This window comes from Streptomyces sp. NPDC001985, from assembly GCF_040296845.1.
Lineage (GTDB): Bacteria > Actinomycetota > Actinomycetes > Streptomycetales > Streptomycetaceae > Streptomyces.
This window is the reverse complement of record NZ_JBEOYB010000067.1, coordinates 1-46,738: the sequence shown is the minus strand read 5'-3', so window position 1 is coordinate 46,738 and position 46,738 is coordinate 1. Positions and strand designations below refer to the sequence as shown.

At 73.6% G+C, this 46,738-nt stretch carries 39 protein-coding genes and 7 tRNA genes; 31 read left to right on the top strand and 15 right to left on the bottom strand.

The features are described 5' to 3' along the window. Positions 1-683 precede the first annotated feature (683 nt). The 8 genes from ABT122_RS26145 to ABT122_RS26110 all read left to right on the top strand — a co-directional run bounded on the left by ABT122_RS26145 (position 684) and on the right by ABT122_RS26110 (position 12,158). Positions 684-1,769, top strand: coding sequence for a methionine ABC transporter ATP-binding protein (locus ABT122_RS26145; RefSeq protein WP_351557025.1), 1,086 nt, complete (start codon positions 684-686; stop codon positions 1,767-1,769). After that, on the top strand, positions 1,766-2,569 hold the full coding sequence (locus ABT122_RS26140) for a methionine ABC transporter permease (protein WP_351557022.1): 804 nt from the start codon (positions 1,766-1,768) through the stop codon (positions 2,567-2,569). Before ABT122_RS26145 ends, ABT122_RS26140 begins: the two co-directional genes overlap by 4 nt. A 54-nt stretch (positions 2,570-2,623) precedes the next feature. Next, positions 2,624-3,448, top strand: coding sequence for a MetQ/NlpA family ABC transporter substrate-binding protein (locus tag ABT122_RS26135; protein ID WP_351557019.1), 825 nt, complete (start codon positions 2,624-2,626; stop codon positions 3,446-3,448). Between the two features lie 170 nt (positions 3,449-3,618). After that, positions 3,619-4,254, top strand: coding sequence for a GNAT family N-acetyltransferase (locus ABT122_RS26130; RefSeq protein WP_351557016.1), 636 nt, complete (start codon positions 3,619-3,621; stop codon positions 4,252-4,254). Between the two features lie 312 nt (positions 4,255-4,566). Next, positions 4,567-5,793 carry a precorrin-6y C5,15-methyltransferase (decarboxylating) subunit CbiE gene (gene cbiE, locus ABT122_RS26125; protein ID WP_351557013.1) on the top strand — a complete coding sequence of 409 codons (1,227 nt, stop codon included), beginning with the start codon at positions 4,567-4,569 and terminating at the stop codon, positions 5,791-5,793. Positions 5,794-6,138: 345 nt separating this feature from the next. Next, complete coding sequence (cobT, locus tag ABT122_RS26120; RefSeq protein WP_351557010.1) at positions 6,139-9,618, top strand: nicotinate-nucleotide--dimethylbenzimidazole phosphoribosyltransferase; 3,480 nt, start codon at positions 6,139-6,141, stop codon at positions 9,616-9,618. A 422-nt stretch (positions 9,619-10,040) separates the two neighbouring features. Next, a complete protein-coding gene (gene cobA / locus ABT122_RS26115; RefSeq protein WP_351557007.1) occupies positions 10,041-11,273 on the top strand; it encodes a uroporphyrinogen-III C-methyltransferase in 1,233 nt (410 codons plus the stop codon). A 66-nt stretch (positions 11,274-11,339) separates the two neighbouring features. Continuing rightward, a complete protein-coding gene (locus tag ABT122_RS26110; RefSeq protein WP_351557004.1) occupies positions 11,340-12,158 on the top strand; it encodes a TrmH family RNA methyltransferase in 819 nt (272 codons plus the stop codon). Between the two features lie 158 nt (positions 12,159-12,316). On the opposite strand, the gene ABT122_RS26105 is transcribed toward ABT122_RS26110, so the two are convergent. Continuing rightward, positions 12,317-13,534 carry a serine/threonine-protein kinase gene (locus ABT122_RS26105; protein WP_351557001.1) on the bottom strand — a complete coding sequence of 406 codons (1,218 nt, stop codon included), beginning with the start codon at positions 13,532-13,534 and terminating at the stop codon, positions 12,317-12,319. A gap of 672 nt (positions 13,535-14,206) precedes the next feature. Here ABT122_RS26105 and ABT122_RS26100 point away from each other — a divergent pair. The 3 genes from ABT122_RS26100 (at position 14,207) to ABT122_RS26090 (ending at position 16,672) form a co-directional block, all read left to right on the top strand. After that, positions 14,207-14,413 carry a hypothetical protein gene (locus ABT122_RS26100; RefSeq protein WP_351556998.1) on the top strand — a complete coding sequence of 69 codons (207 nt, stop codon included), beginning with the start codon at positions 14,207-14,209 and terminating at the stop codon, positions 14,411-14,413. Between the two features lie 874 nt (positions 14,414-15,287). After that, positions 15,288-16,262, top strand: a complete 975-nt coding sequence (locus ABT122_RS26095) for a phosphotransferase family protein (protein ID WP_351556995.1) — start codon at positions 15,288-15,290, stop codon at positions 16,260-16,262. A gap of 65 nt (positions 16,263-16,327) precedes the next feature. Beyond that, positions 16,328-16,672 carry a TFIIB-type zinc ribbon-containing protein gene (locus ABT122_RS26090; RefSeq protein ID WP_351556992.1) on the top strand — a complete coding sequence of 115 codons (345 nt, stop codon included), beginning with the start codon at positions 16,328-16,330 and terminating at the stop codon, positions 16,670-16,672. Between the two features lie 66 nt (positions 16,673-16,738). Here the strand turns inward: ABT122_RS26090 and ABT122_RS26085 are convergent. The 5 genes from ABT122_RS26085 to ABT122_RS26065 all read right to left on the bottom strand — a co-directional run bounded on the left by ABT122_RS26085 (position 16,739) and on the right by ABT122_RS26065 (position 17,257). Continuing rightward, positions 16,739-16,813, bottom strand: a tRNA-Val gene (locus tag ABT122_RS26085). Between the two features lie 70 nt (positions 16,814-16,883). Continuing rightward, positions 16,884-16,955: transfer RNA gene (locus ABT122_RS26080), tRNA-Val, on the bottom strand. A gap of 45 nt (positions 16,956-17,000) precedes the next feature. After that, a tRNA-Val gene (locus ABT122_RS26075) sits at positions 17,001-17,072 on the bottom strand. A 1-nt stretch (position 17,073) separates the two neighbouring features. After that, positions 17,074-17,147 (bottom strand) — tRNA-Cys (locus tag ABT122_RS26070). Positions 17,148-17,184: 37 nt separating this feature from the next. After that, positions 17,185-17,257: transfer RNA gene (locus tag ABT122_RS26065), tRNA-Gly, on the bottom strand. A 168-nt stretch (positions 17,258-17,425) separates the two neighbouring features. On the opposite strand from ABT122_RS26065, the gene ABT122_RS26060 reads away from it, so the two are divergent. From ABT122_RS26060 to ABT122_RS26045, 4 genes are all read left to right on the top strand, one after another. After that, positions 17,426-18,502 (top strand): chorismate-binding protein, encoded by a 1,077-nt coding sequence (locus tag ABT122_RS26060; protein ID WP_351556989.1) that lies wholly within the window; start codon positions 17,426-17,428, stop codon positions 18,500-18,502. A 22-nt stretch (positions 18,503-18,524) separates the two neighbouring features. Next, positions 18,525-19,361 (top strand): aminotransferase class IV, encoded by an 837-nt coding sequence (locus ABT122_RS26055; RefSeq protein ID WP_351556986.1) that lies wholly within the window; start codon positions 18,525-18,527, stop codon positions 19,359-19,361. A 100-nt stretch (positions 19,362-19,461) separates the two neighbouring features. Beyond that, entirely contained in the window at positions 19,462-20,301 is an 840-nt protein-coding gene (locus tag ABT122_RS26050) for a GNAT family N-acetyltransferase (RefSeq protein WP_351556983.1), read from the top strand. 118 nt (positions 20,302-20,419) lie between these two features. Next, the gene (locus ABT122_RS26045; protein WP_351556980.1) at positions 20,420-22,003 is read left to right on the top strand and encodes a GMC family oxidoreductase; all 1,584 of its coding nucleotides are present in this window, start codon (positions 20,420-20,422) and stop codon (positions 22,001-22,003) included. Between the two features lie 7 nt (positions 22,004-22,010). Here ABT122_RS26045 and ABT122_RS26040 read toward each other — a convergent pair whose 3' ends face one another. Continuing rightward, a complete protein-coding gene (locus tag ABT122_RS26040) occupies positions 22,011-22,778 on the bottom strand; it encodes an IclR family transcriptional regulator domain-containing protein (protein WP_351556977.1) in 768 nt (255 codons plus the stop codon). Positions 22,779-23,226: 448 nt separating this feature from the next. Continuing rightward, positions 23,227-23,736: a DsbA family protein gene (locus tag ABT122_RS26035; protein ID WP_351556974.1), complete on the bottom strand. Its 510-nt coding sequence runs from the start codon at positions 23,734-23,736 to the stop codon at positions 23,227-23,229. Between the two features lie 189 nt (positions 23,737-23,925). On the opposite strand from ABT122_RS26035, the gene ABT122_RS26030 reads away from it, so the two are divergent. After that, on the top strand, positions 23,926-24,360 hold the full coding sequence (locus tag ABT122_RS26030; RefSeq protein ID WP_351556971.1) for a hypothetical protein: 435 nt from the start codon (positions 23,926-23,928) through the stop codon (positions 24,358-24,360). A 114-nt stretch (positions 24,361-24,474) separates the two neighbouring features. Beyond that, entirely contained in the window at positions 24,475-24,636 is a 162-nt protein-coding gene (locus ABT122_RS26025; protein WP_351556968.1) for a hypothetical protein, read from the top strand. 14 nt (positions 24,637-24,650) lie between these two features. Here the strand turns inward: ABT122_RS26025 and ABT122_RS26020 are convergent, their stop codons facing one another. Together ABT122_RS26020 and ABT122_RS26015 are read right to left on the bottom strand one after the other, a co-directional pair. Next, positions 24,651-25,208, bottom strand: coding sequence for a CGNR zinc finger domain-containing protein (locus ABT122_RS26020; RefSeq protein WP_351556966.1), 558 nt, complete (start codon positions 25,206-25,208; stop codon positions 24,651-24,653). 227 nt (positions 25,209-25,435) lie between these two features. Continuing rightward, positions 25,436-25,849: an SsgA family sporulation/cell division regulator gene (locus ABT122_RS26015; protein WP_003959770.1), complete on the bottom strand. Its 414-nt coding sequence runs from the start codon at positions 25,847-25,849 to the stop codon at positions 25,436-25,438. Between the two features lie 190 nt (positions 25,850-26,039). Here ABT122_RS26015 and ABT122_RS26010 point away from each other — a divergent pair, with 190 nt between their 5' ends. Both ABT122_RS26010 and ABT122_RS26005 read left to right on the top strand, forming a co-directional pair. After that, the gene (locus ABT122_RS26010; protein ID WP_351556964.1) at positions 26,040-26,528 is read left to right on the top strand and encodes a TIGR02611 family protein; all 489 of its coding nucleotides are present in this window, start codon (positions 26,040-26,042) and stop codon (positions 26,526-26,528) included. 54 nt (positions 26,529-26,582) lie between these two features. Then, positions 26,583-26,654: transfer RNA gene (locus tag ABT122_RS26005), tRNA-Val, on the top strand. A 169-nt stretch (positions 26,655-26,823) separates the two neighbouring features. Here the strand turns inward: ABT122_RS26005 and ABT122_RS26000 are convergent. Further along, complete coding sequence (locus ABT122_RS26000) at positions 26,824-29,223, bottom strand: SCO7613 C-terminal domain-containing membrane protein (protein WP_351556961.1); 2,400 nt, start codon at positions 29,221-29,223, stop codon at positions 26,824-26,826. 101 nt (positions 29,224-29,324) lie between these two features. On the opposite strand from ABT122_RS26000, the gene ABT122_RS25995 reads away from it, so the two are divergent. After that, positions 29,325-29,819 (top strand): SRPBCC family protein, encoded by a 495-nt coding sequence (locus ABT122_RS25995; protein WP_351556959.1) that lies wholly within the window; start codon positions 29,325-29,327, stop codon positions 29,817-29,819. After that, positions 29,810-29,881 (top strand) — tRNA-Val (locus ABT122_RS25990). Before ABT122_RS25995 ends, ABT122_RS25990 begins: the two co-directional genes overlap by 10 nt. A 604-nt stretch (positions 29,882-30,485) precedes the next feature. Here ABT122_RS25990 and ABT122_RS25985 read toward each other — a convergent pair. Then, positions 30,486-31,217, bottom strand: coding sequence for an exonuclease domain-containing protein (locus tag ABT122_RS25985; RefSeq protein ID WP_351556956.1), 732 nt, complete (start codon positions 31,215-31,217; stop codon positions 30,486-30,488). Between the two features lie 190 nt (positions 31,218-31,407). Between ABT122_RS25985 and ABT122_RS25980 the strand changes: the two genes are divergently transcribed. Together ABT122_RS25980 and thrS are read left to right on the top strand one after the other, a co-directional pair. Next, entirely contained in the window at positions 31,408-32,547 is a 1,140-nt protein-coding gene (locus tag ABT122_RS25980) for a hypothetical protein (protein WP_351556953.1), read from the top strand. Between the two features lie 126 nt (positions 32,548-32,673). Further along, entirely contained in the window at positions 32,674-34,650 is a 1,977-nt protein-coding gene (thrS, locus tag ABT122_RS25975; RefSeq protein WP_351556950.1) for a threonine--tRNA ligase, read from the top strand. A 143-nt stretch (positions 34,651-34,793) separates the two neighbouring features. Here the strand turns inward: thrS and ABT122_RS25970 are convergent, their stop codons facing one another. Beyond that, a complete protein-coding gene (locus tag ABT122_RS25970) occupies positions 34,794-35,465 on the bottom strand; it encodes a potassium channel family protein (protein WP_351556947.1) in 672 nt (223 codons plus the stop codon). A 66-nt stretch (positions 35,466-35,531) separates the two neighbouring features. Between ABT122_RS25970 and ABT122_RS25965 the strand changes: the two genes are divergently transcribed. Further along, the gene (locus ABT122_RS25965) at positions 35,532-36,092 is read left to right on the top strand and encodes an HIT family protein (protein ID WP_351556944.1); all 561 of its coding nucleotides are present in this window, start codon (positions 35,532-35,534) and stop codon (positions 36,090-36,092) included. A 72-nt stretch (positions 36,093-36,164) separates the two neighbouring features. Here the strand turns inward: ABT122_RS25965 and ABT122_RS25960 are convergent, their stop codons facing one another. Further along, entirely contained in the window at positions 36,165-37,820 is a 1,656-nt protein-coding gene (locus ABT122_RS25960) for an AbeC-like domain-containing protein (RefSeq protein WP_351556941.1), read from the bottom strand. 216 nt (positions 37,821-38,036) lie between these two features. After that, positions 38,037-40,244, bottom strand: a complete 2,208-nt coding sequence (locus ABT122_RS25955; RefSeq protein ID WP_351556938.1) for an elongation factor G-like protein EF-G2 — start codon at positions 40,242-40,244, stop codon at positions 38,037-38,039. 433 nt (positions 40,245-40,677) lie between these two features. Here ABT122_RS25955 and pgsA point away from each other — a divergent pair, with 433 nt between their 5' ends. From pgsA to ABT122_RS25920, 7 genes are all read left to right on the top strand, one after another. Further along, positions 40,678-41,337 (top strand): phosphatidylinositol phosphate synthase, encoded by a 660-nt coding sequence (gene pgsA, locus ABT122_RS25950; RefSeq protein ID WP_351556935.1) that lies wholly within the window; start codon positions 40,678-40,680, stop codon positions 41,335-41,337. Then, complete coding sequence (locus tag ABT122_RS25945) at positions 41,334-42,248, top strand: phosphatidylinositol mannoside acyltransferase (protein WP_351556932.1); 915 nt, start codon at positions 41,334-41,336, stop codon at positions 42,246-42,248. The genes pgsA and ABT122_RS25945 overlap by 4 nt, the downstream gene beginning before the upstream one ends. Beyond that, the gene (locus ABT122_RS25940) at positions 42,245-43,405 is read left to right on the top strand and encodes a glycosyltransferase family 4 protein (RefSeq protein WP_351556929.1); all 1,161 of its coding nucleotides are present in this window, start codon (positions 42,245-42,247) and stop codon (positions 43,403-43,405) included. Before ABT122_RS25945 ends, ABT122_RS25940 begins: the two co-directional genes overlap by 4 nt. A gap of 157 nt (positions 43,406-43,562) precedes the next feature. Then, a complete protein-coding gene (locus ABT122_RS25935) occupies positions 43,563-44,108 on the top strand; it encodes a LemA family protein (RefSeq protein ID WP_351556926.1) in 546 nt (181 codons plus the stop codon). A 163-nt stretch (positions 44,109-44,271) separates the two neighbouring features. After that, positions 44,272-45,195, top strand: a complete 924-nt coding sequence (pdxS, locus tag ABT122_RS25930) for a pyridoxal 5'-phosphate synthase lyase subunit PdxS (protein ID WP_351556923.1) — start codon at positions 44,272-44,274, stop codon at positions 45,193-45,195. Further along, complete coding sequence (gene pdxT, locus ABT122_RS25925) at positions 45,195-45,794, top strand: pyridoxal 5'-phosphate synthase glutaminase subunit PdxT (RefSeq protein ID WP_351556920.1); 600 nt, start codon at positions 45,195-45,197, stop codon at positions 45,792-45,794. Before pdxS ends, pdxT begins: the two co-directional genes overlap by 1 nt. Before the next feature lie 63 nt (positions 45,795-45,857). Next, positions 45,858-46,610, top strand: a complete 753-nt coding sequence (locus ABT122_RS25920; protein WP_351556917.1) for a YebC/PmpR family DNA-binding transcriptional regulator — start codon at positions 45,858-45,860, stop codon at positions 46,608-46,610. Positions 46,611-46,738 lie beyond the last annotated feature (128 nt).

Genomic DNA, 46,738 nt, shown 5'->3' with positions numbered 1-46,738 from the left:
GGCGCGGGCGTCGCCCAGATAGCCCGCTCCTCAATCGCCGGAGGGGCTGAGGGGTGCGGCTCAATCGCCGGAGGGGCTGAGGGGTGCGGCTCGGTCGCCGGAGGGGCTGGGTGGTGCTGCTCAGCCGCCGGCAGGGCTGAGGGTGGCGCGACCGCGCCATGGGTGCGGCCCGTGGCCTTGACCACAGCACCACCACCCCACCACCCCCCCCGGCCCACCCCGAAAACCGCGCATCAGCCCAGGTCAGCACCCCCTCCCCCCAGCCCACCGCCCCGCACCCCCCGCGTCCGCATGACAGATCGAAGCTGTCCGCTATGCGGACAACCCCCTTCCCCCGCCGACCCCATCTGCTTTACTTGCCGACATGACCACGACGAGCAGCCGCACCCTTGCGACCGAGGCGATCACCACGCCCGGTGCTCGTTGTATGTGTCGAATGTGCGCCTTCTGAGGGCCCCTGCCTGTACCTCGCGCCCCGAAGTGAGACCGCGCCGCCGAGCGTGCCGCTGACCGCGGCCCGCCGTCGCCCCGCGCACGCGCCGAACCGACCGAACCCCGACCGGATGCCCTCCCAGGCGCCCCGGCCCCCGGACGTGCCGCGCTCCCACCAGAAAACCCGGAAGACGAACGCCCCGTGCCCGGCGAGGACGCTCGCCCCGCACTCGACAGTGACGGACATCCCAGTGATCACCACAACGGGCCTCACCAAGGTCTACCGCTCGCGAGGACGCGAGGTCACCGCCCTGGACGGCGTGGACCTCCATGTCAGAGAGGGCGAGGTGTACGGCGTCATCGGCCAGAGCGGCGCCGGAAAGTCCTCGCTCATCCGCTGCGTCAACCTCCTGGAGCGCCCCACCTCCGGCACCGTGACCGTGGACGGCCAGGACCTCACCGCACTCGCCGGGCGCGGACCGCGCGCGGGCAAGCAGCTGCGTGAGGCCCGCAGCCGCATCGGCATGGTCTTCCAGCACTTCAATCTGCTCTCCTCCCGCACCGTGCGGGAGAACGTCGAGCTGCCGCTGGAGATCCTCGGCCACTCCGGGAGCGACCGTTCCCGCAAGGCCCTGGAACTCCTCGACCTGGTCGGGCTCTCCGACAAGGCCAAGGCGTACCCCAGCCAGCTCTCCGGCGGCCAGAAGCAGCGCGTCGGCATCGCCCGCGCACTCGCCGGGGACCCCAAGGTCCTCCTCTCCGACGAGGCGACCAGCGCACTCGACCCGGAGACCACCCGCTCCATCCTCCAGCTGCTGCGCGACCTCAACCGGCGCCTCGGGCTGACCGTTCTGCTCATCACCCATGAGATGGACGTCGTCAAGACGGTCTGCGACTCCGCCGCCCTGATGGAGGGCGGACGGATCATCGAGTCCGGCACCGTCAGCGAGCTGCTGGCCACCCCCGGCTCGGAGCTGGCCGCCGCGCTCTTCCCGGTGAGCGGCGACGCCTCCGGCGACGACCGCACGGTCGTGGACGTCACCTTCCACGGCGACGCCGCCACCCAGCCGGTGATCTCCCAGCTCTCCCGTACCTACAACATCGACATCTCGATCCTGGGTGCCGCGATGGACACCGTCGGCGGCCTCCAGGTCGGCCGGATGCGGATCGAGCTGCCCGGCCGCTTCGAGGAGAACGTCGTCCCGATCGGGTTCCTGCGCGAGCGGGGCCTCCAGGTCGAGGTCGCCGACACGGTGACCCCGCCCCCGGCCGCCGCCGCTCCCGCGGCCCCCGCCCCCGCCGCCACCTCCACCGTTGCCAAGGAAGGTGCCAAGTGACCTGGTCGGAGATGCAGCCGCTGCTGGAGCAGGCCTGTTGGGACACGCTCTACATGGTCGGCTGGTCCGGTGTCATCGCCGTGGTCGGAGGGCTCCCCCTGGGCATCCTCCTCGTCCTCACCGACCGGGGCGGGCTGCTGGGCAACCCCCTGGTCAACAAGGTGACCGGTCAGCTCGTCAACATCACCCGGTCGATGCCGTTCATCATCCTCATGGTCGCCCTGCTCCCCTTCACCAAGGCGATCACCGGCACCACCATCGGCCGCGAGGGCGCGATCGTGCCGCTCGCGATCGGCGCCATACCGTTCTTCGCCCGGCTGGTCGAGACCGCCGTGCGCGAGGTGGACGGCGGGCTCGTCGAGGCCGTGCAGTCGATGGGCGGCAGCACCTGGACCGTCGTCCGGAAGGTACTCGTCCCCGAGTCGCTGCCCTCGCTGATCGCGGGCGCCACCACCACCGTCGTGGCCCTGATCGGCTACTCGGCGATGGCGGGCACCGTCGGCGCCGGCGGACTCGGTGACATCGCCACCCGCTACGGCTACATGCGCTTCGAGACCGAGCTGATGTGGATCACGGTGGCGATCCTCGCCGTCGTCATCTCCGTCATCCAGTTCGCGGGCGACTGGGCCGCCCTGAGCCTGCACCGCCGCGGGCGCGGCGGCTCGGCCCCCCGGCTGCGGCTCCTCCGGGCCCGCACAAAGGACCTTCCGCAGCCGAGGACCGCCCTGGACAGCGCCGAGGCCACCGCCGTCGGCCTGCCGTACCCCCGCTCCGACTCGGAGCGCGCCAAGTCCCTCTGAACCAGCCCCACCCGGGGCGCACCACCGCACCACTCATGGAGAAAGGCACTTTTCGTGCGTAACACCGCCAAGATCACCACCGCTGTCCTCGCCGCCGGAGCCCTCACCCTCGGCCTCTCGGCCTGCGGCTCCGACTCCGGCTCCGACTCGAAGGACTCCGCGCTCATCGTCGCCGCCACGTCCGTCCCGCACGCCGAGATCCTCGGCTACGTCAAGGACAACCTGGCCGCGAAGGAGGACCTCAAGCTGGAGGTCAAGGAGTTCACCGAATACGTGACGCCCAACACGGCGACCCAGAGCGGCGAGGTGGGTGCGAACTTCTTCCAGCACAAGCCGTACCTCGACGACTTCAACAAGAAGAACGGCACGACCATCGTGCCCGTGACCACCGTGCACCTGGAGCCGCTGGGCCTCTACTCCAACAAGGCCGACAAGCTCGCCGACCTCAAGGACGGCGCCACGGTCGCCGTGCCCAACGACACCACCAACGAGGCCCGCGCCCTCAAGCTGCTGGAGGAGAACGGCCTCATCGAGCTGAAGGCCGGCGCGGGCAACGAGGCCACGCCCAAGGACATCGTCAAGAACCCGAAGAAGCTCACCTTCAAGGAGCTGGAGGCGGCCCAGGTGCCGCGCGCCCTCGACGAGGTCGACGCCGCGGTCATCAACGGCAACTACGCCGTCGAGGCGAAGCTCAGCCCCAAGAAGGACTCCCTCGTCCTCGAATCCGCGACGGACAACCCGTACGGCAACTTCCTCGCCGTGAAGAAGGGGAACGAGAAGGACGAGCGGGTCGTGAAGCTCGGCAAGCTGCTCAACTCGCCCGAGGTGAAGAAGTTCATCGAGGACGAGTACGACGGCTCGGTCATCGCCGCCTTCTGAGCCCCGCTCCCGGCACACTCCACCGCCGGGGCCCCGCCCGCCCCACCGGGTGCGCGGGGCCCCCGGCTCCGGGACACCCCGGGCCCCAAGCGCGGGACCCTGTGGTGCGGTTCGCCCGGCCCATGCTGCATGCTGGGTTTTTCGGCAGGCCCCTGGTTACGGAGCGGCGCATGACTTCCACCTTCCCGGACGTGTCCATCAGCACGGAGCGGTTGGTGCTGCGCCCCTTCGAGGAGTCCGACATCCCGGCGTACACCGAGATGATGAACGACGACCAGGTCACCTCCTGGACCACCGCGCCCCATCCGTACATCAACGCCCACGCCCGCGACTGGGTCCGCAGGCTCGCCCCCGCCGAACGGCTCAGCGGCCGGGGCATCGCCCTGGCCGTCACCGAGTTCCTCACCCAGCGGCTGGTCGGCACCGTGAGCCTCACCCACACCAACTGGCGCACCCGTGCCACCGAGGCCGCCTATGTCACCGCGCCGTGGGCACGCGGCGAGGGGTACGCCACCGAATCGCTGCTCGCCACCGCCAAGTGGCTCTTCCGCGATCAGCGCTTCGAGCGGCTGGAGCTGCGCACCGCCGCCGGCAACACCGCGGGCCAGCAGGTGGCGCAGAAGACCGGCGCGATCAGCGAGGGAGTGCTGCGCAACGCCTGGATAGCGCGGACCCAGACGGCCGACGGCGGATGGGCCCGGATTCGCACCGATCTGATCGTCTGGAGTCTGCTGCCCGAGGATCTGGAGGGCGGCACGGAGGAGATGGCGGAGTTCGGCTACTCCTCCTTCACCGAACTGCGCTGAACCCTCCTGGGCTGAACCCCCACCGGGCCGCACCGGTCCGTGCCGACCGGCCCGGCCGCGCCGTCCCGCCCCGTCCCGTCCCCCACACTGCACCGCACCGCCTCCGCGCCCCCGCGACCGCACCACCCCGCCCGGCCCCTCCCGCCCGGGAACCCGCCGCCCGCGAGGGCCCGGACCGACCGGAAGCCGGCGGTCCACTGGCGCCGGCCGGTCCGAACTGATTCAGTGGGGCCCCACGCCGGGTACCCTCACCCTGGCCGCGTCCGCCGGCCCTCCACCCCACCTGCGACAACACCAGGGAGACTGACGACGATGGCCGACCGCGTCACGGTGATCGGCTGGGACGGCTCGCCCCTCACCGCCGCGGCCACCTCCGCACTCTCCGCCGCGACGCTCGTCGCCGGAGCGGCCCACCATCTCGCTCTCCCCGAAGTGCCCGGGAGCGCCGAGCGCATCCGCCTCGGCAGCGTCGATCTCGCCGCCCGCCGGATCGCCGGCCACCGGGGCACCGCCGTCGTCCTCGCCGACGGGGACCCCGGCTTCTTCGGAGTCGTCCGCACGCTGCGCGCCCCGGAGCACGGCCTGGAGGTCGAGGTCGTCCCCGCCGTCTCCTCGGTGGCCACCGCCTTCGCCCGCGCCGGCATGCCCTGGGACGACGCCCAGGTCGTCGTGGCCCACCCCCGCACCCTGCGCCGCGCCGTCAATGTCTGCCGCGCCCACCCCAAGGTCGCCGTCCTCACCTCCCCGGGCGCGGGCCCCGCCGAGCTGGCCCTGCTGCTCGAAGGCGTCCACCGCACCTTCGTCATCTGCGAGGAACTGGGCACAAGCCGCGAGCAGATCTCCGTCCTCACCTCGGACAAGGCCGCCGACCACGTCTGGCGCGACCCCAATGTGGTGATCGTCATCGGCGGCCAGGCCGGCCCGGCGGCGACCGCGGGCGGAGGCTGGATCGCCGGCCGCGCCACCGGCACCCCGCCCGGGGTACGCGGCTGGGCACTGCCCTCCCGGGCCCCCGGCTCCCCGGCGCCCGGCGAGGGCGAGTCGGAGCCCCTGCGCGCCGTCCAACTGGCCCGCCTCGGGCCCCGTACCGGCGATCTGGTCTGGGACATCGGCTCCGGCAGCGGCGCCTTCGCCGCCGACGCGGCCCGCTTCGGCGCCGCCGTGCTCGCCGTCGACGCCGACCTGGAGGCCTGCGCCCGCACCGACGCCACCGCCCGCCGCGCGGGTGTGCAGATCCAGGTGGTCCACGGAAGCGCCCCCCATGTACTGGAGCGGCTGCCCGAACCCGATGTGGTACGGATCGGGGGCGGGGGAGCCACCGTGGTCACCGCCTGCACGGACCGCCGCCCCGAACGCATCGTCGCCCACGCCTCCACCCGTGACGAGGCGGAGGCGATCGGCGCCGCGCTCTCCGGCGGCGGCTACACCGTCGAATGCGCGCTGCTCCAGAGCGTGGAGCTCGATCCGGGGGGCTGGGAGGAGCGCGAGCGGTCCGTTGTCTTCCTGCTCTCCGGGAGGCAGCCGGAGCGCGCCCCGTGACCCCGTCTGTCGGTGGCGCCAGGTAGGCTGACCGACCGTTGTACCGCACCCCGGCCGTTGTCGCCTCGTTCGCCGACACCGGGGAGAACCGGAAAGTCAGTGTCGCTTTGGCTCCGGTATGTGGTACGTCGTAGCCGGGGCCGCGCAGCGTGGCGCAGCCCACAGCGGACCATGGCGGATCTCCCTGTCGTGGCCGTGAACGGCCGCGAGAATGCTTGGAGTCCGTGGGGCGATCGTGCCGCGTGGCGCACGCGCTCGTTCTAGTCGACGGGCGCCCGCCCGCGCCACGGCCTGCCGTCGGGGGCGATGGGCGAAGGATTCACAAACGATGGGCGAGGGGTACGCATGACTGACACCGGCCAGATCCCGGGCGACGGGCAGCCGGGGAACGCAGGCGTGGTGGAGCAGCAGCAGCCGGGCATGCCCGGCCCTGACGCGTACACCTTCCTGGACCCCTCGCCGCAAGCCCCCGAAGAGGACGATCTGCTGCTGATGCCGAGCGCGCAGGGGGCGTGGAGCGACCCCCAGATCGTGCCGCCGGTCCCGCAGCCGGCGCAGCCGCTTCCGCGGCCCTTGCCCCAGCAGCCGGACCCGCAGTCGCAGCCGCAGGCCGTGGCGCAGGAGTTCCCGCCGCGGCCCGAGCCCGTGGCGCCGGACACGGTCCCCGCGCCGGAGCTGGCCGCGCCGACCGATCTGGGGGCTCCGGAGCACGCGGCGGCGGCACCGGGGATACCGCCCGTCGCGGACGCCGCGGCGGCCGGGCAGCCCGCGCCGGCTGCCGCCCCGCCGGTCTCCGCGACCGCCGAGGAGCAGCCCGGCGCCGAGGCGCCGGTGCAGACGCCGGCCGCGCCCGAGGCCCCGGTGGAGCAGCCCGCCGCCGTGTTCCCGCCGACGTCCTCGACTCCGACCCCGCCGCCGGCCAGGCGCCCGCTGCACATGGGCCCGCCGCTGCCCGACACCTCGGGCGGAGTGGTGCGTTCCCTCGCGGACCGGGGTCCGGCGGGCGCACCGCCGCACCCGCTGACCGTGCCGAGCGTCCCCGGCCCCGAGTACCTCGACACCCCGCGCGAGGAGCCGGTGAGCGCCCTGCCGGTGCAGCCCGCGGTGGAGATCCCGCCCCAGGCCGGCGCCCCGTGGGACAGCCTGCCGCCGCAGCAGCCCGAGCCGGCCGCGCCCGAGGCCCCGGTGCGGGCCGAGCCGGTGGAGGCTCCGGTGGAGCCGGTTGTCGCCGAGACGCCCGAGCCCGAGCAGCCCGAGGCGGAGGCACCGGCACCCGAGCCGGCGCCGGAGCCTGTCGAGGCCGTGGAGCCCGCGGCGGAGCTGCCGGCCGAGGTGGCTGCTGCTCCCGAGGCCCCGGAGGCCCCCGAAGCCCCCGGGAGCCCCGAGCCCGCACCGGTCGCCGGGGTGGCCGCCGAGCAGGCCGAGCCGCCCGTGGCCGAGCCCGCGCCGGTCGCGGAGGCTCTCGAGCCCGGGCTTGAGGCCGACCCCGAGGCCGTTGAGGTTCCCCCGGCCCCGGAGGCTCCCGAAGCCGCCGAGGTGGCCGAGGTCCCCGAGGTCGTGGAAGCGACGGAGCAGCCCGAGCCGGTACAGACCGTCCAGGCCGTCGAGACCACGGAGGTCACGGAGGCCACGGAGGCCACGGAGGCCGTCGACACCGTCCAGGCCGTCGCGATCGCTGAGGCGGTTGAGACCGTCCAGCCGGTGGTCGCGGAGCAGCCCGCCCCCGCCCCCGTACCGGTGATGGAACCCGCGCCCGCGTCCGAGCCGCCCGCCGCCGAGCCGGCGCCCGCCCCCGCTCAGGTGGTGGCGCCGGAACCGGCCCCCGTGCCCGCGGCCGTCGTCGAGCCCGAGCCGGAACCGGTCCCCGTGCCCGTGGCCGTCGTCGAGCCCGAGCCCGAGCCCGAGCCGGAGCCGGAGCAGGCACCCGAGCCGGAGCCGGAGCAGGCACCCGAGCCGCAGCAGGAGCCCGTCCCCGCGCCGGAATCCGCCCCCGTCTCCACGCCCGAGCCCGTCTCCGCGCCCGAGCCCGCCCCGGTCGCCGCCCCCGCCCCGCCCCCCGTCCCCGACCCGGTCGCGGCGGCCCCCGCCCGGAGCGCGCCCGCGCCCGGGTACGACGACGCCGAGCGCGAGGCCGTGCTCCGGGTGATGCGTGAGCGCCGGGACATCCGCAACGGCTTCCGCAGCGACCCCATCCCGCACGAGATCCTGCTGCGGGTCCTGGAAGCCGCCCACACGGCACCGAGCGTCGGCCACTCGCAGCCCTGGGACTTCGTCGTCATCCGCTCCGCCGAGACCCGGCGGACGATGCACGAGCTCGCCCAGCGCCAGCGCGACGCCTACGCGAAGTCGCTGCCGAAGGGCCGGGCGAAGCAGTTCAAGGAACTGAAGATCGAGGCGATCCTCGAAACCCCGGTCAATATCGTCGTCACCGCCGACCCGACGCGGGGCGGCCGGCACACCCTGGGCCGGCACAGCCAGCCGCAGATGGCGCCCTACTCCTCCGCCCTCGCGGTCGAGAACCTCTGGCTCGCCGCCCGTGCCGAGGGCCTGGGCGTGGGCTGGGTGAGCTTCTTCGACGAGCGCGAGATGGTCCGTGCGCTGGGGCTGCCCGAGCACCTCGAAGTCGTGGCGTATCTGTGCGTCGGTTACGTCGACGAGTTCCCCGAGGACCCCGAGCTGATGCAGTCGGGCTGGTCCAAGCGCCGCCCGCTGTCCTGGGTCGTCCACGAGGAGACCTACGGCCGCCGCGCGCTGCCCGGTGAGGAGCCGCACGACCTCCTCAAGGAGACGGTCGCCAACATCCGCCCGCTGGACGCCAAGGCGCTCGGCGAGGCGTGGGAGCGGCAGAAGCGGATGACCAAGCCGGCCGGGGCACTGGGCATGCTGGAGATCATCTCCGCACAGCTCAGCGGGCTCTCCCGGATGTGCCCGCCGCCGATCCCGGAGCCCGCGGCCGTGGCGATCTTCGCCGGGGACCACGGGGTGCACGCCCAGGGCGTCACGGCGTGGCCCCAGGAGGTCACCGCCCAGATGGTGGCGAACTTCCTCGGCGGGGGCGCGGTGTGCAACGCCTTCGCCAACCAGGTCGGGGCGGAGGTCTGCGTCATCGATGTCGGCGTCGCCGCCGACCTCCCGCCCGGCCCCGGACTGCTTCCGCGCAAGGTCCGCGCGGGCACGGCCGACTTCACCACGGGCCCGGCGCTGAGCCGGGAGGAGGCGCTCCAGGCGATCGAGGTCGGCATCGAGACCGCGCGCGATCTGGTGGCCGCGGGGAACAAGGCCCTGCTCACCGGGGAGATGGGGATCGCGAACACCACGGTGTCGTCGGCGCTGATCTCCGTGTACACGGGGATCGACCCCGGGGAGATCACCGGGCGGGGCACCGGGATCAACGACGAGATGCACGCCCGCAAGGTCGATGTGGTCCGCCGGGCGCTGGAGCTCCACGCGCCGGACCCGGCCGACCCGGTCGGCGTCCTGGCCGCAATCGGCGGGCTGGAGCACGCGGCGATGGTCGGGCTGATCCTGGGCGGCGCGTCACTGCGCACGCCGGTGCTGCTGGACGGGGTCTCGGCGGGCGCGGCGGCACTGGTGGCGCGGGCGATCGCCCCGGAGGCACTGGCGGCGTGCATCGCGGGGCACCGCAGCGCGGAGCCGGGGCATGTGGCGGCCCTGAACAAGCTGGGGCTGCGGCCGCTGGTGGATCTGGATCTGAGGCTGGGGGAGGGGACGGGGGCGCTGCTGGCGCTGCCGGTGGTGCAGAGTGCCGCGCGGGCGATGCACGAGGTAGCGACGTTCGACTCGGCCGGCGTCACCGAGAAGTAGCCCTCCGGGCCGGAGAGCCCGGGAGTCCTCCGGCCCGTCGGGCGTCGAGGGCGGCCCCCGGGCCACGGGCGCCCGGGCGCCTGCGGGACGGCGGCCGGCCCCCGGGCAGCCGCGCGGGCATCCGAGGTGCGGGGAGCCCGACCGGTTCAGGGTCCTCGCGCACAGGGTCCGTCCTCGAACTCCCCCGGAGCCGCCGCTGGGAGGTGCCCCCGGACGGGCTGGGTTTTCCCGCTCTGTCCGTGGACGCCGGACGGGCCGGGTTTCTCGCGCGGGCTCGGGATTCCCCGGGCTGTGGCAGGGGGCCGCAGGGTGGCCCCTCGGGAGGGGTGGGCGCGGGCGCACCGTAAAGTTGGAGGCGGCCGAGAGGGCCGGTTTCACCTGCCGCTTCGTCGGCGCAGCGCACCCCGAGGAGCCCCACCCCCATGGTCGATCACCCCGCCTACCCCGTAGGTCTCCGCCTCTCCGGGCGCCGCGTCGTCGTCATCGGCGGGGGACAGGTCGCCCAGCGCAGGCTCCCCGCCCTGATCGCCGCGGGCGCGGACATCGTCCTGGTGTCGCCGTCCGCCACCCCCTCCGTGGAGGCGATGGCCACCGGCGGCGAGATCCGCTGGGAGCGCCGCCGCTACACCCGGGGCGACCTCGAAGGCGCCTGGTACGTCCTCATCGCCACCACCGACGCGGACGCCAACACCCGCGCCTCCGCCGAGGCCGAGCAGGCCCGCGTCTGGTGCGTGCGTTCCGACGACGCCGACGCCGCCACCGCGTGGACCCCGGCGAGCGGGCGCTCCGAGGGCGTCACCGTCGCTGTTCTCACCGCGGGCCCGGACGGCCGCGACCCCCGCAGGGCCGCCGCCGTCCGTGACGCCATCGTGGAGGGCCTGCACAACGGCGCGATCGCCGCCCCCCACCACCGTACGAGAACCACGGGCGTCGCCCTCGTCGGCGGCGGACCCGGCGACCCCGACCTGATCACGGTCCGGGGCCGCCGTCTCCTCGCCGAGGCGGATGTGGTGATCGCGGACCGGCTCGGCCCCCGCGACCTCCTCGCGGAGCTGCCCCCGCACGTCGAGGTGATCGACGCCGCCAAGATCCCGTACGGCCGCTTCATGGCCCAGGAGGCCATCAACGCCGCCCTGATCGAGCACGCGAAGGCCGGCAAGGCGGTCGTCCGGCTCAAGGGCGGCGACCCCTTCGTCTTCGGCCGGGGCATGGAGGAGGCCGAGGCGCTCGCCGAGGCCGGTATCCCCTGCACCGTCGTCCCCGGCATCTCCAGCTCCATCAGCGTGCCCGCGGCGGCCGGCATCCCGGTCACCCACCGCGGCGTCGCCCATGAGTTCACCGTCGTCAGCGGCCATGTCGCCCCGGACGACGACCGCTCCCTCGTCGACTGGCCCGCGCTGGCCCGGCTGCGCGGCACGCTGGTCGTGCTGATGGGCGTCGACAAGATCGGCGCCATCGCCCGGACCCTGGTGGCGAACGGGCGCGCCCCGCACACCCCGGTCGCGCTGATCCAGGAGGGCACCACCGCCGCCCAGCGGCGGGTGGACGCGACGCTCGCGACGGTCGCCGACACGGTAGTCGCCGAGGAGGTGCGCCCCCCGGCGGTCATCGTCATCGGCGAGGTCGTCACCGTCGGCCGCCCGGCCACCGGCTGACCCCGGCCCCCGCCCCGCCCCCGCGCCGGCATTGGCACCCCACCCAGGAGAAGGCAGTATCACCCTGTGGCTGATCTCATCACCATCGAGGACCCCGACGACCCGCGCCTGCACGACTACACCGGTCTGACCGATGTCGAGCTGCGCCGCCGGCGCGAACCCGCCGAGGGTCTCTTCATCGCCGAGGGCGAGAAGGTCATCCGGCGCGCCGGGGAAGCCGGCTACGCGATGCGGTCGATGCTTCTCTCCGCCAAGTGGGTCGACGCCATGCGGGACGTCATCGACGAGCTGCCGGCGCCGGTCTACGCGGTGACCCCGGAGCTGGCCGAGCGCGTCACCGGCTACCACGTGCACCGGGGCGCGCTCGCCTCCATGCAGCGCAAGCCCCTGCCCACCGCGGCCGAACTGCTCACCACGGCCCGCCGTGTGGCCGTCATGGAGTCCGTCAACGACCACACCAACATCGGCGCGATCTTCCGCAGCGCCGCCGCGCTCGGCATGGACGCCGTCCTGCTCTCCCCGGACTGCGCCGACCCGCTCTACCGCCGCTCGGTGAAGGTCTCGATGGGCGCCGTCTTCTCCGTGCCGTACGCCCGGCTGGACGGCTGGCCCAAGGGCCTGGAGACGGTACGGGAGGCGGGGTTCCGGCTGCTCGCGCTCACCCCGCACGAGAAGGCCACCCCGATCGACGAGGCGGCACCGCACCGGCTGGACCGGGTCGCGCTGATGCTCGGCGCGGAGGGCGACGGGCTGTCGCCCCGGGCGCTGATGGCGGCCGACGAGTGGGTCCGTATCCCGATGGCCCACGGCGTCGACTCGCTCAATGTGGGCGCGGCGGCGGCCGTGGCCTTCTACGCGGTCACCACCGGCCGCCCCCAGGACTAGGTCGTCTCTTCCGGATCGTGCCGGGCTCGCGAGCCCCGGCACCGCGCCTCGCCGCGTTGTCGTCGGTCGCCGGCGCTCCGCGTGGGCTCCGTCCTCCGCCCTGCGATCCACGGCACCGGACCCCGCTCACCGGTCCGGCCCGATCCGAAAGAAACTCCCTAGAGCTGCTGCGCGGCGGCGATGCCCAGCGCCACGATCAGGGTCACCACGACGAAGACCACGATCCGCTGCCGCAGCAGCCTCGGGTTCGCGGGCCGCAGCCCGGACGAGGTCGTACGGACTCCGGAGCCCGTACCGGAACCCTGACGGCCCTTGGCGCGCCCCTTGGCCCGGCCGGCGGGCCGCTGCCGCTGGGGCCGGGAGCCGCCGGTACGCGACCCTCCGGTACGGGACGGCTGTGAGCGCGGCCCGGACCCCCCGGCCGTCCGGCGGCCGTCCGGCCGCTCCATCCGCTCGGTGCGCTCCAGCCGGTCCCCCCGCTCCGGGTAGCGCGCGGTGGGCCGTTCGGCCTCGATCCGCTCCCGCTGGGCCGGCGGCCTGCCCTCCGGCAGCCCCTGGGCCTCACGGGCGGCGATCTCCTTGAGCCGCATGGAGAGCTGAAGGGTGCTGGGGCGTTCCTCGGGGTCCTTCGCGAGACAGGCCCGCAGCAGCGGGGCCAGCGCGTCGGGCACTCCGTGGAGCTGCGGCTCCTCGTGCACCACCCGGTAGAGCATGACCTCGGACCCGCCGTGCCCGAAGGGGGAGTCCGCGGTCGCCGCGTAGGCGAGGGTGGCACCGAGGGCGAAGACATCCGTCGCCGGGGTGACGGCGACCCCGCGCACCTGCTCGGGGGCGAGGAAGCCGGGGGAGCCCACCGCCGTCCCGACATGGGTGAGCGTGCTGGCGCCGGTGGCCCAGGCGATGCCGAAGTCGATGATCCGGGGGCCCTTGGGGGAGAGCAGGATGTTCGAGGGCTTCAGATCCCGGTGGACGACCCCGGCCTCGTGCACCGCGACCAGTCCCTCGGAGAGGGCGGCGCCGATGGCGGCGACCTCGGCCGCCCGGAGCACCCCGTCCTCGGCCACCCGGTCGTGGAGCGAGGGCCCGGGGACGTACTGGGTGGCGAACCAGGGGCGCTCCGCCTCCAGGTCGGCCGCCACCAGCCGGGCGGTGCAGCCGCCCCGGATGCGCCGTGCCGCCGAGACCTCACGGGCGAACCGGGACCGGAACTCCTGGTCCTCGGCGAGATCCGGGCGGATCACCTTCAGCGCGACCCGCTGGCCGCGCCGGTCGGAGCCCAGATAGACGACACCCATCCCGCCGGCGCCGAGCCGCCGGTGCAGCCGGAACGAGCCGACGACACGCGGGTCCTCGCGCCGGAGCCGCATCATCGCCATGACCGTCCCCTACCTGGGGGTGGGGCCTGCCCACCCCCCTGCCTGCGGCGGGAGGAGGCCCCGCCCCTGCTGAACGGGTGGGAAGGCCCACCCCGCTGCCTGATCGTCCGTTTTTGCCGTGGCACAGCTTACGTACCCCTGCCCCGGTGCGCTCATAGGCCGCGCCCTCGGGGCCGGGTCGATTGTCGGTGCCGGCCGGACGCCCCGAAGTGCCGCCGGGGGGAGCGAGATCCGGCCGGGGTGGCCGGAGCCCGCCGCCAACGGATGCTGATCACAGGGGGATTGACCGGCGGCCGGGGGAGCGGAGGGGCCGGTACCGGGTGGGTGCGACACCACGCGTACGGACGAAGTCATGGCAAGCCGGACGGGGTGCCGGGCGGGTGGCGCACGGCGGGGGAGGGGGGCGGACGTGAGGGAAGTCACCCGCGCGGGGCCGTTCGGGCCGCCCACCGGGCATTCCCTCCGGGAAGACCCCAATACCGGGGCCCCTCTCTCCACCCAGGGGAGTACATCGAGGGGTGACGGCTCATCCTCCGGGAGGCCCGTCAATCGGTACGCGGGCATGACGTGGTGGCCCCGGTGAGTACCTAGTGTTGAGGTCAAGCGGCGGGTGCAGCACTCGTCCCCCGAGGTCAGGCACCCGCCGCTGTTTCATACGACAGGAGAGGAACCATGGCGGACACGGCAACGCGGACGATCATCCGCACGCAAGGACGCAGGGCTTCGACCGCGTTCGGCGCCCGCCGGTCCGGGCAGCGCCACCCCCTGGTGGCGACGGCCATGGTCCTTCCCCTGGCGACCCTGCTGGTGGTCGTCTTCGGCGGCTGGGAGGCAGTGGTCACACAAGCGTCGTCCGTGGGCGTGATGCTGGGGCGCTGAGCGGCGCCCCGGACCCGGAAGAGCGGTCCGGGTCGGGGACATCCGGCCAACAACCCCGTGGGGACGGGGGTGCGGCGGACGGCAAGCAATGGCCGGTCAGCTGGGGAGCTGACCGGCCATCGCGCTGCCCGCACCCGTACACCCACCCGGACCGGCGCTCGGACCGACTGGTCCCCGCCACCCGTGTACGGCTCGGCCGGCCTCCGCACCGACATCCCGACCACGTGTCGTGGGTGATCACCGGCACCCGTGAGCACGCGCCGTGCAGGTCGTCGCCGACAGCGCGTGAGCACGGACTGCGGGACGTCACCGGGCACTGTGAGCGCGGGGCTCGGCGTTGTCACCGGCAGTGCGACCACGCAGGGTGTGTCGTCATCGGCAGCACGGGCGCGGGCTGTGGGGTTCTCACTCACGCTCCGATCACGCGTCGGCGGGTGGTCACCGGGCACTGTGAGCGCGCGGCTCGGCATCGTCACCGGCAGTGCGACCACGCAGTGTGTGTTGTCAGCGGCAGAGCGACCACGGGCCGCAGGCCGACACCGGCACCCCGAGCATGCGCCGCAGGCCGTCACCGGCACCCGTGAGCACGCGGCTCAGTGTCCTCACCGGCGGCGCTGCCACGCACCGTGCGACCCACCCCCAGCACGGGCCGTGGGGGCTCTCACCCAGACCCCCGACCACACGTCGTGCGATCCACCTCCCAGCACCGGCCGTGGGCCGTCGCCGGCACCGACACGGCACCCAACCCACCCCGAGCTGCCGCGCTCGGCCGGGCCCGGCCCAGCCCCGTCCGAACCGGCCGGCCCGCCCGGCCCACCCCCCGGCGCTGCGCATAGGCTCCGGCGGGTACGACATCGCGCCCCGGGGGAGTCATGTGAGCACAGCCGTCATCGCCGCACTCGCCGGAGCGGCCCGGGCCGCCGCGCACCCGGGTGGCCTCCCCGGGGACTGTCCGGACTGCCGGTCGCCCGAGGCGGTCGTCCTCGCGGACCGGGACGGCGGAGTGGTCGTGCGCCACGGCCGGGCCGTCGCCAAGGCCCACGCGCCCGGTACCGACCCCGTGGGACACCGCGTCCGGCTCGCGGTCTCCGGCCACCCCCTGCTCGCGGGGACTCTGCTGCCGCCGCTTCCGCCCGCCGGCGCCCCGGAGGCCGCGGGCCGCCCCGTCACCCTCTGGCCGTACGGGGTGCCCGTCGACCCGGCGGACCCCGGCGCCGCGCCCTGGGAGGCGGCGGCGGGGCTGCTCGCCCGGCTCCATCTGACCGGCCCCGGCGCCCTGCCCGGTCCGCTGCCGCCGATGCGCGGCCCCGCCAAGGTGGCGCGGGCGCTGACCCGGATGCGGGCGGCGCCGGGGGCGCCCCCGGCGGCCGTCGCCGCCGTCGAGCGGGCCGGCGCGCTGCTGCCCGCCTGGGCCCGGGGGGAGTCCCCCGCGCCCCCGGCCGGCTTCCTCTGCCACGGCGATCTCCACCTCGGCCAGCTCGTCCGGCACCCGGCGCCCGCCGGCCCCTGGCTGCTGATCGACATCGACGATCTGGGGCTCGGCGACCCGGCCTGGGATCTGGCGCGCCCGGCGGCCTGGTTCGCTGCGGGGCTGCTGGCTCCGGAGGTCTGGCAGCGGTTCCTCGGCGCGTACACGGCCGCGCGGGGCCCCGCGGTGGCCGCGGCCGGCGACCCGTGGGAGCGGCTCGACCTGCCGGCCCGGGCGCTCACCGTGCAGACCGCCGCGCTCGCGCTGGCGAGGGCGGCGGCCGAGGAGCGCGCGCCGGACGAGGTCGACGGGGCGGTGATCGACGCCTGTGCCCGAATCGCTTCCCTCTCGGGCGAGTTGGCGGGCGGTCATCCGTCGTAGGCTGCTGTCGTCCGCCGCGATCATGCGGGCGGGACCGATCGACCGGCGAGGAGCTGAGTACGGCCATGCAGTGTCCCAAGTGCCACGCACCGATGCACACCTACAACCGCAACGGCGTTCAGATCGAGCAGTGCAGCGGCTGCCGGGGGATATTCCTCGACTACGGCGAGCTGGAGTCCCTGACCCGGCTGGAGGCCCAGTGGAACCAGCAGGCTCCGCCGCCCGCCCCGCCCGCCCCGGCTCCCGCCCCGCAGGCGTACCCGGCCCCTCCGGCACCCGCGTGGGGCGCCCCGCAGCACGGCGCACCCCACGGCGGCCACGGTCACGGCAGCCATGGCCATGGCGGGCACGGCCATGGAGGCCACGGCCATCACAACCGGGGCTTCGGCCGGATGCTCTTCTCCTCCTGAGCTACCCGGAGCACCCGTGGAACGACGAATCCCCCGGCCGTCGGGACGGCCGGGGGATTCGGGCGGTGGTGCGCGATACTGGGATTGAACCAGTGACCTCTTCCGTGTCAGGGAAGCGCTCTCCCGCTGAGCTAATCGCGCGGGGTTCCCGGACCGAGGACCGGGGCTGTACTGCCGGTGGTGCTGTGCCGCACCGTGCGGTGCGTGTGCGTGCGCGATACTGGGATTGAACCAGTGACCTCTTCCGTGTCAGGGAAGCGCTCTCCCGCTGAGCTAATCGCGCCGGGCTCCCGGACCGAGGACCGGGTTCGAATCCTCGCGGATTCAGTGGACGATACTGGGATTGAACCAGTGACCTCTTCCGTGTCAGGGAAGCGCTCTCCCGCTGAGCTAATCGTCCTTGGAGGTGGAGACGGGATTTGAACCCGTGTAGACGGCTTTGCAGGCCGTTGCCTCGCCTCTCGGCCACTCCACCCGGAGTGCGGGGGTTCGGGAAAAGATCCCCCACTTCGAGCGGACGACGAGATTCGAACTCGCGACCCTCACCTTGGCAAGGTGATGCTCTACCAACTGAGCCACGTCCGCTTGTCTGTTTCCGTTCCGCTGGCGCGTCCCGGCGACGTGTTGAACTCTAGCGGATTCCTGAGCCAGCACAAAAACGCGTTTCCGCAGCGTGCTGACGTGTGTTCGCCCCGCAGCGGGCGGAGCGCCGTCCGCCGCCGGGCCATCCGCGCCGGTCATAGACTCGGCAGCGTGCATGACCTCGTTCCTCTCGCCCGCTTCGGGCGGCTTGTCGCCACCGGCCTCCGGGATGTCACCAGCGACCCCGAAGCTCTTGACTCGTCCGGCTTCTGGGCTGTCGCCGCCGACTTCGAAGGGGCTCTGACCTGCGCCCGCTTCCAGGACGTCCGTACCGAACCGGTCCCGGCGCCCGTGCCCGGGCGCTGGCGCGGACCCGCCACGGGCGAGTGGACGTCATCGCTGGACCGGGCCGGCTACACCGCGGGCGTCCGGCGCGTCCGGGAGCACATCGCGGCCGGGGAGGTCTATCAGGCCAACCTCTGCCGGGTGCTCTCCGCCCCGCTGCCCGCGGCGGACACCGCCGACATCGACGCGCTGACCGCGCTGCTGGCGCGCGGCAACCCGGCCCCCTACGCGGGAACGATCCGCCTGCCCGCCCACGGGGTGGAGATCGCCACGGCCTCGCCCGAGCTGTATCTGCGGCGCACGGACTCCGTGATCGAGTCGGGTCCGATCAAGGGCACCGGCCGCACCGCCGGGGATCTGCTCGCCAAGGACCACGCCGAGAACGTCATGATCGTGGACCTGGTCCGCAACGACCTGGGCCGGGTCTGCGCCACCGGGACCGTGAGCGTGCCCCGGCTCTGCGCGGTCGAGGCCCACCCGGGCCTGGTCCATCTCGTCTCGACCGTACGGGGCGAACTGGGCCCCAAGGAGGGGTGGCGGCAGCTCCTGGACGCCACCTTCCCGCCCGGCTCGGTCACCGGAGCCCCCAAATCCGCCGCGCTGAAGATCATCGAAGCGCTGGAGACGGCGCCCCGGGGGCCGTACTGCGGGGGCGTCGGCTGGGTGGACGCCGACCGCCGCACGGCGGAGCTGGCCGTCGGCATACGCACCTTCTGGATCGACCGGGCCCCCGGCGCGGGAGCGGTTCTGCGGTTCGGCACCGGCGCCGGGATCACCTGGGGCTCCGACCCCGACCGGGAGTGGGACGAGACCGAGCTGAAGGCGTCCCGGCTGCTCGCGATAGCGTCGGCCCAGGACAGCGGCGCGCACAGCGCGTACGCCGCCGACAGCGCGGGCGGATGACGACAGCGGAGGGATCAGCCAGATGAAGCTTTGGGTCAACGGCGGACTCAGGGACGCGGACGATGCCCGGGTCTCGGTGCTCGACCACGGCCTCACGGTCGGGGACGGCGTCTTCGAGACCCTGAAGACGGTGGACGGCCGGCCCTTCGCGCTCACCCTGCACCTGGAGCGGCTGACCCGCTCGGCGCTGGGCCTCGGGCTGCCGGAGCCCGACCACGACGAGGTCCGCCGCGCCTGCGCCGCCGTGCTGGAGGCCAATCCGCTGCCGCGCGGCCGGCTCCGCGTCACGTGCACCGGCGGACTCTCCCCGCTCGGCTCCGAGCGCGGCACCGCCACACCCACCCTGGTCGTCGCGCACGCCCCGACCCCGGCCCGCCCCGACACCACCGCCGTGGTCACCGTCCCCTGGACGCGCAATGAGCGCGGCGCGGTGACCGGCCTGAAGACCACCTCGTACGCGGAGAACGTGGTCGCGCTCGCCAGGGCGGCGGGACAGGGCGCGTCCGAGGCCCTGATGGCCAACACGGTGGGACGGCTCTGCGAGGGCACCGGTTCCAATGTCTTCGTCGTCGTCGACGGCGAGCTGCACACCCCGCCCGTCTCCTCCGGCTGTCTGGCGGGCATCACCCGTGCCCTGGCCGTGGAGTGGACCGGCGCCCGGGAGACCGATCTGCCCTTCGACGTCCTGGAGCGGGCGGATGAGGTCTTCCTCACCTCCAGCCTGCGCGATGTCCAGGCGGTGCGCCGGGTCGACGGCCGGGAACTGCCGGGCGCTCCGGGCCCGGTGACCGCCAAGGCCATGCGGATCTTCGCCGAGCGAGCCGCCGCCGACCCGGACCCGGTGTCCGCCCGCTCCTGAGCCGCCGCCCCCGCCGGACCCTGCCCCGTGCCCCCTGTCCCCGGCCCCGCTTCCGTGAAATCGCGTGACGTGCGGCCGTCCAGCAGGTACAACACCCCTGATGACCACCACCCTGCGGCCGTCCGGGCCGCTTCAGCGGACGGCGGACGGCGGACGCTCGCGCGGCTACGAGGTCTGTGACAACAGCCGCCCCGTCGGCTCGGTCGAGATCGCCTCACTCCCCTCGGTCGAAGCGGGCTGCGGCACCGTGCGCGGCCTGCGGATCGCGGAGTCCGACCGCCGCAGGGGCCGGGGAACCGTCGCCGCGCTCGCCGCCGAGGAGGTGCTGCGCGGCTGGGGGTGCACCCAGGTCCAGGTGTCCGTACCGCCGGACGCGACCGCCGCGGCACGGCTCACCACCGCGCTCGGCTACACCGAGCGCAGCCGCACCATGGTCAAGCACCTCCCCGAGGCCCCGCCGGCGCTGCCCGACGGGGCCTCGGCGCGCCCCATGACCGCCGACGAGTTCGCGGTGTGGTGGGAGGAGGGCCTCCAGGGCTATGCCCGGAGCTGGGCCGAGCGCGGACTGACCCCCGCCGCGGCACGGGCCAAGGCCGAGGCCGACCGGAGCGCCGGACTGCCAGGGGGGCGGGCCACGCCCGGGGTCCGGCTGGAGGTGCTGGAGTACGCGGGGGAGCCGGCCGGCCATCTCTACCTCGGCCGCCGGGAGCTGCTCCCCGGCGAGCACGCCGCCTATGTGTACGACATCGAGGTGTACGGCGAACGGCGCGGCCGGGGACACGGCCGGGCGCTGATGCTGCACGCGGAGCGGTGTGCGCTGGCGGCCGGGGAGCGCCGGATCGGGCTGCATGTCTTCGCGGGCAATGAGCCGGCGCTCGGGCTCTACGCCTCGCTCGGTTACCGGACGACCGCCGTCCACTCCTTCAAGCACCTGCTGTAGCCGCGGCCCCCGCCCCCGCCCGGGGCCGCCCGCCCGCCGCAATTCCGTTGTTCCCGGAGGGCCTTGGGGCCTACGGTGCTCCAAGAAGGCGAACTTTGGTGCGGTAATCGAACATTCGATGCGTGGAGGCGTTGTGGTGGCACGGAACGGCTGGGATCTGATCGTGGTGGGCGCCGGGTCCTCGGGAGCGGTGCTCGCCGCCCGCTCGGCCGCGCGGGGCAAGCGGGTGCTGCTCCTCGAAGCGGGCCCGGACTACCGGTCCGCGCGGATGCCCGAGGTGTGGCGCTCGCCGAATCCGATGCGCGCCCTGCTCGACCCGGCCGCCGCCGGGGAGCTGATCTGGCCCGGCCTGCTCGCCACCCGCACCGAGCGGCAGGCCCCGGCGCCGTTCTGGCGGGGCCGGGGAGCGGGCGGCAGCTCCGCCGTCAACGGCCAGATAGCCATCCGGCCGCCGATGGCGGACTTCGAGGAGTGGGCGCGCGCCGGCTGCACGGGCTGGTCGCCCGAGGACGTACTGCCCTACTTCGCGAAGCTGGAGGACGACGAGGAGTACGGCGACACCCCCCACCACGGGCGCGGGGGTCCCATCCCCGTCCACCGCACACCCCGCGAGCGGTGGGGCGCGGTGGACACCGCCCTGGACCGCGCGGCCCACCGCGCCGGGCACGGCCGGGCCCCCGATGTGAACGCCCCCGGGGCGACGGGCGTCTCGCCCTACCCGGTCAACTCGCGCGCGGGCCGCCGGGTGTCGGTCAACGACGCCTATCTGGAACCGGCGCGGGAGCTGCCGGGGCTCACCGTCCGGGGCGGGGCGCTGGTCGACCGGGTGCTGATCTCCGGCGGCCGGGCCACCGGCGTCCAGGCGCTGGTGGACGGCGGCCTCGTGAGGGAGTACGCGGATCTCGTGGTCCTGAGCGCCGGAGCCGTCCACACCCCGGCGGTCCTCCAGCGCTCCGGCGTCGGCCCGGCCGGGGTGCTGCGGCGGCTGGGGATCGAGGTGCTGGCCGATCTGCCGGTCGGCCGGGGGCTCCAGGACCATCCGGTGGTGTTCGTCGGGATTCCGCTGACCGGGGAGTCGGCGGTCCGGACACCCGACGACCGGCACACCAATGTCTGTGTCCGCTACACCAGCTCCGGCCCGGACGCCCGGGAGAACGACATGATGATCACCGCCGGGAACCAGAACGTGCTGGCGATGGAGGTCGCCGAACTCCACTTCGGCGCGGGCGCCTTCGGGGTCTGGGTCAACCAGGTCCACTCCCGGGGGACCGTGGAGCTGGTCTCCGCCGACCCGGAGGCCCACCCGGAGGTGCACGAGCGGATGCTCTCCGACGCGCGGGACCTCGCCCGGCTCCGCACCGGGGTCAGGGAGGTGCTGGAGCTGGCCCGGGGCCCGGAGGTCGCGGCCATCGCCGCCGGGGCGCCCGACCGGCTCAACGCCGCCCTGCTCGCCGCCGTCGACGACGACGCCCTGCTGGACCGCCATCTGCTCGCCACCGCGTCCGACGCGCAGCACGCCACCAGCACCTGCCGGATGGGTGACCCCTCGGACCCCGGCACCGTGGTCGGCCCCGACTGCCGGGTGCTCGGGATCGAGGGGCTCCGGGTCGTCGACGCCTCGGTCTTCCCGGCCGTGCCGAGGGCCAACACCCATCTGGCGGCCGTGATGGCGGGCGAGCTGATGGCCGACCGGCTGGACTGAGAAGGCGCTAGAGCAACTGCTCGCGCAGCTCGCTCGCGGCGTCGTTGAGCAGGGAGAGCACCGCGCCGTGCATGGTCTCCGGGGCGATCCGCTCGACCGTGCAGCCCACGTGCAGGGCCGCGACCACCCGCCCGTCGCGCCGCCGCAGCGGCACGGCGATCGAGTGGGAGCCCATCTCCACATCGTGGGCGACATAGCTGAAGCCGTCCTCGCGGATGCGCGCGAGGACGGCCTCGGGCGGCAGGGGGGCGGCGGTGCGCTTGCCGGGGGCCGGGTGCGCGAGGAGGACCTTGCCGAGGGACGAGATGGCGGCGGGGGTGCGGTAGCCGATGTCGCTGCCCACCGCGATCAGCCGGTGGGGTACGGCACGGGCGACGATCAGCGCGTCCGCGCCGTCGAGCACCGCCACCGAGCAGGCCTCGCCCAGCTCGCCGGAGATCCGGTCGCAGACGGGCTGGAGCACGGCGGCGACGGGGCTGGAGTTCAGATAGCCGGCGGCGAGCCGCAGCACCCGCGGGGTCAGCTCGTAGGAGCGGCCGTCGGCCGCCAGATATCCGAGGTGCTCCAGGGTGAGGACGGCCCGGCGCACGGTGGCCCGGGAGAGGCCCAGCTCGCGGGCGAGCTCGGCCTGGGTGAAGCGGGGGCGGCCGGCGCCGAAGGCGGAGAGCACGGTGAGCCCTCGGGCCAGGGCCTCGGAGAAGTCGGCCGCGCCGGCCCCGCCGGGCAGCCGCCGCTGCCGCCGCGCCTCACTGTCCCCGTCCGCCAGCCGCCCCATCCCGCCACCCCGTCGACTCGCCCCGCCTGTTGCGCGGAGGGTATCCAGCGCACAGGTGTGCGTCAATCGAACCGCTCGCGCCCGCGAGGCCCGGGGCCGCGCGCGTCGGCCCGGGCGGCCCCACTCTCACCGGCCCGGCTCCGCCGGTGTTCGAGGCGCACCTTCCGGCGCCGCCGGTGCTTGAGGCGCGGGGGTCCGGGGGCGGCCCCGACGGTGGCCCGCGGGGTGCGGGTTGCCCGTGGCGCGGGGTCGGTTCTCAAGCTCCCCCGGAGCTGCCTCTGGGAGGTGCTCCCGGACGGGCTGGGAGTGCCCGGTGCGGGTTGCCCGTGGCGCGGGGTCCGTCCTCAAGTTCCCCCGGAGCTGCCTCTGGGAGGTGCCCCAGGCCGGCTGGAAGTGTCCGGTGGCCTTCCCTGTGGCACGGATGCCGTCCTCGGGCGTTGGCCCGAGGTCAGCTCGGCAGCAGGCTGTCCGCGATCGCCTCGATCCGGGCCCGCAGGCCCTCCTGGCTCACCCCGCCGTCCAGGCGCTCCCCACCGATCACATACGTGGGCGTCCCCGTCACCCCGAGCGCCTTCCCCTCCGCCTGGTCGGCGTCGACCAGCAGCAGATGCCGCCCGTCGATCAGCGCGGTGTCGAACTCCTCAGCGTCCAGCCCCAGTTCCCCCGCCGTCTCCAGCAGCACCGGCTCCCCCCGCTCCCGCAGCTCGTCCACCCGGGCGAGCAGTGCCTCGTAGTACTCCCGGCCCTTCCCCTGGTCCACCGCCTCCTCGGCGGCCTGCGCGGCGGCGTAGGAGTGCTTGTTCTTCTCCAGTGGGAAGTGCCGCAGCCGTACCTCCATCCGGTCGCCGTAGCGCTCGCGCAGCACGCGGACATCGTCGAGGGCGGTGAGGCAGTCGGGGCACGAGAGGTCGCACCAGACGTCGAGGACGACGGCGCGGTCGGTGGGGGAGTCGCTCATGGAACCAGTCTCCCAGCCCGCCGCACCCCCGCCCAACCGGCCCGGGACCCCCTCCCCGGACAGGACCTGAGGATGATCCTTTCCCCGAGATATCCCTGAGGTGATACGGGGCCGTGGCCCGCACCCCGCGGCTCGGTGCAGGATGGAAGGGACGTAACCGCACATGCCCGCCACAGCCTGGAGGACCGGATGATTGCCGAGACCATAGGTGCAGCGGTGTCGGCGGCCGGTTTGGGCATCGCCGGGATCACGGCGTACCGCCGGCGCTTCCTCACCGCCGCCCGGATCGCCGCCTACGCCCTCGTCCCCCTGGGCCTGGTGCTCACCGGCGCCGTGGAGTGGGCCGTGAACACCGCCTTCAGCCCCACGGCCTGGATCGGCTTCGGTCTGCTGGGCGGCGCCTGGGCGCTCTTCATGACCACCCGCGCGGTGGAACGGCGCTCGGGTACCAGCCGCAAGGAGCGCAGGGCCGCCGCCAAGGCCGCCCGGCGCGATCCGGTCGCCCCCGCCGCCTCCAAGCCCTCGCTCGGCCGGGGCGGTGCCCCCGCCGCCAAGCCCGCCTCCTCCGGCGCCGGTGACGACTTCAGTGATATCGAGGCGATCCTCAAGAAGCACGGCATCTGAGCCGCGGGCGCCCGGGAGGTCCCGGGGCGGAACACGACAGTGTGATGAACTCCCCTCGCCGCGGCGCGTGTTGCCGGTTCACCGGGGCGCGGGCTGCGTCATCATCGCCCCGAGATGCTCGATACCTCCAGCGGCGACGCCCCCGCACCCACGAATGAGCCGGACGAGCCGCGAGGCTGTCTCTTCGCGCTCTCCCAGCCACCCTTGATGATCTTCCTTACGGTGATTGGAGTGCTGCTCCTCATGGCGGCCGTCCACGATCTCTTCCTCCTGTGAGGCGCCGGCGGTTCTCAGCCGGCCGCTTCCCTCCGGCGCGCCCGGTACGCGGCCACATGCAGCCGGTTCCCGCAGGTGCGGCTGGAGCAGTAGCGGCGCGAGCGATTGCGCGAGAGATCGACGAAGGCGCGCCCGCAGTCCGGTGCCTCGCAGCGCCGCAGCCGCTCCTGCTCGCCCGCGACGACGATGAACGCCAGCGCCATCCCGCCGTCCGCCGCGAGATGGTCGGCGACCGAGGCGCCCGGCGCGAAGTAATGCACATGCCAGTCGTAGCCGTCGTGGTCGGTCAGCTGGGGGGTGGTGCCCGCCGACGCCACCAGTTCGTTGAGCAGTTCCGCCGCCACCGCGCTGTCGGCCGCCGCGAACACCTCCGCGAACCGGGACCTGACCTCCCGTACCGCTTTCAGATCCCGCTGGCTCAACTCACCCACATCGCTGATGTTGTGCCGGGATACGAATTCGGCCAGCGCGGAGAGATCCGTCAACCCATCGGCCTGATCGTCGTCCGGTGCGGTGTTCACCAGATCGATGACCGCCTCAAGGGCATATCTGGTGTCGTGGGGGATCAGCACGATTCGCTCCCTGGCCTGCTTGCGGGCCGGTGCCCGCCGAATTGCGCTGACTCTAGCGGCTCGTGCCTATGCGTATCGGCGCCGTCACCGCGCTGGAATGCGCGATGACGGCGCCGAAGGGTCCGCCCTATGTGGTTGTCCGCCTCAAGGGGCTGTTCGCCGGATGAGGCTGTCCGCGCGGCGCCGTCTCCCCGAGTAGGACGGCGCCGTGCAGCTCTCGGCCTGGCTCAGCTCTCGGCCAGGATGTGCGAGAGCTCCGTGTCGAGATCGAAGTGACGATGCTCGGTGCCCGGTGGCACCGCGGCGTCGGTCCGCTTGAGGAACGACTCCAGGGCCCGCGCCGGGGCCTCAAGCAGGGCTTCGCCCTCCGGGGAGCTCAGCGCGATGCAGACGACTCCCTGGCCATGGCTGCGTGATGGCCAGACGCGGACGTCGCCCGTGCCTGTGGGCCGGTGCAGGCCCTCCGCGAGAAGGTCGCGGGCGAAGACCCATTCGACCGTCTCCTCGGCTCCGGTGTGGAAGGTGGCGTGCACGGCATAGGGATCGGCCGTGTCATACCGCAGGCCCGCGGGTACAGGCAGTGAAGACTCGCTCGATACAACGAGGCGCAGGTGCAGCTCGCAGCTGACCGTGGTGTTCATAAGCGCCAGGGCCTTTCGCTCAGTGTGCGCTCGGGGATTCGCACGTCGGCGAAATCGACATGCCACCTACGGTGCCGTTGTAAACCCCTCTGAGGGATTTGGGTGTCTTTAGGTACCCCTAACGGCGGAGTGATTGTTCGTCCGCAGGGACCATTCCGGTGACTGCGGAACGTCGGGTAGATTTGCTGGTATGAACACGGGGAGTAACGGCACGGAGGTCGCGGTGGCGGCTGATGACATCAAGCCGGGGCCGGGCGAACGGGCCGGGCAGCCGAAGTCGGCCGACAGTGGACTTGTGGACGGTGAGAAACCGCTCGGTTCCCGTGCGCCGGCCTTCGTCAAGGCGCGCCGGACCCTGCATCTGAGCTGGCAGGTCGGTGTCTTCGTGGTCGGCCTCGCGGTCGTCTCCGCGGGGGTGGCCATGCTGGTGCTGCCGGGGCCCGGCTGGGTGGTGATCTTCGCCGGTATGGCGATCTGGGCGACCGAGTTCGTCTGGGCCCAGCTGGTGCTGCGCTGGACCAAGCGCAAGGTGAGCGAGGCGGCACAGCGGGCGCTCGACCCGAGGGTGCGGCGGCGGAACATCATCCTCACCAGCGTCGGCGGGGTGATCTGCGCGGCCCTGGCCGCGGTCTACCTCTGGAAGTTCGGCATCGCCCTGCCGTGGAAGATCGATTCCTAGCCCGAAAAGGGTCCGGGGCACCCGCTGACATGGGGTAATGTTGGCGCTGCGCCCGGGCGATTAGCTCAGCGGGAGAGCGCTTCGTTCACACCGAAGAGGTCACTGGTTCGATCCCAGTATCGCCCACATGTTCGAGGGTGGAGCAGTTCGCGAAAGCGACCGGCTCCACCCTCGTTTCGTCCACCGTCGCACGCAGGGCCCCGGGAGCACCGTCCCCGGGGCCCTGCGTGTGTCCGCCCGGCCCGCCTGGCCCGCCCGGGGTGCCGGGGCGGGCCCCGGCCCGGCCCGCTGTCTGTCAGCGCAGCCGGCCCAGGCCCTCCCGCACCCTGCGCGCGTCCCGCAGCCGCTGCTCGTAGGTCGCGCCGACCGCCAGCAGCAGCGCCCCGGCGAGCGCGGGCGGCAGCCAGCGGGGCAGCGCGTCGACGACCTGGACCACATACGGCGCCAGCTCGTGCAGCGCCACCAGCGCCAGCACCACCGCACCCGTCAGCAGCGGGGCCTGGAGCCGCCGCCGGGCGCCGACGAGCGTCACCGCCAGCGCGGCGAGCCCCAGCAGCAGCGGGCGCACCCAGTGGGAGTCCCCCCAGACCAGCAGCAGGCTCGGCACCATCGTGACGCCGAGACCGGGCCCGTACGCCGTCCACGACGACGCCCGCGGGTCCCGGCGGCGCCGCAGAGCGCCCAGCGCCAGCGCCGGGATGGTCACGGGCAGTGAGTACGCCTCCGGGACCGCCACCCCCGAGACCGCCAGCCGCGCCCAGGCGGCCAGGACGAACAGCACCCCGGCGACCGGGGCGGCGACCCGGCGCCGCTCGGGCCGCACCGCCGTGCCCGCGGCGATCACCCCGCCCAGCGAGAGCACCAGGGCGAGCACCGGGAGCCGGCCATGGGCGAGGACCACCGCGAGCAGGCCCGCCGAGGCACCGGCCCACTCCAGGGGGAGGCCGACGGGGTGGCGGGCGGCCCGGGCGCCGAGCACCGCCGTCACCGCCGGTACCGCGAGCAGCAGCAGCCCGGCGTGGTGCGGTGCGAGATCCGCCGCGCGGGCACCCGCCAGGAGCAGGGCGGCCGCGGCCGCGACGGCGGTGCAGCCGAGCACGGCCCGTACGGCGTTCCCGGCGCGCGAGACCACCGAGGCGCCCGCCGACACCGCCAGCAGGGCGCCCAGCACCGCGAAGGTCGCCGGGCGGCTCGCGAGCGCCAGGGCCGTCACACTCGCGGCCCCCGCCAGACCACAGCCCAGCGCGACCGCGACGGCCTCCCGGGAGGCCGCCCGGACCGCGGTGACCGCGAGGACGCCGACCGTCAGCGGCAGGTGGTACGCCACCGTGGCGGCATGCCCCGCGTCGAACGCGGCCGGCACCGCGAACAGCCCGCCCCACGCCACCACCGCTCCCGCGCCGCGCACCCTCGCCGGAACAGCGGGCCACGGCCCCGGGCGCCGGCCGAGCGCCAGCGGCACCGCCGCCACCAGCAGCACCACCAACGGGACCGCCGCCGGATACACCGCGGGCAGTCCGGCGCCCAGCGCCTCACGCGCACCCGGTGCCGCGCCGGACCAGACCGCGGGCGGGGCCACCAGCGGACCCGTCAGAGCGAGCGCCACCAGGGGCAGCGCCCAGAGCAGGGCCAGCGCGTGGACCGCCGCGGCCGCGCCGGCCAGCCCCGGCACCACCCCGCGCGGTGCCGCCGCCCGCACCCGGGGCAGCGACACGGCGCCCAGGAGCGCCACCGCGCCCGGCAGATACCCCGGCACCGCCCAGCCGGCCGGGACCACCGTCCGGACCGGTCCGCCGGCCGCCGTCACCAGCGCGAGCCCGGCGGCCACCGACAGCGCCACCGCGAGGGCGGGCGGCCGGCGGGCCGCGAACAGCGCCACCGCCGCCGCCGTCACGAGCAGCGCGGCGGGGGCCGCCGCCGCGCCGGGGGAGTGCGCGGACAGCGACTGGAACGCGCCGATGAGCAGCGCCGGACCCCCCGTCACCGCCAGACCGGCCGCCGCGCACCGGCGTATCAGCGGGCTTGTCGCCCGCACCACGAGCACCGCGTCGAACGCGGCCGTCCCCAGCAGCGCCCACTCCGGCGGCAGTGTCACCTCGGGCGACACCGACCACAGCACCAGCGGCAGTTGCGCCGCGGCCACCGAGGCGATCAGCGGCGGGCGCAGCCGACCGGCCGCGAGCCCGTACGCCGCCCAGAGCGCGGCCAGCACCGCCGCCGCCCCCGCCGTGTACGCCAGGGGGTCCGTTCCGGCCAGGGCGACCCGGCGCAGGGCGTACGCGTCCAGCACCGTCAGCGCCAGGGCGAGCCCGGCCACCGCCTCCGCCGTGGACCGCAGCCGCCGCCTCAGGAGCACGGCCGGCGCCAGCCCCGCCGCGAGGGTCACGGTCCCCAGGACGGCGGCCCGTCCGCCGATCCCCAGATGCCCCCAGCCGACCGCGGTGAAGGCGACGGCGGCGATGGTCAGCAGCAGCCCGCCGAGGATGAGCAGCACATTCTGCGCCCCGGGACCGGAGGTCTCGGCGGGGCGGGTGGTGGCCCGGGCCCCGGCGCCGGCCGCCGGCGGGCGCGCTTGGGTGAGCAGCCGGGCCCGGCGGGTCAGCAGCAGTGCCCTGCGGGCGTCGAGCCGCACCAGCTCATGGTCGAGCAGGGCCAGTTCCTCGGCCGGCGGGAGGGAGGGCGGAGGGTTTGTCATGGCCGGATTGTGGTCCCCGGGAGGCGCCGGGGGGATGGGCGCGGATACTCAGACCGCGTGTGAGTAGGCGCCGTGCGCCCGGCCGGGCGCAGACTTGGGCCATGAACCGGTCCCACTACCGCTTCCGCTCGGTCTGGGAGCTGACCGCGCCCCCTGGCGCCGTGTTCACCGCCCTCGCCCGGGCGGAGGAGTACCCGCTCTGGTGGCCCCAGATCCGTGAGGCGACGCGGCTCGGCCCGGACCGGGGCACGGTGCGTGTCCGCTCCTTCCTCCCGTACGAACTCCGGGTCACCGTCGGCACGCTGCGCCACGACCCGGCGGCCCGGGTGCTGGAGGCCCGCCTCACCGGGGACATGGAGGGCTGGGCGCGCTGGACGCTGACGCCGCACCACGCCGGCACCCGTGCGGTGTACGAGCAGGAGGTGGAGGTCCGCAGGCCGCTGCTGCGGAGGCTGGGGCCGCTCTGCAGGCCGGTGTTCCGCGCGAACCACGCGGTGATGATGAGGGCGGGGAGGAGGGGGCTCGAGGCGTGGGTGGGGGGATTTGGAGCGGGGGGTGGGGGGACTGTATGGTTCAGTGCGTTCCCGGGCGATTAGCTCAGTGGGAGAGCGCTTCGTTCACACCGAAGAGGTCACTGGTTCGAACCCAGTATCGCCCACCGGGAAAGGCCGGTCCGTCTGCTCGACGGACCGGCCTTCACGTTTCCCGCCCACGGGCGGCCGTCCCGCCCTCGATCTCCCGGAGCCATCTCCACGAGGTGCCCCCTCGGACGGGCTGGGCTGCTCGGTCTCGACGGGGACCCTGGCTACCGCAGCCCGCCGGCGTTCGAGCACACCCTGCCCCGCCTCGGGGCCGAGGCACGAAATCCGGCTTCGCCGGCGTTTGAGAGCGGGGGTTCGGGGGCCGGCCCCCGACCGTGGCCCGCAGCGTGCGGGGCCCTGCGGCACAGGGTCCGTCCTCGAGCGCCGGACGGGCTGGGTTTGCTCGGGTTACCTGTGGTGCGGGGTCCGTCCTCAAACGCCGGACGGGCTGGTTTGCTTGGGTTACCTGTGGTGCGGGGTCCGTCCTCGAGCGCCGGACGGGCTGGAGTCGCTCGGGTTGTCCGTGGCACAGGGTCCGTCCTCGAGCGCCGGACGGGCTGGGTTTGCTCGGGTTGCGCGTTGAGCGGGGGTCGTCCTCAATCTCCCCCTGAGCTGACTCCGGGAGGTCCCCCCGGACGGTTCGGGATTGCCCGGGTTACCCGTGGGGCGGGTGAGGCGGGGTCAGACGCCCGAGGGGCTGAGGGTGGTGGGGCGGAGGGGCCAGGAGGGGTCCACCGGTTCCGGCGTGCCGCCACGGGTGAACCAGGCCTGGAGCCCCCGCGCCTGCGCGGCATGCCACTCCTGCTGGAGCGAGTGCAGCTCCGGCGGCGTGAGCCGGTCCATCCTCGCCGCGAACCTCCTCCCCACCGCCCGCGTCACCTCCAGCGCCCCCAGCGCGTCCGCCGCCGCGTCATGCGCCCCCTCCAGCACCACCTCGTACTGCGCGCACAGATCCGCGAGCGTGCGGCGGCCCTTCCGGTAGCGGTCCAGCTGCCGGTCCAGCACCTTCGGGTCCAGCACGCACAGCGGCGTGTGCTGGAGCACCCGGCCCAGCGAGGAGGCGCGGTGCCGCCGCAGCTCCCGGTCGAGGACCGTCAGATCGAACGGCGCGTTCATCACCACGAGCGGACGCGACGCCGCGCACTGCTCCGCCAGCACCCGCCCGATCTCCTCCATCACCGGCGCCGGCCAGCGCCCGTTGCGCCGCAGATGGTCCTCGGTCAGCCCGTGCACCTCCGTCGAGGCGCGCGGCACCGGAATGCCCGGATTGACCAGCCAGCGGGTGGTGCGCGGCCGTCCGCCCGCGGAGTCCTGCACCACGATCGCCGCCGCCACGATCCGGTCCTCCTCGACATCGACCCCCGTCGTCTCGGTGTCGAAAGCGGCCAGCGGCCCGTCGTACCAGAGCGTCATCCCCGAACTCCCGTCCCCTGCCTGCCGGATGGCGTGATCCCTCGCCGAAGCGGTGATACCCGTGCCGTTTGCGCCGTACGCGGGGCGGTGACAACACAGATGACAGGTACCGCATCCGATGTCCCGTGCGGCGCCCGGCCCGGCCGGGCGCCCGGGAGCCGGCGCCGGCCGGAGCGGGAGGGAGCCCCTGATGCAGCCGCCCCATGACGACCTCTCCCGCGCGGCCCCGCCGGCCCCCGGCGCCCGGCACCCCGACCCGGCCGGTGTCGACCCCGTCGTCCTCTCGGCCCTGCTGGACCGGCACGGCTGGCGGCGGCGGGGCGGTACCGCCGGGCGGTGCGCCCGGTGGATGCCGCCCGGCCGGGCGCCGGGCGCCGGCAGCCTGCTCGTACCGGAGAGCCGCTCCTTCCCGGGCTCCGAGGACCTCCTCGGCGCGGCGCTCACCGCGCTGGCCCGCAGCGCGGTCCCCTCCGCGCGGGAGGTGCTCCTCGGTCTGACCGTCCCCAGCGACGAGATCCGCTGGCGGCGCGAGGTGCCGCAGCGGCCGGTGCCCGGCGCTGCCTGGGCCGTGGAGGAGCAGCTGCGCTCGGCGGCCCGGCAGCTGCTGATGGCGGGGGCGCTCGCGGCGCGCGGCCGGGCGGGCTACCACGGCGCGCGCCACCGGCGGCAGGCACAGGCATCGCTCGAAGGGGTGCTGGTCTCGCCCGCGCGCGGCGGGCGCACCCTCACCGCGTTCGTTCCGGCCGCGACCGCGCGCCCGGTCACGCTCCGGCTGCACCAGGCGCTGCGGGCGACCCGCGAGGCCCTCGACCAGCTGACCGCGACCGGCAGGATGGACGGCTTCGACGCGGCCGTGGCCCGGGGGGTGAGCCGGGAGCTGACCGAGGCGGTGATCGCGCTGATGCGCGGCTCGGAGGGGGTGCGCGCCGAGGTGGAGTGGGCCTCCGGCGCCGGCGCACCCGAGGGCTGCGCCGACGGCGGGGGCCCGCTGGCGTTCTCGCCGGCCGACCTGCCCGCGCTGCGCGAGGCGGGCGCCCGCTTTCTGCGGGAGGAGCCGTCGATGCCGGTCCGGATCACCGGTGAGGTGGTGCGGATGCGCCGCTCCGGTCCCGGTGGCGCGGGGACGGTGCGGCTGAGGGTGCTGGCCGGCGCGGAGGTGCCGTACGTCCGGGCGGCGCTGGAGCCGGAGGCGTACGCCACCGCCGGGCGGGCGCATCTGGCCGGGCTGCCGGTGCGGATGGCCGGCCGGCTGGAGAGCCGGGGCGGCTTCCGCCGGCTGACCGACGCCTCCGGGGTGGAGCACCTCCCCGCGGACACGGCCCCCGGCTGAGGGAGAGCCGGGTCCGGTTCCTCGTCACCGGCCGGGCAACCCTTTCGCGGAGGGGGCTCCGGGCTCGGTACGATTCAGGGGCGCCCGGTGCCCACCGGCGCGCACCCCCTCAGTCAGGAGAGACCGGTGTCAGACGTCCGTGTGATCATCCAACGCGATTCCGAGCGGGAAGAGCGCGTGGTGGCCACGGGCACGACGGCCGCCGAACTCTTCACCGGGGAGCGCACCGTCGTCGCCGCCCGGGTCGCGGGCGAGCTGAAGGACCTGGCGTACCCGGTCCGTGACGGCGAGGAGATCGAGCCCGTCGAGATCTCCTCCGAGGACGGCCTCAACATCCTCCGCCACTCCGCCGCGCACGTCATGGCGCAGGCGGTCCAGGAGCTGTTCCCCGAGGCGAAGCTCGGCATCGGCCCGCCGGTCAGGGACGGCTTCTACTACGACTTCGATGTCGCGCGGCCCTTCACCCCCGAGGACCTGAAGGCCGTCGAGAAGAAGATGCAGGAGATCCAGAAGCGCGGCCAGCGGTTCTCCCGCCGGGTGGTCAGCGACGAGGAGGCCCGCGCCGAGCTGGCCGACGAGCCGTACAAGCTGGAACTGATCGGGATCAAGGGCTCCGCCTCCAGCGACGACGGCGCGGACGTCGAGGTCGGCGCCGGTGAGCTGACGATCTACGACAACCTGGACGCCAGGACCGGCGAGCTGTGCTGGAAGGACCTCTGCCGGGGCCCGCACCTGCCGACCACCCGGAACATCCCGGCGTTCAAGCTGATGCGCAACGCCGCCGCGTACTGGCGCGGCAGCGAGAAGAACCCGATGCTCCAGCGGATCTACGGCACCGCCTGGCCCTCCAAGGAGGAGCTGAAGGCGCATCTGGAGTTCCTCGCCGAGGCCGAGAAGCGCGACCACCGCAAGCTCGGCAACGAGCTGGACCTGTTCTCCATCCCGGACGAGGTCGGCTCCGGCCTGGCCGTCTTCCACCCGCGCGGCGGCATCATCCGCCGGGTCATGGAGGACTACTCCCGCAAGCGGCACGAGGAGGAGGGGTACGAGTTCGTCTACTCCCCGCACGCCACCAAGGGCGCCCTCTTCGAGAAGAGCGGCCACCTGGACTGGTACGCGGACGGCATGTACCCCCCCATGCAGCTCGACGGTGGTACGGACTACTACCTCAAGCCCATGAACTGCCCGATGCACAACCTGATCTTCGACGCCCGGGGCCGCTCCTACCGTGAGCTGCCGCTGCGGATGTTCGAGTTCGGCACGGTCTACCGGTACGAGAAGTCCGGCGTCGTGCACGGTCTGACCCGGGCCCGCGGCTTCACCCAGGACGACGCGCACATCTACTGCACCCGCGAGCAGATGGCCGAGGAGCTGGACCGCACCCTCACCTTCGTCCTCAACCTCCTCCGCGACTACGGTCTGACCGACTTCTATCTGGAGCTGTCCACCAAGGACCCCGAGAAGTACGTCGGCTCGGACGAGGCCTGGGAGGAGGCCACCGAGGTGCTGCGCCAGGTGGCCGAGAAGCAGGGGCTCCCGCTGACCCCCGACCCGGGCGGCGCGGCCTTCTACGGCCCGAAGATCTCGGTGCAGGCGCGGGACGCGATCGGCCGGACCTGGCAGATGTCCACCGTCCAGCTCGACTTCAACCTGCCCGAGCGCTTCAACCTCGAATACACCGCGCCGGACGGCTCGCGCCAGCGGCCCGTCATGATCCACCGCGCGCTCTTCGGCTCGATCGAGCGGTTCTTCGCCGTGCTCCTGGAGCACTACGCGGGCGCGATGCCGCCGTGGCTGGCTCCGGTGCAGGCCGTCGGCATCCCGATCGGCGACGCGCACGTCGACTACCTCCAGGAGTTCGCGGCCGAGGCGCGGAAGCAGGGCCTGCGGGTGGAGGTCGACGCCTCCTCCGACCGGATGCAGAAGAAGATCCGCAACCACCAGAAGCTGAAGGTCCCCTTCATGATCATCGTCGGTGACGAGGACATGAACGCGGGCACGGTCTCCTTCCGCTACCGCGACGGCTCGCAGGAGAACGGCGTGCCGCGCGACGCGGCCCTGGCCAAGCTGGCCCAGGTGGTCCAGGACCGCGTCCAGGTCTGAGACCGCCTCCGGCGCCACCCCGGGTCCGGGACCGCGCAGGGCCCGCGTCCGGGTCCGGGATCGCGCCCGGGCCCGGGGCGGCCGGGTTCCGGGACCGGCTCCCGGACCGTGTCCGCCCGTCCCGGCCCCGGTGGCGGCAGTGCTCAGACGGCTCCCGGGGAACCCCCCGGGGGCCGTCGGTCCTCGTCCAGGGTGAAGGTCTGGATCAGCCACGAGGAGAACGATCCCGTGACCGCCCCCAACAGCGCCATCCCCCCGGCCATCATCCCCGTCGCCACCACCCGCCCCAGCGGGGTCACCGGTGTGATGTCGCCGTACCCGACCGTGGTGAGCGTTGAGCACGCCCACCACACGGAGTCCCCGAAGGTCACGATCGACGCCCCGGGCGCGCCGCGCTCCGCCGAGTAGACGGCGAGCGCGCCCGCGAAGCCCAGCAGCACCGCCGAGAGCCCCGCGTAGGCGATCACCCGCGCGTACAGGGACAGCCGCGCGTGTGCGCGGCGGTGCCGGACCGTCTCGTAGATCTGTACGATCCGCAGCGGGCGCAGCAGCGGCAGCAGCACCACGACCGCGTCCATGAGATGCCGGCGGAGATAGGCCGGGCCCTCCCCGCTGAGCCGCCAGCGCACCGCGTAGTCCACGGCGAAGAGCGCCCACACCGCGTAGGTCACCGTCAGCAGCGCGTCCTGCCACCCCCCGGGCAGACCGTGGGCCAGCACCCGTACCGCGTAGCAGGCGAGATAGAGCGCCGACGCGGCGAACAGCGGAATCTCCATGCGTCGGCGCCAGGCCCACAGCCTGCTCTCATCGTCCATCCGTCCAGCATCGCCGGGCCCGGCGGACCCCGCCCCCGGCGACACGCTCCGCAGGGGCGACGCCATATGCTGCACAGCATGACGAGTGACCCGGAGCAGCAGATGGGAGTGGGGACGCCCGACGCGTTTCAGCGCCTCTGGACGCCTCACCGGATGGCCTACATCCAAGGGGAGAACAAGCCGAGCGGGCCCGAGGCCGGTGACGGCTGCCCCTTCTGCTCCATCCCGGCCAAGTCCGACGAGGACGGGCTGGTGATCGCGCGCGGTTCGTCCGTCTACGCGGTGCTCAACCTCTATCCGTACAACGGCGGGCACCTGATGGTGGTCCCCTTCCGGCATGTCGCCGACTACACCGAGCTGAACGGCGCGGAGACCGCCGAGCTGGCGGACTTCACCAAGCGGGCGATGACCGCGCTGCGGACGGCGTCAGGGGCACACGGCTTCAATATCGGGATGAACCAGGGCATCTCCGCAGGTGCGGGGATCGCGGCCCATCTGCACCAGCACATCGTTCCGCGCTGGGGCGGGGACACCAACTTCATGCCGGTCGTCGGCCACACGAAGGTGCTGCCGCAGCTTCTCGCGGACACCAGGGCGATGCTGGCGGGCTCCTGGCCCACGGACTGAGCCGTCCCGTACGGAGAGCGCCCCCCGGCGACGGCCGGGGGGCGCTCTCCGTGCCGCGATCGCGGCGGCGGCTCAGGCGTCGTACAGATCCGCCTTCTTCGGCGCCGCGTCCTGCACCCCGCCGCTGACGGCCATCGACCGGCCGGCGAAGCGCGCGGTGTCCACGCCGTTCTCGTCCAGCACCCGCAGCGCGGCGGCGTGCGCCACCCGCAGGACGGGCGTGGCCGCGCGCATCGCGTCGTCGGCCATGAACCGGTGCCGCCAGGGCTTGTCCGCCCAGGGGTGCCGCAGCCCGAACGGCTCCGGCAGCACCAGCTTGCCGCCGAGGAACTCCAGCAGCGGCGGATACCAGGTCAGCGGCGCCCGCACCATCAGCCGCACCACCTCCCGCGCCTCCACCAGGGGCAGGGTGCGGGTCCGCGTCTCCCAGAAGCGCAGGGTCTTGCTCACCGTGACGGTCTTCGGCGAGGACTTGGTGGTGAAGAAGCCGTGCACCGGGCCGAGTGCGTGCCCGGTGACCTCCACGCGGAGGGTCTCGTGCAGCACCGTCACGGTGATCATCATCGTGATCACCAGCTGTCCGTCCCAGAGGGTGAACTGCACGCCCAGATAGTGGCGGTTGCCGCTGCCGAACTGCTGATGGTTGCAGATGCGCTGTATCTCATGGCCCTTGACCTGGAAGGACTCCACATCCGCGCCCTCCGGCCGGGAGACCGAGCCCGCGTTCTCGCCGACCGGCGAGACGATCCAGTGCTTGACCGAGGGAGCCGGGAAGCCGCCGGAATTCAGCGGGCCGCGCTCCAGCAGCTTCAGCTTGTCGTGGATCGCCCGTATGACATCCCAGCTCCGGAACTGGTTGATCTCCTTGCCCGGCTCCTTGGAGACCAGTTCCTCGGCCATCTGCCAGCTTCCCCAGCGGGTGCCCATGCCCAGTATTCCCTTGGGGCCGGCGTAGAAAGCCGAGTTGGCGTGCTGCTCGGCGGTGAGCTTCTCCAGGCTCTGCCGCAACTGCTCCCGCGCCGAGTCCTGCGGGCCGCCGGGGACCGTGTCGGGGATCTTGGCGCCGATGCCGCCGCCCGAGAGCAGCCCGTCCCAGCGGTCCCGCAGATCCTTCGCCGTGGACTCGCAGAGCCGCTTGGCCAGCAGCCACCCCACCACCGGGGCGATGATCATGCCCCGCAGATAGAAGGCCCAGAAACCGGCGAACGGCAGCCGGATCAGCAGCAGCAGCGCCAGCCCGCCGATCGCCAGCAGCAGGACCGTGCCCAGCGCGCCCGCCCGCTTGTTGGAGGCCCCGGCGATGGTGCGGCGCAACTGGAAGACGCCCATCCACAGCAGCATCCCGGGCAGGAAGAGCAGCCCGCAGACCGCCATGATCATGGTGAGCCTGGTGTCGCGCTCCTTGCGGATGTGGCTGGCGGCGAGACAGTGCTCGACCACGGTCTGCGGCTCCATGCCGAACGACTGGATCAGCGCGCCGCGCCCGCTTCCGAGCATCCGGTTCTGCACGGCCCGGGAGAACGCCTCACCGAGGTTCGGCTCGAAGAGCGAGAACTTGCCCTTCTTCACCTCCGACTTGTGCCACTCGCTGTTGGCGTCGAGGATCGCCTCGGCCGGGCTGTCGCGGTACGCCGCCGAGGCCAGCGCCTGTGTCGCCGCGGTCTGCCCCGCCGAGCCCATGAGCGGGACCTGTGCTCCGGGACTGAAATCGAAACTGTCGCTCGCCACTTACCGCCCCCAACATCGCCGCATTGTCGTCCGCTCTGCGGCCTGTTCCCAACTGCCGCGCCCCGCACACCTGCTGAGCTGGGCACCTCAGCGTATCCGGGCTGTGTCGTCCGCGTCACGGTACTTCCGTACCCGGCGGGAATTGCCGCCCGGCCCCCGGAGGGCCGGGCGGCGTCCTTCGGGGCACCGGCTTCCGCGGGTTTCCGCCCCGGGGTGTCAGACCCGGGCCCCGGTCCGCTCCCGCACCTTCTCCGCGACCTGCGGCGGCATCGCCTCATGACGGGCGTACGCACGGCTGAACCGGCCCGTGCCGTGCGAGATCGAACGCAGATCCACCGCGTACCGCCCGATCTCGATCTCCGGGACCTCGGCCCGGACGACGGTCCGGGACCCGGCGGCCTGTTCGGTGCCCACCACCCGGCCGCGCCGCCCCGACAGATCGCTCATCACCGGGCCCACGTACTCGTCCGGCACCAGCACCCGCACCTCGGCCACCGGCTCCAGGAGATGGATCGGGCAGCCGGCCGCCGCCTCGCGCAGCGCGAGCCCGCCCGCCGTCTGGAACGCGGCATCGGACGAGTCCACCGAGTGCGCCTTCCCGTCCCGCAGGGTGATCCGCACATCGACCAGCGGACAGCCGGCGGCGAGCCCGCGCGCCGCCTGGGCGCGCACCCCCTTCTCCACCGAGGGGATGAACTGCCGGGGCACCGCACCGCCCACCACCCGGTCCACGAACTCGATCCCGGACCCCGCGGGCAGCGGCTCCACCTCGATCTCACAGATCGCGTACTGCCCGTGTCCGCCGGACTGCTTCACATGGCGCCCCCGCCCGGCCGCCCGCTCGCCGAAGGTCTCCCGCAGCGACACCCGGTGCGGCACCACATCGACCCGGACGCCGTAGCGGCTGCGCAGCCGCTCCAGCGCGACATCGGCATGGGCCTCGCCCAGACACCAGAGCACCACCTGGCGCGTCGCCTGGTTCTGTTCGAGACGCATCGTCGGGTCCTCGGCGACCAGCCGGGCCAGCCCCTGGGAGAGCTTGTCCTCGTCCGCCTTGCTGTGCGCCTCGATGGCCAGCGGCAGCAGCGGGTCCGGCATCGTCCACGCCGCCATCAGCAGCGGATCGTCCTTCGCGGAGAGCGTGTCGCCGGTCTCCGCGCGGGACAGCTTGGCGACACAGGCGAGATCACCGGCGATGATCCGGTTGAGCGGGCGCTGATGCCTGCCGAAGGGGACGGAGAGCGCCCCGACCCGCTCGTCCACGTCGTGGTCCTCGTGGCCCCGGTCGGTGAGGCCGTGCCCGGAGACATGGACCGTCTCGTCCGGGCGCAGGGTGCCGGAGAAGACCCGTACCAGCGAGATGCGCCCGACATACGGATCGGAGGCCGTCTTGACGACCTCCGCCACCAGCGGCCCGTCCGGGTCGCAGCCCACGGCGGGCCGGGGCGCGCCCCGGGGCGTGGTGACGGGCGGGCACTCGGGCTCCAGCGGGGTCGGGAAGCCCCCGGTGATCAGCTCCAGCAGCTCCACCGTGCCCAGCCCCTGCCGGGCCCCCTCGGCGGCCGGCGCCGCGGCCAGCACCGGATGGAAGGCCCCGCGGGCGACGGCCTTCTCCAGATCGGCGATCAGCGTGCCGAGATCGATGTCCTCGCCGCCGAGATAGCGGTCCATCAGGGTCTCGTCCTCGCTCTCGGCGATGATCCCCTCGATCAGCCGGTTGCGGGCCTCCTCGATCAGCGGGGCCTGCTCCGGGCCGGGGGCGACCTCCTTCCGCTCCCCGGAGGAGTAGTCGAAGATCTTCCGGGAGAGCAGCCCCACCAGACCGGTGACCGGCGCGTGCCCGTCCGGGCCCGGGGTGCCGTACCGCGGCAGATGGAGCGGCAGCACCGCGTCGGCGTCGCCGCCGCCGAAGATGTCGGCGCAGACGGCGGTCAGCTCGTCGTACCCGGTGCGGGCGGTCTCCAGATGGGTGACCACGATCGCCCGGGGCATCCCCACCGCCGCGCACTCCTCCCACACCGCCCGGGTCGCGCCCGCCACCGCCTCGGCCTCCTGCGCCGCCGACACCACGAAGAGGGCCGCGTCCGCCGCCCGCAGACCGGCCCTCAGCTCCCCGACGAAGTCCGCGTACCCGGGGGTGTCCAGCAGGTTGATCTTGATTCCGCCCCACTCGACGGGCACCAGCGAGAGCTGTACGGAGCGCTGCTGCCGGTGCTCGATCTCGTCGTAGTCGGAGACCGTCCCGCCGTCCTCCACCCGGCCCGCCCGGTTCACCGCGCCGGAGGTGAGCGCGAGCGCCTCGGTCAGCGTCGTCTTTCCCGCACCGCTGTGGCCGACCAGCACCACATTCCGTATCGCGGAGGGCTGGTCGGCCGCCGTGGCCCTGCCGGCGGCCCCGGGGTGTGTGTTCGCTCTGTCGCCCATGATTCATGCCTCCCGATCGATCCGGTCGATTGCACCCAGTGCGCGGTGAGGAGATGAGGAGATACGGGCCGCGGGCGCGGGAACCCTCGCGTCCATGCCTCCGGACGGAGCCGCGGAGCCGAGGATGAGGCCCCGGACGGCGCCCGGGAGCACGCTCCGGTGCCGCCCGCGGTCGTCTTCTGTCCGAGCTTTCCAGCTTCCAGTCGTCTTTCGAGCTTTCCACTCCGCTCATGGTGCGTCCATATGCCGGACGGCACCGCGCGGACGGGACCACCCGCCCCGAGGGCCCGCCCGCAGGGCCGCCCGGCGGCCCCCGGGCGGCCCCGGGGACGGGCCCTGGACGGGTCCCGGCGGTGGAGAGCGCCGGTCCTGGCTACGATGGGCCAGCCGGTGGCCGATGGGGCCACACGGCCCACCGAACCTCGGGAAGGCCATGCTGAACAAGTACGCGCGTGCATTCTTCACGCGTGTCCTCACACCGTTCGCCGCATTTCTGCTCCGCCGTGGAGTGAGCCCCGACGCGGTCACTCTCATCGGAACGGCCGGGGTGATGGCGGGTGCTTTGGTCTTCTTCCCCAGGGGAGAGTTCTTCTGGGGCACGATCGTCATCACGCTTTTCGTGTTCTCGGATCTGATCGACGGCAATATGGCGCGCCAGGCGGGCATCTCCAGCCGCTGGGGTGCCTTTCTCGACTCCACCCTCGACCGGGTCGCCGACGGAGCGATCTTCGGCGGATTCGCGCTCTGGTACGCGGGCACGGGGAACGACAATGTGCTCTGCGCGGTGTCGATCTTCTGTCTGGCGAGCGGGCAGGTCGTCTCCTACACCAAGGCCCGCGGGGAGGCGATCGGTCTCCCGGTCGCCGTCAACGGGCTGGTCGAGCGCGCCGAGCGGCTGGTGATCTCCCTGGTCGCCGCGGGCCTGGCCGGGCTGCACGCCTTCGGCGTGCCCGGAGTGGACGTGCTGCTCCCGATCGCCCTGTGGATCGTCGCCATCGGCAGCGCCGTGACCCTGGGGCAGCGTGTCGTGACGGTGCGCCGGGAGTCCGCCGAGGCCGATGCCGCGACCCAGAGCGAGGCCGAGGCGAAGTGACCGCGCGGGACCGTCTCACCGACGGGCTGTACGGGCTGGGCTGGAGCGCGGTCAACAAGCTGCCCGAACCGGCCGCCGCCTCGCTCGGCCGGACCATCGCCGACACCGCCTGGAAGCGGCGCGGCCAGGGGGTGCTCCGGCTGGAGGCCAACCTGGCCCGGGTCGTCCCGGACGCCGGCCCCGAGCGGCTCCGCGAGCTGTCCCGGGCCGGCATGCGCTCGTACATGCGGTACTGGATGGAGTCCTTCCGGCTGCCGTCCTGGAGCGCGGAACGGGTCCGGGACAGCGTCGAGATCAAGAACATCCACCGGATGACCCAGACCCTGGCCGACGGCCGGGGCGTGATCCTCGCACTGCCGCACCTGGCCAACTGGGATCTCGCGGGGGCCTGGCTGACCAGGGCCCTGGACATCCCCTTCACCACGGTCGCCGAACGGCTGAAGCCGGAGACCCTGTACGACCGGTTCGTGGCCTACCGCGAGAGCCTCGGCATGGAGGTGCTGCCCCACGCGGGCGGCGCCGCCTTCGGGACCCTCGCCCGGCGGCTGCGGGCCGGCGGTCTCGTCTGCCTGGTCGCCGACCGCGATCTGTCGTCCTCGGGGGTGGAGGTCGAGTACTTCGGCGACACCGCCCGGATGCCGGCCGGACCCGCGCTGCTCGCCCAGCACACCGGGGCGCGGCTCTTCCCCGTCACCCTCTGGTACGGGCCGGAGCCCATGATGTACGGCGAGGTCCACGACCCCGTGGAGGTGCCCGGGGCGGGGACCCGGGCCGAGAAGACCTCCGCCATGACCCAGCTCCTGGCGGACGCCTACGCCGAGGGGATCGCCGAGCACCCGGAGGACTGGCACATGCTGCAACGACTGTGGCTCTCGGATCTGGAGCCCCGGCCGGGGGAGGCCCGCGCGTGAGGATCGGCATCGTCTGCCCGTACTCCTGGGACGTCCCCGGCGGGGTCCAGTTCCACATCAGGGATCTGGCCGACCATCTGATCCGGCTCGGCCACGAGGTGTCCGTGCTGGCCCCGGCCGACGACGACACCCCGCTGCCGCCGTTCGTCGTCTCGGCGGGCCGCGCCGTGCCCGTCCCGTACAACGGCTCCGTCGCCCGGCTGAACTTCGGGTTCCTCTCCGCCGCGCGGGTGCGGCGCTGGCTGCACGATGGCACCTTCGACGTCATCCACATCCACGAACCGACCTCGCCGTCGCTGGGGCTGCTCGCCTGCTGGGCGGCGCAGGGGCCGATCGTGGCGACCTTCCACACCTCCAACCCGCGCTCCCGGGCCATGATCGCGGCCTATCCGATCCTCCAGCCCGCGCTGGAGAAGATCAGCGCCCGGATCGCGGTCAGCGAGTACGCCCGGCGCACCCTCGTGGAGCACCTGGGCGGGGACGCGGTGGTGATCCCCAACGGCGTCGATGTCGGCTTCTTCGAGCGGGCCGAGCCGAAGCCCGAGTGGCAGGGCGGGACGATCGGCTTCATCGGCCGCATCGACGAGCCCCGCAAGGGCCTGCCGGTCCTGATGCGCGCCCTCCCCGCGATCCTGGCCGCCCGCCCCGGCACCCGGCTGCTGGTCGCCGGGCGGGGCGACGAGGAGGAGGCGGTCGCCGCCCTGCCGAAGGAGATGCGCTCGCGCGTCGAGTTCCTCGGGATGGTCAGCGACGAGGACAAGGCGCGGCTGCTGCGCAGCGTCGATGTGTACGTGGCGCCCAACACCGGAGGGGAGAGCTTCGGGATCATCCTGGTGGAGGCGATGTCGGCGGGGGCGCCGGTGCTGGCGAGCGATCTGGACGCCTTCGCGCAGGTGCTGGACCAGGGGGCGGCGGGGGAGCTGTTCGTGAACGAGGACGCGGGGACGCTGGCGGAGGCGGCGATCCGGCTGCTGGGGGACGAGGAGCGGAGGGAGGAGCTGCGGAAGCGGGGGAGTGCGCATGTGCGCCGCTTCGACTGGTCGACGGTCGGCGCGGACATCCTCTCGGTCTACGAGACCGTCACCGACGGCACCTCGTCGGTGGCCACCGACGACCGCCCCGGCCTCCGCGCCCGCTTCGGCCTGGCCCGCAACTGACCCCCGACGCGGGCCCCTGCGCACCAGCTGAGCCCGCTTCTGTCGGCGGGCGAGGCGCACTATCTCAGCCTCTCCGGCGATTGAGGAGCGGGCGCTCGGGGGCCGGTCCCCGAGCGTGGGCCGCGGGGTGGCGGGGGCGGCGGTAGCGTAGGGCGCCGTGACCGCAACGTTCATCTGGATTCTCGCCGCCCTCCTCACCACCGCCCTCTACCTCAGCTGGACCGCCGGCCGCCTCGACCGCCTCCACACCCGCATCGACGCCGCCCGCGCCGCCCTCGACGCCCAGCTCCTGCGCCGCGCCTCGGTCACCCAGGAACTCGCCACCGCCGGCGTCCTCGACCCCGCCGCCTCGATCGTCCTGTACGAGGCCGCGCACGCCGCCCGCCAGGCGGAGGAGGAGCAGCGGGAGGTCGCGGAGAGCGAGCTGAGCGCAGCCCTGAGGGCCGTCTTCGAGGAGGCCGAACAGCTCGACGCGGTCCGCCGGGTCCCCGGCGGCGAGGACGCCACCCTCGAACTCGCGCAGGCCGTCCGCCGCGTCCCCATGGCGCGCCGCTTCCACAACGACGCCGTCCGCGCCGCCCGCGCCCTCCGCCGCCACCGCAAGGTCCGCTGGTTCCGCCTCGCCGGCCACGCCCCCTTCCCCCTCGCCTTCGAGATGGACGACGAACCCCCCACCGCCCTCGCCGACCGCCCCACCGGCTGACCGCCCCACCGGCTGACCGCCCACCTCCCGGGAAACGATCCACCGCCTGCTCATTGGCCCTTGCAGTGGACTGGTCCACGGATGTTCCATCGATTCCGTCGATGCCGCGCCGCACCGCCGGGCGCGCCCCGATCCGTAACCCCCAGTCCCCAGTGAGGTCTCCGTGTCCAGCACGCCCACCCCCGCCCCGCTCCCCACCGACGGCCCGGCGACCGGCACCGCCCGGGTCAAGCGCGGCATGGCCGAGCAGCTCAAGGGCGGCGTCATCATGGACGTGGTCAACGCCGAACAGGCGAAGATCGCCGAGGACGCGGGCGCCGTCGCCGTCATGGCCCTGGAGCGGGTCCCCGCCGATATCCGCAAGGACGGCGGAGTGGCCCGGATGTCCGACCCCACCATGATCGAGGAGATCATCGAGGCGGTCTCCATCCCGGTCATGGCCAAGTCCCGCATCGGCCACTTCGTCGAGGCCCAGGTCCTCCAGTCGCTCGGTGTCGACTACATCGACGAGTCCGAGGTGCTCACCCCCGCGGACGAGGTCAACCACTCCGACAAGTGGGCCTTCACCACCCCCTTCGTCTGCGGCGCCACCAACCTCGGCGAGGCCCTGCGCCGCATCGCCGAGGGTGCGGCCATGATCCGCTCCAAGGGCGAGGCCGGCACCGGCAATGTCGTCGAGGCCGTCCGCCACCTGCGCCAGATCAAGAACGAGATCGCCCGGCTGCGCGGCTGCGACAACAACGAGCTGTACGCCGCGGCCAAGGAGCTGCGCGCCCCCTACGAGCTGGTCAAGGAGGTCTCCGAGCTGGGCAGGCTGCCGGTGGTCCTCTTCTCGGCCGGCGGTGTGGCCACCCCCGCCGACGCCGCGCTGATGCGCCAGCTCGGCGCCGAGGGCGTCTTCGTCGGCTCCGGCATCTTCAAGTCCGGCGACCCGGCCAAGCGCGCCGCCGCCATCGTGAAGGCCACCACCTTCCACGACGACCCGAAGATCATCGCCGATGCCTCCCGCAATCTGGGCGAGGCCATGGTCGGCATCAACTGCGACACCCTCCCCGAGACCGAGCGCTACGCCAACCGGGGCTGGTGATGACGGCTCCCGGCGCCCCCCGCATCGGGGTTCTCGCCCTCCAGGGCGATGTACGGGAGCATCTGACGGCACTGGCCGCGGCGGGCGCCGCGGCCGGTCCGGTCAGGCGCCCCGGGGAACTCGCCGGGGTCGAGGGCCTGGTGATCCCCGGCGGGGAGTCCACCACCATGTCCAAGCTGGCGAAGCTCTTCGGCATGATGGAGCCGCTCCGCGCCCGGGTCGCCGACGGGATGCCGGTCTACGGCACCTGCGCCGGTCTGATCCTGCTCGCCGACAAGATCCTCGACCCCCGCTCCGGCCAGGAGACCATCGGCGGCATCGACATGATCGTCCGCCGTAACGCCTTCGGCCGCCAGAACGAGTCCTTCGAGGCGTCCGTCGCGCTGAGCGGCGTGCGCGGCGGCCCCGTCCAGGGTGTCTTCATCCGCGCGCCGTGGGTGGAGTCGACCGGCGCCGAGGTGGAGATACTCGCGGAGCACGAGGGCCATGTCGTCGCCGTGCGCCAGGGGCGCGCGCTGGCCACCTCGTTCCACCCGGAACTCACCGGGGACCACCGGGTGCACGCCCTCTTCGCCGACATGGTGCGCGCGGCCCGATGACCCGTTCCCGGTAGGATCTCTGCGGAACGCAGCAGCACTGGGTAACGCGAAGGAGACAGGCAGATGTCCGGCCACTCTAAATGGGCTACGACGAAGCACAAGAAGGCCGTGATCGACGCCAAGCGCGGCAAGCTCTTCGCGAAGCTGATCAAGAACATCGAGGTCGCGGCCCGTACCGGTGGCGCCGACATCGACGGTAACCCGACCCTCTTCGACGCCATCCAGAAGGCGAAGAAGCAGTCGGTTCCCAACAAGAACATCGACTCCGCGCTCAAGCGCGGCGCGGGCCTGGAGGCCGGCGGCGCCGACTACGAGACGATCATGTACGAGGGTTACGGCCCGAACGGCGTCGCGGTCCTCATCGAGTGTCTGACCGACAACCGCAACCGCGCCGCCTCCGACGTGCGGGTCGCGATGACCCGCAACGGCGGCTCGATGGCGGACCCGGGCTCGGTCTCCTACCTCTTCAACCGCAAGGGCGTGGTGATCGTCCCCAAGGGCGAGCTGTCCGAGGACGACGTCCTCGGCGCGGTCCTGGAGGCGGGCGCCGAGGAGGTCAACGACCTGGGCGAGTCCTTCGAGGTGCTCAGCGAGGCCACGGACCTGGTCGCGGTGCGCTCCGCGCTCCAGGCCGAGGGCATCGACTACGACTCCGCCGAGGCCAACTTCGTCCCGACCATGCAGGTCGAGCTGGACGAGGACGGCGCGCGGAAGATCTTCAAGCTGATCGACGCGCTGGAGGACAGCGACGACGTGCAGAACGTCTTCGCCAACTTCGACGTCTCGGACGAGGTCATGGAGAAGGTCGACGCCTGACCGGCGCACGGCCGGCCGGCCGGGGCCGGCGACCCGGCACACTCCGGGGCAGGGCGGGCCGGCGGGTGGGGGTGAATCTGGGCTTCCTGCCCGAGCACTCCGTGACCGAGGAGCGCTTCGGGGGGCTC

Bases quoted from the DNA above. Each gene is read 5' to 3' on its own strand.
- ABT122_RS26045 (WP_351556980.1), top strand. From the start codon at position 20,420: ATGCGTGGAGGCGTTGTGGTGGCACGGAACGGCTGGGATCTGATCGTG.
- ABT122_RS25965 (WP_351556944.1), top strand. From the start codon at position 35,532: ATGCTGCACAGCATGACGAGTGACCCGGAGCAGCAGATGGGAGTGGGG.
- ABT122_RS26025 (WP_351556968.1), top strand. From the start codon at position 24,475: ATGCTCGATACCTCCAGCGGCGACGCCCCCGCACCCACGAATGAGCCG.
- ABT122_RS26090 (WP_351556992.1), top strand. From the start codon at position 16,328: ATGCAGTGTCCCAAGTGCCACGCACCGATGCACACCTACAACCGCAAC.
- ABT122_RS25970 (WP_351556947.1), bottom strand. From the start codon at position 35,465: ATGGACGATGAGAGCAGGCTGTGGGCCTGGCGCCGACGCATGGAGATT.
- ABT122_RS25995 (WP_351556959.1), top strand. From the start codon at position 29,325: ATGAACCGGTCCCACTACCGCTTCCGCTCGGTCTGGGAGCTGACCGCG.
- ABT122_RS26000 (WP_351556961.1), bottom strand. From the start codon at position 29,223: ATGACAAACCCTCCGCCCTCCCTCCCGCCGGCCGAGGAACTGGCCCTG.
- cobA (WP_351557007.1), top strand. From the start codon at position 10,041: ATGGTCGATCACCCCGCCTACCCCGTAGGTCTCCGCCTCTCCGGGCGC.
- ABT122_RS26030 (WP_351556971.1), top strand. From the start codon at position 23,926: ATGATTGCCGAGACCATAGGTGCAGCGGTGTCGGCGGCCGGTTTGGGC.
- pdxT (WP_351556920.1), top strand. From the start codon at position 45,195: ATGACGGCTCCCGGCGCCCCCCGCATCGGGGTTCTCGCCCTCCAGGGC.
- cobT (WP_351557010.1), top strand. From the start codon at position 6,139: ATGACTGACACCGGCCAGATCCCGGGCGACGGGCAGCCGGGGAACGCA.
- cbiE (WP_351557013.1), top strand. From the start codon at position 4,567: ATGGCCGACCGCGTCACGGTGATCGGCTGGGACGGCTCGCCCCTCACC.
- ABT122_RS26050 (WP_351556983.1), top strand. From the start codon at position 19,462: ATGACCACCACCCTGCGGCCGTCCGGGCCGCTTCAGCGGACGGCGGAC.
- ABT122_RS26035 (WP_351556974.1), bottom strand. From the start codon at position 23,736: ATGAGCGACTCCCCCACCGACCGCGCCGTCGTCCTCGACGTCTGGTGC.
- ABT122_RS26040 (WP_351556977.1), bottom strand. From the start codon at position 22,778: ATGGGGCGGCTGGCGGACGGGGACAGTGAGGCGCGGCGGCAGCGGCGG.
- ABT122_RS26015 (WP_003959770.1), bottom strand. From the start codon at position 25,849: ATGAACACCACGGTCAGCTGCGAGCTGCACCTGCGCCTCGTTGTATCG.
- ABT122_RS26010 (WP_351556964.1), top strand. From the start codon at position 26,040: ATGAACACGGGGAGTAACGGCACGGAGGTCGCGGTGGCGGCTGATGAC.
- pgsA (WP_351556935.1), top strand. From the start codon at position 40,678: ATGCTGAACAAGTACGCGCGTGCATTCTTCACGCGTGTCCTCACACCG.
- ABT122_RS25985 (WP_351556956.1), bottom strand. From the start codon at position 31,217: ATGACGCTCTGGTACGACGGGCCGCTGGCCGCTTTCGACACCGAGACG.
- ABT122_RS25955 (WP_351556938.1), bottom strand. From the start codon at position 40,244: ATGGGCGACAGAGCGAACACACACCCCGGGGCCGCCGGCAGGGCCACG.
- ABT122_RS26055 (WP_351556986.1), top strand. From the start codon at position 18,525: ATGAAGCTTTGGGTCAACGGCGGACTCAGGGACGCGGACGATGCCCGG.
- ABT122_RS25920 (WP_351556917.1), top strand. From the start codon at position 45,858: ATGTCCGGCCACTCTAAATGGGCTACGACGAAGCACAAGAAGGCCGTG.
- ABT122_RS26100 (WP_351556998.1), top strand. From the start codon at position 14,207: ATGGCGGACACGGCAACGCGGACGATCATCCGCACGCAAGGACGCAGG.
- ABT122_RS26105 (WP_351557001.1), bottom strand. From the start codon at position 13,534: ATGGCGATGATGCGGCTCCGGCGCGAGGACCCGCGTGTCGTCGGCTCG.
- ABT122_RS25980 (WP_351556953.1), top strand. From the start codon at position 31,408: ATGCAGCCGCCCCATGACGACCTCTCCCGCGCGGCCCCGCCGGCCCCC.
- ABT122_RS26130 (WP_351557016.1), top strand. From the start codon at position 3,619: ATGACTTCCACCTTCCCGGACGTGTCCATCAGCACGGAGCGGTTGGTG.